General features: G+C 59.4%; 37 protein-coding genes (2 of these 37 cut by a window edge). 25 read left to right on the top strand and 12 right to left on the bottom strand.

The features are described from left to right. The 9 genes from QZT71_RS03190 to QZT71_RS03150 all read left to right on the top strand — a co-directional run. Positions 1–114: the 3' portion of a hypothetical protein gene (locus QZT71_RS03190; RefSeq protein ID WP_295912355.1), read on the top strand. It extends 84 nt beyond the left edge of the window; 114 of the gene's 198 nt are visible here — the last part of the coding sequence; the start codon falls outside the window, past its left edge; it ends in the stop codon at positions 112–114. A 213-nt stretch (positions 115–327) separates the two neighbouring features. Further along, the gene (locus QZT71_RS03185; RefSeq protein ID WP_295912353.1) at positions 328–2,802 is read left to right on the top strand and encodes a hypothetical protein; all 2,475 of its coding nucleotides are present in this window, start codon (positions 328–330) and stop codon (positions 2,800–2,802) included. A gap of 31 nt (positions 2,803–2,833) precedes the next feature. After that, positions 2,834–6,100, top strand: a complete 3,267-nt coding sequence (locus QZT71_RS03180; protein ID WP_295912352.1) for a TonB-dependent receptor — start codon at positions 2,834–2,836, stop codon at positions 6,098–6,100. Positions 6,101–6,140: 40 nt separating this feature from the next. Next, positions 6,141–7,655, top strand: coding sequence for a RagB/SusD family nutrient uptake outer membrane protein (locus tag QZT71_RS03175; protein ID WP_295912350.1), 1,515 nt, complete (start codon positions 6,141–6,143; stop codon positions 7,653–7,655). Positions 7,656–7,692: 37 nt separating this feature from the next. Beyond that, positions 7,693–9,744, top strand: coding sequence for an FISUMP domain-containing protein (locus QZT71_RS03170; RefSeq protein ID WP_295912347.1), 2,052 nt, complete (start codon positions 7,693–7,695; stop codon positions 9,742–9,744). Positions 9,745–9,820: 76 nt separating this feature from the next. Next, on the top strand, positions 9,821–10,762 hold the full coding sequence (locus QZT71_RS03165; protein ID WP_295912344.1) for a glycerophosphodiester phosphodiesterase family protein: 942 nt from the start codon (positions 9,821–9,823) through the stop codon (positions 10,760–10,762). A 219-nt stretch (positions 10,763–10,981) separates the two neighbouring features. Then, positions 10,982–11,989, top strand: coding sequence for a FecR family protein (locus QZT71_RS03160; RefSeq protein WP_295912341.1), 1,008 nt, complete (start codon positions 10,982–10,984; stop codon positions 11,987–11,989). A gap of 74 nt (positions 11,990–12,063) precedes the next feature. After that, positions 12,064–15,609, top strand: a complete 3,546-nt coding sequence (locus tag QZT71_RS03155; RefSeq protein WP_295912338.1) for a SusC/RagA family TonB-linked outer membrane protein — start codon at positions 12,064–12,066, stop codon at positions 15,607–15,609. Between the two features lie 11 nt (positions 15,610–15,620). Beyond that, a complete protein-coding gene (locus QZT71_RS03150) occupies positions 15,621–17,099 on the top strand; it encodes a RagB/SusD family nutrient uptake outer membrane protein (protein WP_295912335.1) in 1,479 nt (492 codons plus the stop codon). A gap of 148 nt (positions 17,100–17,247) precedes the next feature. Here QZT71_RS03150 and QZT71_RS03145 read toward each other — a convergent pair whose 3' ends face one another. The 3 genes from QZT71_RS03145 to QZT71_RS03135 are packed head-to-tail and all read right to left on the bottom strand — an operon-like array spanning position 17,248 to position 24,332. Continuing rightward, entirely contained in the window at positions 17,248–18,834 is a 1,587-nt protein-coding gene (locus QZT71_RS03145; RefSeq protein WP_295912333.1) for a calcineurin-like phosphoesterase family protein, read from the bottom strand. 18 nt (positions 18,835–18,852) lie between these two features. After that, positions 18,853–20,688 (bottom strand): RagB/SusD family nutrient uptake outer membrane protein, encoded by a 1,836-nt coding sequence (locus QZT71_RS03140; RefSeq protein WP_295912331.1) that lies wholly within the window; start codon positions 20,686–20,688, stop codon positions 18,853–18,855. 11 nt (positions 20,689–20,699) lie between these two features. Then, the gene (locus QZT71_RS03135; protein ID WP_295912328.1) at positions 20,700–24,332 is read right to left on the bottom strand and encodes a TonB-dependent receptor; all 3,633 of its coding nucleotides are present in this window, start codon (positions 24,330–24,332) and stop codon (positions 20,700–20,702) included. A 547-nt stretch (positions 24,333–24,879) separates the two neighbouring features. Here QZT71_RS03135 and QZT71_RS03130 point away from each other — a divergent pair. From QZT71_RS03130 to QZT71_RS03115, 4 genes are all read left to right on the top strand, one after another. Next, positions 24,880–26,256 carry a BACON domain-containing protein gene (locus QZT71_RS03130; protein ID WP_295912325.1) on the top strand — a complete coding sequence of 459 codons (1,377 nt, stop codon included), beginning with the start codon at positions 24,880–24,882 and terminating at the stop codon, positions 26,254–26,256. A 15-nt stretch (positions 26,257–26,271) separates the two neighbouring features. Next, a complete protein-coding gene (locus tag QZT71_RS03125; protein ID WP_295912322.1) occupies positions 26,272–31,074 on the top strand; it encodes a glycerophosphodiester phosphodiesterase family protein in 4,803 nt (1,600 codons plus the stop codon). A 176-nt stretch (positions 31,075–31,250) separates the two neighbouring features. Then, positions 31,251–31,862, top strand: coding sequence for an RNA polymerase sigma factor (locus tag QZT71_RS03120; protein WP_295912319.1), 612 nt, complete (start codon positions 31,251–31,253; stop codon positions 31,860–31,862). 41 nt (positions 31,863–31,903) lie between these two features. Continuing rightward, a complete protein-coding gene (locus tag QZT71_RS03115; RefSeq protein WP_295912316.1) occupies positions 31,904–32,875 on the top strand; it encodes a FecR family protein in 972 nt (323 codons plus the stop codon). 116 nt (positions 32,876–32,991) lie between these two features. Here the strand turns inward: QZT71_RS03115 and QZT71_RS03110 are convergent, their stop codons facing one another. The 7 genes from QZT71_RS03110 to glyA form a co-directional block, all read right to left on the bottom strand. After that, positions 32,992–33,840: an alpha/beta hydrolase gene (locus QZT71_RS03110; protein WP_295912314.1), complete on the bottom strand. Its 849-nt coding sequence runs from the start codon at positions 33,838–33,840 to the stop codon at positions 32,992–32,994. A 40-nt stretch (positions 33,841–33,880) separates the two neighbouring features. Next, a complete protein-coding gene (gene ptsP / locus QZT71_RS03105; protein ID WP_295912312.1) occupies positions 33,881–35,482 on the bottom strand; it encodes a phosphoenolpyruvate--protein phosphotransferase in 1,602 nt (533 codons plus the stop codon). Next, entirely contained in the window at positions 35,482–35,745 is a 264-nt protein-coding gene (locus QZT71_RS03100; protein ID WP_295912309.1) for an HPr family phosphocarrier protein, read from the bottom strand. Before QZT71_RS03100 ends, ptsP begins: the two co-directional genes overlap by 1 nt. An 8-nt stretch (positions 35,746–35,753) precedes the next feature. After that, the gene (locus QZT71_RS03095) at positions 35,754–37,631 is read right to left on the bottom strand and encodes a PTS mannitol transporter subunit IICBA (RefSeq protein ID WP_295912306.1); all 1,878 of its coding nucleotides are present in this window, start codon (positions 37,629–37,631) and stop codon (positions 35,754–35,756) included. A gap of 222 nt (positions 37,632–37,853) precedes the next feature. After that, positions 37,854–38,801 (bottom strand): alpha/beta hydrolase, encoded by a 948-nt coding sequence (locus QZT71_RS03090; protein WP_295912303.1) that lies wholly within the window; start codon positions 38,799–38,801, stop codon positions 37,854–37,856. A 10-nt stretch (positions 38,802–38,811) separates the two neighbouring features. Next, the gene (locus QZT71_RS03085) at positions 38,812–39,492 is read right to left on the bottom strand and encodes a DUF2461 domain-containing protein (protein WP_295912300.1); all 681 of its coding nucleotides are present in this window, start codon (positions 39,490–39,492) and stop codon (positions 38,812–38,814) included. Positions 39,493–39,504: 12 nt separating this feature from the next. Further along, entirely contained in the window at positions 39,505–40,785 is a 1,281-nt protein-coding gene (gene glyA / locus QZT71_RS03080) for a serine hydroxymethyltransferase (protein WP_295912297.1), read from the bottom strand. A gap of 172 nt (positions 40,786–40,957) precedes the next feature. On the opposite strand from glyA, the gene fabG reads away from it, so the two are divergent. From fabG to QZT71_RS03065, 3 genes are all read left to right on the top strand, one after another. Further along, entirely contained in the window at positions 40,958–41,704 is a 747-nt protein-coding gene (fabG, locus tag QZT71_RS03075; protein WP_288331369.1) for a 3-oxoacyl-[acyl-carrier-protein] reductase, read from the top strand. A 232-nt stretch (positions 41,705–41,936) separates the two neighbouring features. Continuing rightward, a complete protein-coding gene (locus tag QZT71_RS03070; protein WP_295912286.1) occupies positions 41,937–42,617 on the top strand; it encodes a CatA-like O-acetyltransferase in 681 nt (226 codons plus the stop codon). 120 nt (positions 42,618–42,737) lie between these two features. Beyond that, the gene (locus QZT71_RS03065) at positions 42,738–43,616 is read left to right on the top strand and encodes a PorV/PorQ family protein (protein WP_295912283.1); all 879 of its coding nucleotides are present in this window, start codon (positions 42,738–42,740) and stop codon (positions 43,614–43,616) included. A gap of 82 nt (positions 43,617–43,698) precedes the next feature. Here QZT71_RS03065 and QZT71_RS03060 read toward each other — a convergent pair whose 3' ends face one another. After that, positions 43,699–44,166: a low molecular weight protein-tyrosine-phosphatase gene (locus QZT71_RS03060; RefSeq protein ID WP_295912280.1), complete on the bottom strand. Its 468-nt coding sequence runs from the start codon at positions 44,164–44,166 to the stop codon at positions 43,699–43,701. Positions 44,167–44,397: 231 nt separating this feature from the next. Here QZT71_RS03060 and QZT71_RS03055 point away from each other — a divergent pair, with 231 nt between their 5' ends. From QZT71_RS03055 to QZT71_RS03035, 5 genes are all read left to right on the top strand, one after another. Then, positions 44,398–44,883, top strand: a complete 486-nt coding sequence (locus QZT71_RS03055) for a hypothetical protein (protein WP_295912277.1) — start codon at positions 44,398–44,400, stop codon at positions 44,881–44,883. A 197-nt stretch (positions 44,884–45,080) separates the two neighbouring features. Next, positions 45,081–45,494: a DoxX family protein gene (locus QZT71_RS03050; RefSeq protein WP_295912275.1), complete on the top strand. Its 414-nt coding sequence runs from the start codon at positions 45,081–45,083 to the stop codon at positions 45,492–45,494. Between the two features lie 101 nt (positions 45,495–45,595). Further along, on the top strand, positions 45,596–46,114 hold the full coding sequence (locus QZT71_RS03045) for a hypothetical protein (RefSeq protein ID WP_295912273.1): 519 nt from the start codon (positions 45,596–45,598) through the stop codon (positions 46,112–46,114). Positions 46,115–46,118: 4 nt separating this feature from the next. Next, the gene (locus tag QZT71_RS03040) at positions 46,119–47,321 is read left to right on the top strand and encodes a BamA/TamA family outer membrane protein (RefSeq protein WP_295912270.1); all 1,203 of its coding nucleotides are present in this window, start codon (positions 46,119–46,121) and stop codon (positions 47,319–47,321) included. Between the two features lie 14 nt (positions 47,322–47,335). Continuing rightward, on the top strand, positions 47,336–49,048 hold the full coding sequence (locus QZT71_RS03035) for a lipid A phosphoethanolamine transferase (RefSeq protein WP_295912267.1): 1,713 nt from the start codon (positions 47,336–47,338) through the stop codon (positions 49,046–49,048). 78 nt (positions 49,049–49,126) lie between these two features. Here the strand turns inward: QZT71_RS03035 and QZT71_RS03030 are convergent, their stop codons facing one another. After that, positions 49,127–49,300: a histone H1 gene (locus QZT71_RS03030; protein ID WP_009596623.1), complete on the bottom strand. Its 174-nt coding sequence runs from the start codon at positions 49,298–49,300 to the stop codon at positions 49,127–49,129. A 175-nt stretch (positions 49,301–49,475) separates the two neighbouring features. Here QZT71_RS03030 and QZT71_RS03025 point away from each other — a divergent pair, with 175 nt between their 5' ends. From QZT71_RS03025 to feoB, 4 genes are all read left to right on the top strand, one after another. Beyond that, the gene (locus QZT71_RS03025; protein WP_295912253.1) at positions 49,476–50,585 is read left to right on the top strand and encodes an efflux RND transporter periplasmic adaptor subunit; all 1,110 of its coding nucleotides are present in this window, start codon (positions 49,476–49,478) and stop codon (positions 50,583–50,585) included. Positions 50,586–50,589: 4 nt separating this feature from the next. Beyond that, complete coding sequence (locus QZT71_RS03020) at positions 50,590–53,727, top strand: efflux RND transporter permease subunit (protein ID WP_295912251.1); 3,138 nt, start codon at positions 50,590–50,592, stop codon at positions 53,725–53,727. Next, the gene (locus QZT71_RS03015) at positions 53,724–55,088 is read left to right on the top strand and encodes an efflux transporter outer membrane subunit (protein ID WP_295912249.1); all 1,365 of its coding nucleotides are present in this window, start codon (positions 53,724–53,726) and stop codon (positions 55,086–55,088) included. The genes QZT71_RS03020 and QZT71_RS03015 overlap by 4 nt, the downstream gene beginning before the upstream one ends. Before the next feature lie 168 nt (positions 55,089–55,256). Then, a protein-coding gene (feoB, locus tag QZT71_RS03010) for a ferrous iron transport protein B (RefSeq protein WP_295912247.1) crosses the window boundary here: on the top strand, positions 55,257–57,671 show its 5' portion. It continues 246 nt past the right edge of the window; only the first 2,415 of its 2,661 coding nucleotides appear in the window; it begins with the start codon at positions 55,257–55,259; its stop codon lies off the right edge, out of view.

Genomic DNA, 57,671 nt, shown 5'->3' with positions numbered 1-57,671 from the left:
GCTGCCCGTTCCTGCCGCCGCACATCCCGTCCCGGCGGCCCGATTCCGTCCGAATACGCCGCATGCATCCACCCGGCTGCGCCCCGCACCGCGGGAACGGCCGACGAAATGTAAACCTGCGCCGGCTCGGTTGCCCGGGGCGACTTCTGCCACGGAATACCCCGATTCCGCCCTGTGCGCAAAGCAGCGAAAACCAATCCGACAATAACATTTTCTCAAACCAAACAATTTCTCAACTAACTTAAAAAAACCATGAGGAAAATTTTTCTTTTTGCATCTGCAATACTCTTAATTGCAGGTTGTTCAGAGGATTACACGCATCCGAAAGTGGCTCCCGTCGAAGAGCCGTCGAAAGATGCCGTAACGATTCTCGCGACGATCGACGCCATTCCGGCCATCGACGGAAACGGCGACGCGTATGCTCCCCTCTGGCAGGAGGGCGACCAGATCATCGTCGATTACAAGGGAATAGCCTACGTGTACGAAACGTCAGGCATGGGCGCCAGCGCCGAATTCCACCCGGCTGCACTCTCGCTCCCGGCGGATGTCCGCGGCGAACTGAAGGCCTATTTCAAGGCCGTAAACGGCATCTTCGCCGTCGATGCCGACCAGACGAGCACCTCGCTGCCGATGTATGCCTATGAAGCCGACGCCGCGTCCGCAGAGGGAAGCGTCGCCCTGCGATTCAAACCGCTGGCCTCGGTGCTCTCGCTGACCATCGGCGAAGAAGCGACGAAAACCATCTCCAAAATTACGCTGGAGCCTCTCGATGCCGACGGCGTCGAGGGCCACCTGGCCGTTTCGGAGGCTGCGATAGACCCCAAAACGGGGACAATCACGGTCGGCGAAGAAGCGCAGGTATCCGATGTCATCACGATGAACATCGGCGAAATGTCGCTCGTGCAGGCGCAGACGGTGAATTTCCTGATTGCCAGCGGCACCCGGGTGAGCGGCGGCCTGAAAGCGACGATTACCTGCACCGACGAGAGCGTTTTCGTCAAAAACCTGCTCGCAGACCGGCAGCTGGCTTTCACAGGCAACTGCATCGGGGCCAATACCAACCTCTTCTTCCGCCTTAAAATCGCCAGCTACGAAGATATGCTGGGCTTTGCGCAGGAGTGCGCGAACGACAACGGCGGCGCCATCGTCGACCTCGAGGCCGACATCGACATGCAGAACGCCGCATGGACGCCGGTAGAGAATTTCACCGGAACATTCAACGGCAACGGCCACCGCATCTACAACATCAACGTATCGACCGACAGCCGTTACGCCGGATTCTTCGCCTATGCCAAAGGTTCGATTTCGAACGTCGTCTTCGGCTCGAAAGACGGTGCGACCTACGACGGCGTGAGCAAAGTCGAACTGAAATACAGCGCCGACACCGACACCTGGTGCTATGCAGGCATCGTCGCGCAGTCGAACAACGTGCTCGACGGCATAATCAGCTTCGTACCCGTGACGGTCACGGCCGATTCGAAATGCAAGTCGCGCGTAGGCGGCATCGTCGGAAGCCTTTACAACGGGCGGATGAGCGGCTGTAAAAACTACGGCACGGTGAGCAATGTCGCATCGGCGGGCGCGGCCAGCTATGTGGCCGGTCTTGCGGGCATCATCGACGGCCCGGGCGATGCGGCAGGTTCCGTCCAGATGGACGACAGCCATAACTACGCGGCCGTGACGACGACGCTCGGGCTGGGCAACGCCGTGGCCGGCGTCGCAGCCTCGGTGACGAAAACCGCGCTCAACACAACCATCAGCAACTGCACCAATGCGGGTGAGGTCAGCTTCGACAATGCCACGGCTTCGGCAGCCCACCGTATCGGCGGCATCGTCGCCTATATCGTGGATGCGTGTCCGACGCTGACGCTCGACAAATGTACGAACAAGGGCATCGTCCGCTCGAACATGAACGGCAACTGCTTTATCGGCGGTATCGCCGGGGTGACCTACGGCGCGACAATCCGGGAGTGTGCGAACGAAGCGGCAGTCGAATTCGTGCAGGCTAACGCCGCAGGCGCCGGATACCTCTGTATCGGCGGCATCACGGGCCAGACGTACAGCGACGCGAAAATCCTGAATTGCACCAACAAAGCCGCCGTAACCTCTGACAAATTGCAGGTAAGCCGTATCGGCGGCATCGTCGGCACGCATAACGCCAGCACGATCGACGGCTGTTCCAACAGCGGCGACATTACCCTTGCCATCGCCAAAACGGCCAACAACTGGGAAGCGGCGGGCGGCATCGTCGGATTCTACGACGGTACGGACGGAGCGGCCACGACGAACGGCTGCACGAACAGCGGCAATGTTTCCGCAACGGTGAACTCGAGCAATGCGAATATCGGCACAGGCGGCATAGCAGGCATTATCAAATCGGGCCACGCCACCAACAATACCAACAACGGCGCGGTTTCGATGCACAACACACAGTCGGGCAAGACGTCGTATGCAGGCGGCATCGTAGGCTATGACTACAACACCGCGGACAAATCGAACGTCACGGGCAATACCAACAACGGCGCGGTGCAGGCTACGGCCGCAGGCAGTTCGACCTTGCTGGCCGCCGGTGGAATCGTCGGACGCAACGATGTGGGTGCCGTCGCCGGGGGAAAGAACTACGGCTCGATAACATGCGCCCTGCATGCGGGCTCGGTCGTGGGCTGGAACCGGAAGAGCGTTACCGACTGTGTCGCAGGCGGCAGTGTGAACGACACGGCGCTCACCGCAGAGAACTACGCCCAACTGGCCGTAGGCTTCGACGAGGGAACGGTATCGGGCATCACGTTCGGACAGAAGTAGAAAATCATTTATCAAACAACAAGAAACCTATATGAAAAGAGTACTTACGGCACTTCTGAAAAGTGCATGTATAATTGCGTTGCTCCTGTGCGGCGTGGGCGCACAGGCACAGGGCAACCTCGTAACGGGTACTGTCAGGGATACGAAGGGAGAGCCGGTAATCGGCGCCACCATCATCGTGGCGGGAACCGCTACGGGCGCAACGTCGGGAATCGACGGACGCTACTCGATCTCCGCAGCCCCGGACGCGACGCTCGAAATCAGCTTTATCGGCTATAAGAAACAGGAAGTGCCCGTCGGCTCGCGGTCGACGGTCGACGTGACGCTCGAGGAGGATGCGCTGCTCGTGGACGACGTGGTCGTCGTCGGTTACGGCACCCAGTCGCGCCGCACGATTACGGCGTCAATCTCCAAGGTCGACGGCGAGAAACTGGCGGGAGTCCCGGTCAACTCGATCGGCGACGCGCTGAAAGGACGTGTCGGCGGCGTACGCGTGTCGACGGCCGACAACCAGCCGGGATCGGATCCCGTATTCCTGATTCGCGGCGGTTCGTCGATCAACCAGTCGAATGCCCCGATTGTCATCGTCGACGGCGTGAACCGCGAAATGACCGGCCTGAACCCCAACGACATCGAATCGATCGAAATCCTGAAAGACGCCGCTTCGGCGGGTATCTACGGTGCACGTGCATCGAACGGCGTAATCCTCATCACGACCAAGAAAGGCAGCATGGCCAGGGGCCCGCAGGTGACTTTCGAAGCGCAGGCGGCATGGACTTCGCCGGCCGTACGGTTCGACCTGATGAACGGCGGGGACTACCTCAAAACCATGCGTAAGATGCTGGCCGAGTATCCGTCGACCTACGCTTACGGCTCGGGCATCCTGACGGGCGCCAACTCGGCAGGTATCGGCAACGGCGACAATTCGGTCTGGACGCCGAAATTCGTCGATACCCCGGCCGACGTTCCCGCAGGATGGAAAGTGATGGTAGACCCGCTCGACCACTCGAAACTGATCGCCTACCAGGACAACGACCAGCAGAAACAGTGGTTCGACGACTCGTTCTGGATGAATTACTACGTGGGCGTCAACGGCGGCAACGACAAGGTGCAGTACGCCGCATCGGCCGGATATACGAAGGACGGCGGTATCGGCATCAACACCGACTTCTCGCGTTTCACGTTCCACGGCAACACCTCGTTCAAGATACTCAAGAACCTGAAGGCAACGACCATATTCGACTATTCGGAAACGAAAGGCAATACGCTGCCCTCGTCGGGCATCGCCACTTACTGGACGACCGTGGGCCGCGGCATGTTCATGCCCGCCACGCACCGCGACTACCTCGAAGACGGCACGCCCGCGCAGGGAACCAACAATACGACCATCTCGGCCGCCTGGTTCGACCGCTATTACACGAGCAACTACACCGCGCGCCGCATGACGGCCAACTTCAACCTCGAATGGGAAATCATCGACGGACTGCGCGCCGTCGTGCAGGTGGCCAACCACAATTACTACCGGATAGACAACCAGCGCCTGGCGGGCAACGCCATCTCGAACCAGCGCCGCACCTACGAAAAATGGGGACAGACGAACCGTTTGAGCACGCAGGGATACCTGAATTACCGCAAGACCTTTGCACAGCATCATACGATAGAGGCCACGGTCGGCTACGACTACATGAAAAACACGGTCAACGGCCTTTCGCTCACCGTCACGGGCGCGGATTCGGACAAGGTGCCGACACTGGCCGCCGGCACCGACGCAACGGGATGGGCGGATACCAACACGAACGAGGCGCTCTCCTCCTATTTCGGCCGCCTGAACTACGATTACATGAAAAAGTACCTCTTCATGTTCACGTTCCGCGCCGACGGCTCGTCGAAGTTCGCAGCCGACAACCGCTGGGGATATTTCCCCGCAGCTTCGGCCGGCTGGGTCGTTTCCGAGGAGAAATTCTGGAACGTGCGTAATTTCAACAACTTCAAGATTCGCGCATCGTACGGCCTGACGGGCAACAACTACATCGGCCTCTACGACGCATACGGAGGTTTCGGCGCGACGTCCATCTACAACGGCGCGGGCGCCATCCTGCCCACGGCCCTGCCCAACATGAAGCTGAAGTGGGAAACGACCCACCAGCTGGACATCGGTGTCGATCTGGGCTTTTTCAACGACCGCATCCGCCTGGCCGCCGACTATTACAACAAAAAGACAACCGACCTGCTCTTCAGCGTTACGCTGCCCGACACGTCGGGCTACGGCTCGGCCCGGCAGAACGTCGGCTCGGTACGCTTCTACGGCGCTGAAATAGAACTTTCGACGGTCAACATCCAGAGCAAGAACTTCACCTGGACGACCGATTTCACCTACTCGTTCAATATGAACAAGGTGTTATCGCTGCCCGACGAATACAAATATACGGACATCAACGGCAAGGACGCATGGCGCATCGGCGGCTATAAAATGTCGGAGTCGGGGTACCGCTTCGGCGGCACGGCCGTGGGTGAACGCATGGGCCGCATCTACGGCTACAAGACGGCCTATATCATCGAAACCGAAGCGCAGGCCGACGCGGCGCTGTACGACGTCAATTCGCACGGCATACGCCGCGCGGACGGGCGCTCGATAGCCGGCCGCAAGGACATCGGCGACTACGAGTGGAAGAACCGTGCTGGCTCGGCACTGACGGCCGACGGGCAGGAGCAAATCAACGACGAAGACATGTTCCTGCTGGGATACGTAACGCCCCACTCCACCGGCGGCATGAACAACACGTTCAAGTACAGGAACCTGTCACTGTCGATCTACGTCGACTACGCATTGGGACACTCCGTCTACAACTACATGTATACGCGCGGCCTGCAGACCTCGATGGGCAACTGCAACTGGAACCTCATCTACGATGCCAACGACTGCTGGCAGAAACCGGGCGACAACACCAACCTCGCACGCCTCTCGCCCAACGACGCCGACGGCGGCAACAAGAACTACTCGCGCCCGTCGAACATCAACGTGCAGAAGGGCGACTACCTCTGCCTGCGCGACGTGACGCTGTCGTACAGCTTCCCCAAGCGCTGGATAGGCAAACTCGGGCTGGGCAACCTGACGCTCTCGGTAAGCGGCAATACGCTGGTATACTGGACGAAGGTCAAAGGCGTATCGCCCGAATCGGCCGTGGCCTCCTCGGGCTCGAGCACGGGCATGTACAGCGCGGTGAACACCAGCTCCGCGGACTTCAACATCTATCCGCCCACCCGCAAAGTGATGTTCAGCCTCAAGGCTACGTTCTGAAACAGACCTCATTACAACAACTAATTCGGATTAACAGATTATGAAACTCAAGAAAATCTATATCGCTGCAATAGGCGCCGCCTCGATGACGCTCGCAGGGTGCGATCTCGACATCGTCAATTCCGACCAGCTCAACAGCACCAATATGTGGGTGGACGAAAGCGACGTTACGGGTGCCACGACAGGCATCTTTTTCGAGCTGCGCGACATTTTCCGGCAGAACTACACGAACCACTTCTTCTGGGGCGAACTGCGTGTGGGGCCCGCCATGTGGGACCGCGGCACGCACCGTTCGCTGATGGATTCGGACATGCTCGACGTGCTGCACAGCACGCTCAACGCCAGCACCTCGACAACGAGTTGGACCGACCTCTACACCTGCATCAACCAGTGCAACTCGGTAATCAAATACGCCCCCTCGGTCGACATGTCCGAGGAGAGCCGCAGCTACTGCCTGGGCAATGCCTATTTCGTTCGTGCATACGTCTATTACTGGCTCGCACGCGTTTGGGGCGACGTACCCGTCATCCTGACGCCGACCGAAAGCACCGGGGCGGAAATCTATCCCTCGCGGGCCCCGAAATCGGAGGTGTACGCACAGGTGGCGCAGGACATAGAAAGCGCGCTCACGTACGTCACCACCAACACGGGCGGCTGCTACAACGCGACGGTCGACAACGTCAACATGCTGAAAGCCGATTTCGCGCTGTGGATGTACGCCGCACAGAAAGGCGGCGACTCCTACCTGACGATGGCCGAGGGCGCGCTGAACGCGATTACCCGCACGCCGCTGCTGCAGAAGTTCGCCGACGTGTTCGACGTGAAGAACAAGTGCAACAAGGAAATCATGTTTTCGCTCCACGTCGATGCGACCAACGAGGTGCATTCGGCCAGCTATATCCAGCGCTTTATCTGGGGCTCCACGCAAATCAGGGCTGCATACCGCAACGCCGAGGGAGGCGTACCCGTGTCGAGCAACCAGTGGTTCTGCTTCGCCGACGAGTTTATCGACGAATTGAAAGCCAACAAGGAGCAGCACAACGACCAGCGCACCGACGTGACCTACCAGGAGCGCACCGGGATGAGCGACATGTACGAAAAAGTCGAGTGGCCCAACAAATTCACGGGCGACTGGTCCTCGGGAACGCTGCTCTACGACGACGACATCATCCTCTACCGCTATGCGCAGTATTATATGTTCCGCGCCGAGCTCAACTACTATAAAAAGCTCTACAAGGAGGCGCTCGACGAACTGAACGTCGTGGCCGAACGGGCCTACGGGAAAGCGAATTTCTACACATCGACCTCGCAGCAGGACGTACTCGAAGCGCTCGCCAGGGAGAGCCGCTGGGAGTTCGCCGAGGAGGGCAATATCTGGTTCACCTATATCCGCCTGGGATACATCGACACCTACTGCCCGTTGAAATACTGGCCGAATACAGGCGTCGAGGGCGGCGTGGGAGGTTCCACGAACCCCAACATCTACCTCTTCCCCGTTTCGAAATCCGCGATCAACAAGAACACCAAGATCACGCAGACGAACGGCTGGTCGTAACAGCCGGAACATTAACCCGATAAACAGAAATTCAGCTATGAGAAAAACAATAATGGGCCTGCTGGCGACCGCCGTGGCGGCAATGTTCACAGGCTGTTATGAATCAGGCACCGACGCCGACATACAGGCTACGGCTGCGCGCGTATCGATCTCGCCCGCCGCAATCAGCTTCAACGCCGACGGACGCACTTCGGACGGCGCGGCGTTCGGCACCTATATCGTGACAATCAACCCTTACGGTAAGATGTACACCGGTTGGGATGCCGCGCTGGTCGGCACCGACTGGGCGACACTCGACTACCACACCGCCTCGCCCGACGGCGTGGTGGAGAAGGCGCTGCGCATCACCTGTGCCGCCAATACGCACTACAAGCGCACGGGAACGCTGCGCATCACGCTCCCGAAAACCGGCGAAACGGCCGATTTCACAATCACGCAGACCGGACTGAAACCCGACGCCACGCTCGACCTCTCGACAGAGGGACCGGTCGAGATGATGGCAATCGACCCCGCGGAAGTCACGGTGACGTTCGAAACCAACATGCCGGTATCAACGGTGACAGCCCAAGTGGGTAAAGAGGACGACTGGCTCACCTGCACGCTCGACAGGGATGCGGGAACGCTTGTCCTGGCTGCCTCGGAGAACCTCTCGCCCACCGACACCCGGGAGGCGACGGTGACCGTCACCGCCGGAACGGAGGATACGAGCCTCGCGACGCGGGAAATCAAAGTGCGGCAGCTGGCAAACGTGACCTACCTCTTTATCTTCGGTTCCGGAGTTCCGCACCACGCAGATTTCGACAACGCCGCACAGATGGACAAGAACGACCTGGTGTTCGGGCTGAAACAGTATTTCCGCAGCGGCAAGGTGATTCTTTCGACCTCGCGCACACCCGATTCCTATCCGCGCTATGCGCTGACGTCCGACGGCAAACTTACGGCGCTGGCCGATGCTGCAGCGGAGGCTTCGGCTCCCGAACTGGCGTTCGACATCGCGGGCCTGAACAATTTGCAGGTGACCATCGCCCTGGACGAAGCCAACACGGTGGTGCCGGAGAATTCGACGGCCGCTTTCACGCGGATCTCGACCCTGAACAGCATGCCCGAATCGGAGTTGGCCAACTACCCCACCAAGGAGTATGCGACACGCGACGGGAAGACCAAGACCTGGATGACGACCGGTCTGCATTGGAACGGAGGCGCTTCGATGGGCACCTACAAACTGGGCAGCGGACTGGTCGGCGGCTCGAAGACGGGCGGCTACGACGAGGCGGAGTACACGATGCGCAATCCGGCGTTCGACACCGAGGAGAACGGCGGAACGCTCAAGGAGCTGATGATGCCCGACGGCGTGACGACACGCGCTTCGGTCTACGGACGCCTTTACAGCTCGTATGAAACCCTGACCGGCGATCCGGCGGGCGCGTTGAGCTCGGCGCTGCTGATGTCGTTCCCGCTGGGCGGCGCAGGCACGGTCGTTATCGATGCCGTAGGTAACGCCGTAACGCTGGAACCGCTGCTGAAGAACGACCTGAAGGGATACGCCGCCACGGCCGACGGAGATGCGCAGGCGGAAGCCGAACACCCGTCGCTCACGATGCAGCTGCAGGGCATCTGCCCCTACGGCTGGCATATCGCCAACATGTCGGACTGGCGCGATTTGCTCTATGCGGTTTCCGAGTCCTCGAAGACCTATACGGACTATCCCGTAGCCGCATCGCTGGCATCGTACGGGGCCATGACCTCCGCAAACTCGACCAACGTGGCGGCGCACCTGCGCTGCAAGGAGTGGCTGGATGCCGAATTCAACCCCGCGACCGTCATTTCGAACGGCGCCGAAGCATTCGGGTTCAACCTCTACCCGCAGGGCTGGCGCCTCTATAAGAGCGGCTACGACTACAGCGCCAATTCGGGCAACGTACGCTTCTACTGCCTGGTTCCGATGATGGGCCAGACCACGGCCTCGAAGAAGGCATTGTGGCGCGCCTACTGTACGACTTCGGCCGACCTGGTGTTCGACGACGGCTTCGACATCGGCAACGGCTCGGGTGCGGCGGTGCGCTGTGTGAAAAACTACGAAAACTTCTGATAATGTTTGCAGGGACGGACGGATTTGTCTGTCCGTCCCCTGCCAACATCCCACAACAAACAAAAACGAAAGTACCATGGAATACAGAAAAATGTTTATGCTCTTCGCCCTCGTGGCAGCCGGCCTGACGGCGGGATGCAGTGACGACGAAGATCCCCTCAAGGACTGGACGGGGCCGTCGAATCCCGACACCGAAATCAAGACCCCGGCCGAAGTCGGCAACCGGGTCGTAGCGCACCGCGGCGGTTCGGCGGAAGCCGGAACCCAGCAGTACCCCGACAATTCGGTGGCGGCGCTCAACTACGCCATCGGACTGAACTGCTATGCTTCGGAGTGCGATATTTACCTCACCCGTGACAACGACATCGTCGTGGCGCATGCGGCGGCCGGATGCTACATCAACAACCTCAAGCCGTGGGAACACACGCTGGCAGAGCTGCGCGCCGCGGGAACGCTGCCCAACGGAGAACAGCTGCCCTCGCTGTCGGATTTCATCGACATCGTGCTCGAAGCCGGGACGACACGCCTGTGGCTCGACGTGAAGAACATCACCATCGACGGCAAATCGACCGAGGCCGGCCGCGAAGCTTCGGCACGGGCCTGCGAGCGCGCCTGCGAAATCATCAAGGAGAAGGGCGCGCAGAATTTCTGCGAGTTCATCGTCACGGGCAATTCGACCAACGTCAGCCCGAGCAGCCCGGTCACCATCTGGCAGCGTTCGTTCGCGGCAGCCGGGGCCATCGGCAGCAACGCCGGATGGATGAGCTTCCGCAATCCGGCAAACTATATCTCCTACGGATACCCGTGGGCGAACATTTCGACCGAATACCTGTATTACGAGGGCAAGACGATCAACAAGAACGGCTACTCGGTGCAGAGCTTCCTCGATGCGAAACTCAAATTGAGCGTATACAACGCCGATACGGATGTCGACATGGAGTATTACCTCGCATACAAGAACAAGCTCTACGCCATCTGCACGAACTATCCCCGGAAACTGCTCGAAAAATGGAATTGACAGACGGCTGACCTTTCCATTCATTCGAACCGCAAAAAATATCCGGGCCTCACCGCGCCCGGATATTTTTCATAAAAACCTGTATATAAACGATTCACATCAAAAGTCTCTTGTTTTGCGCGGCGAGGCTGCAAAAAAATCAAAAAAAATATGCATACCGAGTAGGTAGTTTTCCGCCTATGTTTGTATTATAATGTATAAACCGAAAAAGTATACACATTGGAACACCTCATGGACGACATATCGAAATTCACACCCGAAACCGTACTATACCGGCACCTGAACCGGCAGACGACCGAGGCCGAGGAGCGGCGGCTTTACGCATGGCTCGAATCCTCGGACGAAAACCGACGCTTTTATTTCGAAATCGCAGCCATCTGGAGCGCACACAAAACCTTATCGTCGCGGAAGCTCACCGAGCGCTGCAATGCCATGGTACACCGGCTCAATGCACGTATCGATGCCGACGAGGCGATGCAAAGCCAGGCCCCGAAACGGCGCTCCGTGTGGCGGCGGTGGATTTCCGCAGCGGCTGCGGCCGCCGTAATCCTCGTCGCAGTAGGCACGGCGTGGTTCGCGGGAATGCACCTGTCGGAGGCCGAACGTTTCCGGAAGTATGTCAACCAGACCGGGGAAGTCGCTTCGCTGCGGCTCGGGGACGGGACACAGGTATGGCTGCAGGCCGGAACGGAATTGCAGTATGCCGTGGAAAAGGGGGACGAACGTATCGTCCGCCTTGCGGGCGAGGCCTATTTCGATGTGACGCACGACGAGCGGCGTCCCTTTACCGTCGAAACGCGCGACCTCGCAATCCGGGTGCTGGGCACCGCATTCAACGTCCGGGCGGAAGATGCCGACCCGCTGACGGAGGTGGTGCTCGAACGCGGTTCGGTGCGCCTGCAAACCCCCGAAGGCAGCAACCTCATACGGCTCCGCCCCAACCAGCGGGCCGTGTACGACGCGGAACAGGACGATATCGAGGTGGAGGAGATATATGCCTCGCATTTCGTGACCGAGCGTTACCAGCTCGTGGCGATGAAGAACGCCACGATTGCCGAAATTATCGCCCGCATCGAAACGAGTTACGGCGTGCGCATACGCATTGCGGCGCCCGACCCAGCCAAGCGTTACGACATCAATTTCCTGCGGAGCAACACACTGGAGGAGGTCATCGACATCGTCGAATTCATGACCGGGCAGCAGTGTGAGGTTATCCGCGGCAAATAGACCCTTCCGGGGCTTGCGGCCGACCACCGCAGGCCCGGCACAAAGACCTGAAAACCTATCTCAAACCTTAAAATATGAAGAAAAATTCCAGTTTTCGGTTGGAATTGGTATTTCTTCTCCTGTCGACCGGCATGTGTCTGCAGGCCCATGCTGCGGATGACGGCAGAAGCGCCCCACCCCAGACAACCTACGATGTGGATATTACGCTCCGTGCAGCGACACTGCTGACTTTTACGGAGGCATTCACCCGACAGACGGGCGTGCTCTTCTCCTACGAGTCGGCCCTCTCCTCGGCCGTGCTGGGCGACGTGTCGATCCGTGAGAAGAAAGCGCCGCTCGAACGGATTCTCGACGATGTGTTCAAAAACCGGGGATACCGCTACAAAATCGTGGACCGCATCGTCGTACTGACCTACGACCCTGCGGGAACGGCGACGACCAAAGTGGTGGTGCGCGGAACCGTGACCGACCCCTCGGGTGCACCGATGGTAGGCGCAACCGTCGTGGTGAAAGACACGATGCGGGGTACCACGGTCGGTGCCGACGGCAATTACCTGCTCCAGGCAGCACCGGACGCCGTGCTGCTCTATTCGTATATCGGCTATGCCGAACGCGAGGAGCCGGTCGGCAGCCGGACGGTCATCGACGTTGTAATGGAGGAGTACGAAACCATGCTGGAGGACATTATCGTCATCGGATACGGCACGCAGGTGCGCAAAACGGTGACCTCGGCCATCAGCAAATTCGACGGCAGGGCGCTCGAAGGGGTTCCCGTGAATTCGGTCGGCGACGGCCTGAAAGGCCGCATCCCGGGCATGCAGGTCGCCACGACCAACGCTACGCCGGGTGCAGACCCGAAATTCCTGATTCGCGGCGGCTCGTCCATCAACCAGGGCAACGACCCGATTGTGTTGGTCGACGGCATCGTACGCGAAATGGCCGGGCTGAACCCCAACGACATCGAATCCATCTCCATCCTCAAAGACGCCGCCTCCGCGGGAATATACGGTTCACGGGCATCGAACGGCGTAATCCTCATCACGACGAAGAAGGGCTCCCGTTACTCCGGGCCGCAGATTGTGTTCGAGGGCCAGTGGGCATGGGCCTCCCCGGCGACAAAATTCGATCTGATGAGCGCCGGGGACTATATCCGCACGGTGCGTCCCGCCATTGCCGAGGGGTACTGCGGCGGCGCCGACCCGGTTACGGTGCTGGGCGGCGAGCAGTCCGCGGGAACGGGCAACACGGCCCGTTCGCTCTGGACAACGCGTTATCTCCGGCCCGGAGAGGCCATTCCGCGCGGATACAGCCGAATCGAGGATCCGGTAAACCCGGGGAAAACCATCATTTTCCAGGACAACGACCAACAAAAGCAATGGTTCGACGACGCATTCTGGCAGAACTATTACGTCGGCATCAGCGGCGGAGGCGGCAACATCCGGTATGCTGCCTCGGCAGGCTATACGGACGACGGCGGAATCGGGATTACCACAGGGTACTCCCGGTTCACGTTCCACGGCAATACGACGTTCCAGGTGACACGCAGGCTGACAGCCTCGACGACGTTCGACTACTCGCAAATCGAACAGCAGACATTCGAAAGCACTCCGCTGAACCTCCGCAACTCGGTAATCCGCGGCCTTTCGGTTCCTGCGACCCACCGCGACTGGTACGGCGAAGAGGCCGGCGCAGACCTGGCCGGAACCCCGGCGCTGGGCACCAACAACACGACCATTCCGGCGGCCTATTTCAAATATTATTACGACAACGCCGGCTCGACCATCAAGCGCTCGACCGCCAATATCAACCTCGACTGGGAGCCGGTCGACGGCCTGCGCCTCGTCGGCCAGTTCATGAACCACAACCGCCACACGCGCAGTTTCTTCTACGTCCTCGACAACCCGACGACGGGTTCGAGCATACGTCCGATGAAAGAGGGGTTCTCGGAGACCAACCGGATGGTTTTCCAGGCTTACGCCAACTATACCGAATCGTTCGGGGGCATGCACCACCTCGACATCGTGGCCGGATACGAATACATGCTCGACAAGGTCAACAGTTTCGACGTCCGGGTGCAGGGCGCCGTTTCGGACAAACTGCCCGTGCTCGATGCCGGCACTTCGAATATCGCCAACTACCCGCGGAGCACCCGCACCAAAGAGTGCCTGATTTCCTATTTCGGCCGTGTGAACTACGACTACCGGGAACGCTACCTCTTTTCCGCCACGATGCGTATCGACGGGTCGTCGAAATTCGCCGCCGGACACCGCTGGGGCTACTTCCCGGCCGCCTCGGCGGGCTGGGTCGTGAGCAAAGAGGCGTTCTGGCCGGCCAACAAGGCCGTCAGCATGCTCAAGGCGCGCATGAGCTACGGCCTGACGGGAAACAACGGCATCGGGCTCTACGACACGTACGGCAGCTACAACTCGGTCTACAAGTACAACGGCAATGCGACGACGACGACCTACACGATGCCCAACAACGAACTGATATGGGAGAAGACCGTGCAGTTCAACGCAGGACTCGACATCGGCCTGCTCGACAATAGGCTCAACGTGACGCTCGATTACTACGACAAGCAGACGAAAGACCTGCTGTTCGACATCAGCCTGCCCAACACCACGGGCTACAACTCGGTTTCGACCAATCTGGGACGCGTACGCTTCTACGGCACGGAGGTTTCGGTATCCTCGGTCAACATCGACCGGGCCGATTTCACGTGGTGCACCGATTTCACATACAGCTACAACATGAACCGGGTGCTCGAACTGCCCGACAACGGCAATCCCGGGAACCGGATAAACGGCACGACCGTGGGCGACGGCAGCCAGTTCGGCGGCATCGCCGAAGGCGAGCGCATGGGGCGAATCTACGGCTATGTGGTAGACCATATCATCGAAACGCAGGCCGAGGCCGACGCCGCCAGGTACGACTCGCAGTCGCGCGGTTACCGCCGCAGCGACCGCAGGCAGGTCGCCGGGCGCAAGGACATCGGCGACTACGAATGGCGGAACCGCCCGGGCTCGACGCTGATGGACGGCCGGGAAATCATCAACGCCGAAGACCAATTCCTGCTGGGCTACGCCCTGCCCCACTCCACGGGCGGCATCGGCAATACGTTCCGCTACAAGAACTGGAAACTGAATATCTACATGGATTATGCGCTCGGGCATTCGGTACGCAACGACATGCAGATGCGCTATTTCCAGTCGACGATGGGCAACTGCAACTACAACCTCGTCAACGAGGTAAAGAACTGTTGGAAGCAGCCGGGCGACAAGACGAAATACGCCCGTTTTACGGCCAACGACACCGACTGGGGCAACCGCAACTACGGTCGCACTTCGAACATATTCGTGGAAAAAGCGGACTACCTCTGTCTTCGCGACATCTCGCTCTCCTACTCGCTCCCCAAGGCATGGCTGAAAAAATTGCGCATACACGACGTTACGCTCACCGTTTCGGGCAATACGCTCTGTTACTGGACGGCCGTACACGGCGTTTCGCCCGAAGCGGCGACCACCGGAGGCCTCTATACGGCCTCCTCGACCTACGACACGGAGTACAGCCCCTATCCGCCGACGCGCAAGGTGCTGTTCAGCGCCAAATTCACCTTCTGACACCCACCGCCATGAAACGCAAACTCAAGCACATCACAACGTGCCTGCTCGCCGCAGCAATCGCGCTGGGGGCGGGCGGATGCCACGGCGACCTGGATATCATGCAGGACAACAAGCTGTCGGCCAGCAATATGTGGAAAGACGAAAGCGACGCCACGTCGGCGACCTACGGCCTGTACGTCTACCTGCGCAACTCGCTGCGCACGATGCCCGACGCCTATCTCTGCTGGGGCGAATTCCGCACCGGACTGTGGGGCCCCGGCACACACAACACGCTCAACAGCGTCGACCAGTCGCAGGTGCGCACTTCGACGATGAGCTCGACCAACGCCTATGCGGACTGGACGGCGTTTTACACGACAATCAACCAAACGAACCTCATCATCAGGCACGTCCCGGCCATGAACCTGAAGGAAACCCCGCGGAATTTCTGCCTGGGAAACGCCTATTTCATGCGCGCATACTGCTATTTCCAGATCGCCCGCATCTGGGGCGATGCGCCCCTGCCCCTGTGGGGCTACGAATCGACCGCGACGGAACTCTACCTGAAACGATCGCCCGCGGCCGAAGTGCTGGAACAGGTCGGCGCGGACATAGCCGAAGCGGAAAGATACGTCACCGAGGCTTCGGACAAGACCGTCGCCACACCGGCCGCCGTCAAGATGCTCAAAGCCGACTACGCCCTGTGGATGTACCGCATGCAGCAGGGCGGCAGCAGCTACCTGGCCATGGCCGCAGGAGCAATCGATGCGCTGGGCCTTACGGCCTCGAAACTCGAAACCGAGTATGCGAACATTTTCAGTTCGTCGAACAAATGCGGCCGCGAGGTGATTTTCGCGGTGCACCAGGACGTATCCGAGGCGGTCAACGGGCCGGCCTACTACTTGGGCTGGAACGAAAGTTACGTCGAGGCGTCCTTCCGCAACAACCCCGTCCCCACCACCGTAGGCAACCAATGGTGGTGGTATGCCCCCGCGTACGAAGAACTGCTGATGGCAGACAAGGCGGACACACGTGTGAAGCTGACCTGCCGTACGGCCGGATACGGCACGGGCGGCAAGGAAATCGGCTGGACGGAGAAGCTGATGGGACGGGTGGACAACGGCACGCGCATCTTCGATTCGGATTTCATCCTCTACCGTTACGGCGAGGCTTTCCTGATGGATGCCGAAATCAAATATTATCAGGAGGATTATGCGGGGGCGTTGGAAGCGCTGGAGCCCCTGACCGGAAGGGCGTACGGTTCGGCGGACTACTATACCGACCCGTCGCCTGCCGCCGTGAGGCAGGCCGTGCTTGACGAATACCTCAAGGAGATGGTCGGCGAAGGCCGCACGTGGTGGATGCTGGTGCGCATGGATGCAATCTGGGATTACAGCGCGGAAATCGCCGCACAGCGCGAAAAGAACGAGAACATCCTGCTGTGGCCCATCACACAGGCGTCGATGAGCCGCAATTACAACCTCACCCAGACGCCCGGGTGGTATTAGCCGCGTGCAGACGGCAGCCGCGGTGAGAACAACCGGCGGGGCTCCCGCCCTTCGGAAAGCGCCGAATCGGGCACACACCGGGACACAGCGTACATAAAAAGAGGGTGGCTTTGCAAAGCCACCCTCTTTCGTTGCATACGGGCCGGAATCAGAACCCGATGAAGTCGGTCTGGAGCGTCGACGTGCGGTAGGTATTGCCCATGCCGTCCTCGACGACGATTTCGAAATCGGCCGTTTCGGGCGTTCCCGACGCCAGTTTGCCGTAATAGTAATGGTCGAGGTTCTTGCCCCAGGTCGTGCCCACGCTCTTGCTGTAATAGAGCACGTGGTAGGCATACGCCCAATAGTCGTAGGTCGAAACGCGGGTCATGTCGCAGACCTTGGAACCGTCCTGCCAGAGCGCTGCTTTCCAGCTGCCGCTTTTGTCCGAGTTCCAGACGTTGGCCACGATGCATTTCGGGTCGTTCATGGCCGGATAGTTGGTCGCCCAGCAGAAGGTCGTGCTGCCCGACTTCCCGAACACCTGCGTCGCCGCATAGGCGCGAATCTGGTAACCGGCCTCCTTGTTGGTCGACTTGTAATAGTGGTTGGCAATGCCGTTGCCCGATATTTCGTAGACCCCGTAGCCGTTGGGCGTGCCGTCGGCACAGAGGTTCGACGTCCACCATGCCCCGCAGGCGGCGCCGTGGACATGCTCGAATATTGTCTTGCCGTTGCGGCTGTGGATGTACTTCTGGTTGTAGTGCGTATGGCCGATCATGATATGGGCCTCGGCGAACTCCGAAAGCAGGTCGAGCACACCGTCGTAGTTCGCGTGGCTCTCGTCGGTTTCGCTCTTGCCGCTGCGGAAAGGAATGTGGGCGCAGAGAATCACGAGCTTGTTCTTGTCCACATGCGACAAATCCTGCCGCAGCCATTCGAGCTGCTTGTCGGTGATGCCGCCCTTGTACTTCTTCTTGCCTTCGTAAAGGACGTTGTCGACCGATACGATGTGCGCATCGCCGCGGTTGAACGAGTAATTGCGCGGGCCGAACTGCGATTCGAAGTTGGCGGCGGCGTTGTCGTCCGAGGTTTCGGTCTGCAGGTGGTCGTGGTTGCCGATGGTCTGGAAAATCGGCAGGTTGCGGTTGGCCATCGCCTCCTTCATATTGCTCCACAAATCGGGCGTGTCGAACACGATGTCGCCGAGCGTGATGCCGTAGACGGATTTGCCTTTGGTCTTGTACCCCTCGACCGTCGCTTCGATGTCGGGAATCGTTTCATTGACGTAGCGGCTGATTTCGTCGGTTGTCAGGCACTGCGGGTCGGCGATGCATACCAGCGTGAAGTCGCTCTCCGCGGCGGGCAGCGGCGTCAGCACGAAATCGTGCCGGTCGGCGATGTTCTTATGCACGATTTCGGCGTAATACAGCGGGTAGTTGTCGCCCGAGGTATTGACGGCATAGCCCGACGGCGTGCTGTACCAGACGAAGCGCGCCTTCTTGTAACGGGTCATCTGGTACACGCCGTTGGCGTCGGTCACGACGCTGCCGTAACCGTCCGACACAGCCACTCCCGGCACGGGGTTGCCCGAAGTATCCGTAATCAGGCCGTAGAGGGTCGTTTCCTCGCCCAGCTGCGTGCCGTTGACTTCGGTTTCGATGCCGTCGCCGCCCTCCGGCCCCGACTTATCGTTGCTGCATGCAAGCATCAGCGCAGCCGCCATGCAGCATAATATCATGATTTTTGTTTTCATATCCAGTGTGTTTTATGCTTATTTCCAGTGCGCATTCTGTTCGAGGTTCGGGTTGCGGGTAATCGCCGTCAGCGGAATCGGACGCAGGTACTTCTTCTCACCCCAGACGCGCTTGTATTCCCAGACGATGTTGCCGTCGGCGTTGAGCGAGAAAGTCTGGTTGGTGCCCGTGTTCGAAATGGCGATCGAATGTTCGGTATCCTCGCCCGGACGGATGTAAAAGTCGGGCACGGGTTCGCCGTTGTCGTCGGTACTCAAGCCCGTATAGTCGTAGGTGTAGCCCGTACTGCCGATGTAGATGCCCGTCCACGGGTTGTTCTCGCTCGTAAGCAAATCGCCCATGTGCCAGCGCATGTCGTCGTCCCAACGGAGCCCCATCTCAAGGCAGAGCTCGATGCCGCGCTCGCGGCGCACCTCGAGTATCCACTTGTCGGTCACCGTATTGAGGAAGTATGCCTCCATATAGGGGTCGGCCTTGGCAGGCACGACCGAAGTCACTCCGGCACGGCTGCGCAGCGGCGCGATGGTCTGCTCCCAGACCGCTGCGTCCATTTCGCCCAGTTCGGCTTTTGCCTCGGCGTAGTTGAGCAGCACCTCGGCATAGCGGAAAATCGGAAGCGAGTTCCAGCTCGCGGCCTTCGAAAGCACGTTGTCGGCATCGTCGTCGATGCACCATTTAATCGGATGGTAGCCCGTGCGGGTCACCTTCCAGTTCGGCGAATAGAGGCGTTCCCTGCCGCCGATTTTCATCATGTAGGTCGGGCTGATGACCGTCTGCGCCATGCGGGCGTCGCGGCCGTCGAATTCGCGGAGGAAGTCGATGCTCTTGTAGCCGTCGATGTCGGTGAACGGCGTGCCTTTGGTCGTCAGGTAGGTGTTCATGAACTTCTTGGTCATGGCAATCTTGGCACCGTAGGTCGGCGAGTAGTAATACCAGCTCGTTTCGTGGAATTTCGCGAGCTCCTTGCTGTATTCGCGGCCGAAAATCACCTCCTGCGTGAGCAGTCCGGCGCTGGTGAAGAGCGAGCGGTAGGCGGTTTTGACATCGCCCGTGACGAGCGAGAACGGGCCCTTGTCCATAATCTCTTTGGCCGCGGCGGCAGCTTCGCGCAGGAACTTGTCGTCGGCATTATACACGTCGTTCTGCCACGGCTTGTCGGAGGACGGCTCCCGCGAATGATATTTGCGGAACGTGCCCTCGTAAAGGCATACGCGCGATTTGAAGGCCAGTGCGACCCACTTGTTAATCAGGGCCGAACCCTGCGTGAACTTGGCGTCGGCAAGGCAGTGCGTGCCGGCGAACGTAAGGTCCTCGAGCACTTTGTCCATGACGTATTCGCGGCTGTCGCGGGGTTTCATCATCGCCTCCTTGTCGCTGGCCGCTATGGTGAAGTCGTACCAGGGCACGGCGCCGAAAGTCTGCACCTTGTCGTAGTAGAACCATGCGCGCCAGAAGCGTGCGACGCCCTCGTAATGGTTGTATATCTCGTCGCTCACACGCCCCCTGCACTTGTGCATGTTGTCGAGCATGTAGTTGACGCGGCGCAGGTTCGTCCAGTTGCTTTCGGCCCACCCCGTTTGGTTGTCGGGCGTGACGTTGCCGTCGGGACGCAGCAGGTCGGTCGGGATGTCCACGGCGCAGTAATCGGCGTAGATGTCGCCGCGCGTGATGGTTCCGTCGCCCGGTATCATCTTCTGAATGAAACCGTTGGCATAAAGTTCGAGATCGGTTTCCGATTTCCAGAACTCCTCGCTGCCGATTTGGTCGTAGGTATCCCGCGTGAGGAAATCCTCGCAGGAAGCCAAACCGGCGGCCGTGACGGCCAGAAGCGTATAGCATAGAATCTTTTTCATGTTTCTGTCGGTTAAAAAGTCAGGTTGATACCTAAAGTCACGGTTTTGAGCATCGGGTAGGAATAGCCGTTACCCGTGCCGCCCAATCCCGCGGTCTGCGAGTTGGCGAAGTCGGAGTCGCCGCTGGTGATTACCTCAGGGTCGAACATGTCCGTGTATTTGAACATCGGCGAGTGCGTAAAGAGGTTTTCGCCCGAGAGGTAGATTTTCAGCCCTTCGATGCGCAGTTTCTTGCAGATGTGCTTCGGGAAGGTATAGTCGATGGTGATGTTCTTCAGGCGGATGTACGAAGCGTCCTGCAGGTAGTGGTCGTTCTCCCACGTCAGCGGGCCGTCGTTGCGGTTGGCGGCGAGCGACACCATGCGTGTCCAGTAAGGGTTCTTGTCCATGTTGGTGACGCGCCAGTTGTCGGTGCTCTTGTCTATCTGCACGACCTTGTTGCCCGTCTGGCTCTTCATCAGCGAGTTGTAGGCACGGTTCCATTTGCCCCAGAAGAATCCGGACTCCGTCCACGGATACCAGTCGCGCTTGCCCACGCCCTGCCAGAGCATCGAAAGACCGATGCCGTTCCAGTTCAGCGACATGTTGATGCTGTACTGGTAGCGGGGCGACTGGTTGCCGATAATCTCCATGTCGCCGTGGTTCGAGAGCGTGCGGCTGCCCTTGGTCATGATGCCGTCGCCGTCCACGTCGACGAAGCGCAGGTCGCCGGCATAGGCGCGGAACATCTCGCCGTTCTTGAAGAAGTTATAGGCGGGGCCGTTCAGCGCGTCGGCGTTGCTGGCGTAGATACCCGCCGTGCGGAAGCCCCAGATTTCGCCGATTTCCATGCCCTTGTAATAGGTCGTCAGGTCGCCCGTTTCGTTGTAGTAGTCGGTAATCCAGCTGCGGCTGTCCCACAACATGCCCTTGATGCTGTAATTGAACGGCTTGCCGCCCAGTTTGAACGAGTCGCGCCAGCCGAGGCTGACCTCCCAGCCCTTGGTCTTGAGGCTGGCGTAGTTGCCGTAGGGCGCCGCGCTGCCCAGCACCTGCGGGAGGTTCGGGCCGACGGTGTACAGGTCGGTGGTGTTGCGCCGGTAGTAGTCGCCCGAGAACGAAAGCCGGTTGTTGAACATGTCGAGGTCGAGGCCGATGTTGTACGTGGTCACCTTCTCCCAGGTGATGTCGTCCGGAATCAGGTCGGGAACCGACGTGTAGGGAACGTTCTTGCCGTTGATGATGACCGACGACTTGGCAATCGACGCGCTGCCCGTGGCGGTCATCGTTTCGAGGTACTGGTAGGGGTCGATGTTGGCGTTTCCGAGCGAGCCGACACTGGCGCGCACCTTGAAGTTATCCAGCCAGTTTTCGACGTGCGGCTTCAGCCACGGCTCCTCCGAGAGGCGCCATCCGAGCGAGGCCGAGGGGAAGAACCCCCACTGCGAGTCGGCCGGGAACTTCGACGAACCGTCGTAGCGGGCGCTCAACTCCACGAGGTAACGCCCCGCATAGGCGTAGTTGACACGGCCGAAGAAACCGACCAGTCCCCACGTATAGCCGCCCGAGGTGGTCGAATAGTATTCGCCGTCCATCAGCGTGAAGCTCGGTTTGGAGGGATAGAGGTTGCCCTGCCGGTAGGTTTTCTGCGTCCGGTAGTCGTAATCCTCGAGGTTCCAGCCCGCAACGACGTTCAAATCGTGGTCCGGCCCCAGTTTGGGCGTAACCGTACCGACGATGTTGGTCGAAATGTAGTTGGAGATGTAATTCCAGTTTTCGAGCGAAGAGGTGCTGTTGTCCTCCCCGGAGACGTTTACGCCCGTATAGTAGGTGTAGAGGTTCTCCATGCGGTCGCGCGTCCAGCGGGCGCCTTTGTAGGTAACGTCGGCCGAAACCTTGAATACCTCCGGCACGAACTCGAAATTGAACGTCGTGGTGTTGGCGACCTCCAGCCGGTTGTTCTCCTGCCACGAGGTTCCCTCGGCGAACGCCGCGTATCCGGTCTTGGCCGCCGTCTGCGTCCAGGTGCCGTCGGGGTTTTTGAGCAGTGCGAACGGGAATGCGAACATGTCGAGCTGGCGCGAAATCACCTGCTGGCCGTAGTGCACCATCGGCTGGCGGTACTTGCTGCTCATCAGGCTCGTGTTGTTGTCGAGCGTCAGCCACGGACGGATGCGTATCGAGCCCTTGGCGCGGAGGTTATACTTCTTGTAGGTCTCCTCGCCCACTTTGTAGATGCCGTCCTGGTTGTAGTAGCGGCCCGAAACATAGTAGCTTATCCCCTCGCGGCCGCCCTGTATGCTGACGGTATGCGTGGTCGAATAGTTCACCGACTTGTAAACCTCCTCGAGCCAGTTGGTTTCGCCGTAGTAATTGTAATTGCCGTTGCCGTCGATGTCGTAATTGTCCATCGTCGGGTCGGCGCGGCGGCGCTTCAGTTCGTCGAACCATGCGTTCGAATAAGGCATGTAGTTGTTGAAAAGCGACGGAACGGTGGCCGTGGGCGATGCATTGAGATAGGATTCGCGGAAAGCTTCGACCCACTGCACGGGATCGGTCACTACGTTGTCCTCCCAGATGACCGTACGGCGGTGCAGGGAAACCGAGCCGTTGTAGCTCACGCGCACCCGGCCTTTCTCGGGATTTTTGGTCGTAATCAGAATCACGCCGAAAGCGCCGCGGGCACCGTAGACTGCGGCCGACGATGCGTCTTTGAGCACGGAAATCGAGGCGATGTCGTCGGGATTCACCGACCCCATGTCGCCTTCGGCGCCGTCGATGAGCACCAGAGCGCTGCCGCCCTGGCCGAGCGTATTGCTTTTCTGTCCGCCGTTCACGCGGGCCTTGAAGTTGTTGTTCACGCCGCGGATGGTGACCTGGCCCTGGTGGTCGGCCTTACCGTCGACCTGCACGATGTTCAGGCCCGGAATCTGCCCCTGCAGCGAACGGGTGATATTGGCGTTGGGGCGGTTTTCGACCGCGTCGCCCGAGAGGGTCTCGACGGCTCCTACGATGTTGCGTTTCTTGAGCGTACCGTAACCCACGACGACCACCTCGTCCACCATCAGCAGATCCTCCTGCATCGTAACGTCAATCCGTGTGCGGCGTCCCACGACCTCTTCGTGGTTGCGGTAGCCGATGTAGGAGAAGAGCAGCGTGGCGTCGTTGCCGGCCGGAATCGCATAACTGCCGTCGACACCCGTCGAGGCGCCGGTGAGCGTTCCTTTGATCGTGACGGTCACGCCGATCATCGGATTGCCGGCGGTATCCCGGACGGTACCTGTCACTTCGGCCCGGACGGGAGCTGCTTGCGCCGTCTGCACGGGACGCGTGCTGCGGGTCAGCACCACGACTTTATCCACCACCCGGTAGTCGATGCCGCGGGGCGTAAATACCGTCGAGAGAATGGCGTCGACGCCGGCACCTTTCTGCGTGACGTACAGGTTCTCCATCGGGTAGTCGGCCAGTGCGACCTCGTAGGAGAATGCGATGCCCACCTGCTGCGTAATAGCATCGGCAACGGTCTTGAGCGTCGTTCGGGAGTAGGATAAATTCAGGTCATGCCCCTGCGCATCCGGGAGTCCGCCTCCCGCAGCGTAGCCGTTGAAAGCCACGCAGCAAAGCGCCATGACCAGACATAGTCCTTTATGGAATAATTTCTTCATAGTTTCAATTCGGTTAATTGGTTACTTCCTGCCGCCGCCGGCAAAACAAGTCCGCAGCCGCGTCGGAGGGACGGGCTTCGGGAGATTCGTTTTCATACGGCCGACAGAACCTTGCAAGTCATCCGTTGTCCGATGTAAAACCGTGTAGTGCGGGTGTGAGAGTGATTAGTCAGGCATGTTCGGGTTTCGTTTTTAAGGTTTGAATTGAGTAGTTTGCTTAGTGTTCGGTATGGCTGGCGACCGGCACCTTATCCTGTCCGGTTCGCATTAGATACAAGCGACAGACATAAACTACCCAACGACCAGAGCCTTTTTTAATCGGTTTGTAATTTAAATATGCATACCTATGTTTATTAATATTTTATTTTATGGCAAAATATTGGTAAAATTTTTAATCTTTTTCTTGCAAGTCCCGAAATTTCGCTATATTTGTGCTGCAAGTCATTCGATTCGTTAGAAACCGTGTAGGGAATTGACATCCGGCAGGGCCGGGGTCGGTTTCTGATTTTTTTTATCGGTTTACCAAAAAACTAACGATTCAATCATTATGAAACTTTTTTACAAACTGACGATAGTTCTCGCGCTGGCCGGGGCCTGTGGTCTTGCCGCATGCAGCGACGACGACACGGGATTCCTAAAACGCAACCTGCGCGAGATGAGTTTCCCGTACGTCGAATCGAGCAATACGTTCACGATCCGCGCTACGGGCGACTGGTACATCAGCGATGTGCCCGACAGCCGGGAGTGGAAAAACACCTACGGCTGGGTGCATGTAGACCAGCTTTCGGGTAAAGGCAACCCCGGCACGTACCAGAAAATAACGGTCACCTGCGACCAGAACACCGACGAAGAGCGCACCGCCACGATCTACCTGCACGGCTGCGGCGAACAGAACGTCGCCGTCGCCATCACGCAGGAGAACGGCGTATTCGAATGGAAACCGTTCGACAACGGGCAGTCGTTCGACATCTCGGGGATGCTGAAACTCGGCACCGAGGCCGCAGCCCGGCTCCGCATACCCTATGTCAAAGCGCTCGGCACCGAGAAATACACCGTCACCGTGGCCCAATCGGGCGGCGACGGCATAACGGCGTCGAGCGGCAGTTACACCATCGCGGCCCCCGGAAACGGTTACATCGAAGTGCCGCTGACCGGCACGGCAACCAAACAGGGCATCGTGACTTTCGGCGTCAAAGTATCCGACGAGTCCGGCACCGAAAAGGATTTCGGGCAGATAGCGACCATCGTACGTGCAGGATTCGACGCTTCGGGCGAGGAAACGCCGCTGGTAGAACTGGACTTCAACAAATTCCCGTGGGGCGGCGACTGCATCGGCAAGAAAGCGGGCGTCACCTCGGCGGACAAGACCGTCGCCAACCTGAACCTCGGCAACGAAACGGTGAGCGTTACGGCCGGCACGAACGCCAGCATCGGCGGCATCACCTCGACCGTACGCAGCGGCAACCCGGCATTCTACCGCGCTATCGGCATGGAGGGCTGGACGGGCTACCGCAACTACATGTGTCCGGGCTATATGCAGTTCGGCGCGGCAAGCGACGTGGAAAACCAGCCCGGCAGCCTTATTTCCCCGGTGCTCGACATCCCGGCGGGATACGACATGCTGCTTACGTTCAAAGTCGCCATCTGGGCGGCGGCGCCTGACCAGGGCATGGTGGGCATTTGCGAGAAAAACGACGGCCTGGCCATCGACAAGGGCACGCTCAACAAAATCGTAGCGTCGACCAAAAGCTATTTCTCGCTCGAAATTCCGGCCTATACGTGGGTCGAGGTTTCGGCCGTCGTCCCCAACCCGGGAACGGGTAAGAATCCGGCGCTGTTCTTCTGCACGGCCGACAGCTGGTTCTCCGGCTCGATCGTCAAGGCCGGCCGCTGGTATATCGACGACATCAAGCTCGTATATTAAAACCGGACTACAACCATGAAAAAAAGCATCTTATATATCCTTTTCGCCCTGTTTTCGTTCTCGACCGCAGTCACACTGACGGCCTGCAAGGACGACGGCGTGGAAATCTCCGACGCCCACAAGTCGAAAGTCCCGAAAAACGTGAAACTGCTCGAATACGGGGCGACGTCGCTCACAATCTGCTGGGACTTCATACGCGGCGCGACGTCGTACACCGTACAGCTCGTCGACGGAGAGATGAACCCCATCAGCGAAGCGCTCTGCAAAACCACGGACCAAATCGACTACCATGAGTTCACCGACCTGCCGGCCGACCAGATTTATTACGGCCGTGTCAGGGCCAACTTCCCCTACTCCGCCACGTCGGACTGGGTATACGTCACCACCAACGACCAGCCCGCCATGCTGATGGCCTCGGTGGGTATTCTGGAACTCGACCCGCAGTTGACGCTCCATGCCGCGACGGGTTCGACGCTGACCTACGAATGGTCGTACACCGAGGAGGCCGCGACCGACGCCACACGCTGCTACAACATCGAACTTTTCAAGGACGAAGCTTGCAGCGATTTGTACGTGAGTTGGATCGCCGACGGCAAACTCACCTCGGACAAAGGCATCTTCACGGCCCTGGCGGGCTACCCCGTCGTACGTTACACCTTCTCGGGCCTCGCGCCCGAAACGACCTACTACGCACGCATCTCCAACGTCAGCTTCGGCAACATCCAGACACCCGTCGTGGCCGGCACCACGGCGAAATCCGGGCCCCAAGCCACAGCGAACAGCCCGGTTCAGGCCGGTGACGTCGTACTGGCGCAGGACTTCTCGAATTTCATCCACGGCGGCGATGTCGTCCGTTCGGCAGCAGGATACAACGCCCTGTCGGGAAGCGACTTCCGCAAGACGTGGGAAAAAGCCGCGGGCGAGAACCCGCAGGCCGACGGCGACCGTCCCCTCTGCAACTGGGCAACGGAGTTCCACATCCACACGGGCGGCACTTCGGCCGAATACATCGAAAGCCTCGGCATGACGGGCTGGGGTTCGTCGGGCAATGTTTCCACGCGTCCGGGCTATGTCAAGTGCGGCGGCGGAAGCGGCGGCATCGGCATCCTCTATACGCCCGAGCTGGCGGCACTGCCGAAGAATACGACCGTGACGGTCAGCTTCTCGGCCAGCGCCTATGCGGAGAACGACAAGGTTTACGGCAGCGACATCGTCGTCGAAGCCGTCGAGGGCGCCGAATTCGGCGCGAACAACGTCGTGAGCAAGAAGGGCACGGCCGTAGCGTCGAAAGTGGTCGACATCTCCTCGTCCGTAGGCGAATTCGGCACGTACAGCGTGACGCTCGACGGGCTATCGCCCACCTCGCGCATCGCATTCTCATCGAATCCCGCGCAGGCGGGCGCAAACAAGACGCGTTACCTGCTCGACGACATCGTCATCACCTATGACGGCGAAACCCGGCTGGACAAACTGGCGACCCCGGCGAACGTAAAATTCGACGCGGAAGCGGTTCTCTCCGACAAGCTGACCCTGAAATGGGACGAAGTGGCCGGCGCAGCCTCCTACACGGTGGCCTGGTGGGCCGAGGGTACGGAGGAAAAGGACGCCGCAATCGAACAGGGCATTCCGGCCGAATCGTTCCTGCTCAAGGAGCTGACTCCCCAAACCAAGTACTACGCCAAGGTCAAAGCGTGCCGCTTCAACAACCCCGAGTACGATTCGGATTACTCCGCCGTCGTTTCGCAGACGACGACAGACGCCCCGAAACAGGCCGGAATCGTCGTATCGAAAGTGCTGGCCACCTCGTCGACCCTTACGGTCGAATGGGCCCGCGTGGACGGCGAAGCGTGCGTAAACGGCACAGGACAGGTTTACCATGCGGCGATATACAGCGATGCCGAATGCAAGAACCTGGTCGTCGGCTGGAACGCATCGAACGTATTCAACATCTCGGCCGGAAACAGGTTCCGCTTCACGTTCTCGGGGCTGGCTCCGGCCACGACCTACTACGTCTGCGTCGACGACAAGACCAACGACTTCTTCTCCGACCCGCTGCCTTACGCCACGGCCGCTGCGGGTGCGCAGGCGACCGTGACGGCGCCCGGCTCGGCCAAGGCCGGCGACATCCTCATCGCCGAAGATTTCTCGAAACTGATTCACGGCGGCGACATCGCCAACTTCGCAGCAGGCTACTACCCGCCCGCCGCGAACCGCGCCACCTATGCCGCAGCCTCGGGTGACAACCCGACGGGCTTCGCGGTGACCAAATGCACGGCCAACGAATTCGACGTATTCAGCGGCGGCAGCGTACAGGCGGCCTACACCGAAGGCACCGGACTCTCGGCCTGGGGAAAATCGGGGAACGTCGCAGGACGCCCCGGTTACGCCAAGATGGGCACCGGCAGCGCCGCAGCCTCGCTCTACACCCCCGAACTGAATACCCTGCCCGATGCCGCGACCGTCAAGGTACGCTTCTCGGCACAGGCTTACAGCGAGAAGTACGACGGTGCGGGCGCCGACGCCGGGAAAATCGCAGTCAAGGCTGTCCGCGGCGCCGTGCTCGGAGCGAAAGGCGCCATCAGCGGCACGATCACGGAGGTGTCTGCAGCCGACCCTGTGGATATTTCGGCGGCCAAGGCCGAGTTCCGCGACTTCGAGGTGACGCTCACGAACGTGACCCCCGATTGCCGTATCGTAATCTCCACGACCGCCAAACGCGCCCTCGTGGATAACATCGTCGTCACCTGTACGGCCATAACGCCCGCCACGAAACCCGACGCACCCGCCGGAGTCATGTTCGACGCGGCGGCAACGGCGTCCGACAGGCTGACGGTAAAGTGGAACGCCGTATCCGGCGCTGCCTCCTACACGCTGGCCTACTGGAAAGGTTCGGCGGACGCCGCCGAGAGCGAGTACGCCTATAAAACGGGTATCTCCGCCTCGGCAACGTCGCAGGAGCTGCTCAACCTTTCGAGCAATACGACCTACTGGGCCAAAGTCAGGGCCGTGGGCGCCGCCGATTCCGACTGGTCGGAAACGGTGAGCGCCACGACGGCGGACGGCGGCCCGGAGCCACAGGTTCCCGTCGCCGACCTGCTCGACGTCGTATTCAGGAACGACGGCACGGCTGTGGACAACTCCCCGATGGGAACACCCGTACAGGCACTGGACGGCACGGCGATGATGACCTATTACAACGAACTCTACTCGATGTACACGGCGCACTTCAACCATACGCCGGGCACGTCGGTCAACGAGGGTTTCTACAAGGCCGATTACTCCGGCAGCAAGCAGTTCCAGGATGCGCTCGCTGACGGACACTCGCTCGAGGCGCTCTTCAAACTGGACGAGAAGTCGGACGGCTCGGCGGAATTGAAGATGTTCAGCTCGATGTCGAGCGGCGGCACGGGATTTCTAATCAGCAAGGCCGACAAAGGCACGGAGCTGACTTTCCTGCCCAATGTGAGCACGAGCGGAAAATCCAACTGGATATGGACCAAGAGCGGAATCAATCCCGATCCGGGCCGCTACTACCACGTCGTGGGCGTGTGGAACAAGGACGAAGCCAAGACCTACATCTACGTCGACGGCGAGCTGAAAGGCACGATGGATGCCCCGGGCGACTACGTGCCGCCTACGACGACCACGAGCTACTGGTTCGGCGTCGGCGTGGACGCCAGCGCCACCGTGGGGCAGAATGCATGGAGAGGCGATGTAGCCGTCGCACGCGTCTATGACGCACCGCTGACCGCAGAGAAGGTGAAAGCGCTGTATGAAACCGTCAGGCGCGACCAGCAGCCCAGCACAATCAGCATCTCCGACCTGCTCTTCCTCTCGGGCTGCGAAGTCGGCACGAACTATCGCTACACGCTCTACGGGAAAGGTTTCGCAGCCGGCGACAAGATTCTCTTCGAATCGCTCGCCAACACCACCGACACCTACGTATGCGACGGATCGGCGACTGCCGAGGCAATCTCCGTCCGCATTCCCGCCGGATTCGTTTCCGGCCGGTACCGGATGGTGCTGATGCGGGGCCAGAGCCAGTATCCGCTGGGAATTACGCAACTCACGCTCTCCGACAACCCCAGACCGCTCACGAAGCCCGGGGTAATCGCCCACCGCGGCTACCACAAGGACGGCGCCTCGCAGAACTCCGTCGCAGCGCTGGCCAAAGCGCAGGAGCTGGGCATCTACGGCTCCGAGTTCGACGTCTGGATCACAACCGACGGCAAGGTGGTAATCAACCACGACAAGACCGTACCGGGAAGCAGCCTGGTAATCGAGAACGTGACTTACGACCAAATCAAGGATTTGAAGCTCGACAACGGCGAAAAACTGCCCACGCTCGACGATTACCTGGAACAGGCGGCCAAGAATTCGACGACCAAGCTGATACTCGAAATCAAGAAGCACAGCACGGCCGCCAACAACGAGCGCGCCGCGGATGCCGTCGTCGCAGCCGTCAAGGCGAAAGGGCTGACCGACCGCGTGGAGTACATCGCATTCGACTATGCGACCTGCAAACGCCTTGTCGCCGCGCTTCCGGGAGCCATGGTGCAATACCTGAACGGCGACCTTGCGCCTTCTGCAGTCCATCAGGACGGCATCAAGGGCATCGACTACAAATTCGCGGTATACTCCGGCACTCCGTCGTGGATAAGCGAGGCACACGGCAAGGGCATGGTCACCAACGTCTGGACCGTCGACACGCTGCAGGACATGATGACATGCATCGCATGGGGGATGGATTTTATCACCACCAACAATCCCGAAACGCTGAAAGAGCTGCTGACCAAAACCTTCGTGTCGCAGGACTGATTTCGGCGGGAACACACCGGCGCACCCGGCTTTCCGGAAATGCCGCCCGGCGGCAAAGCCGCATTCTCTGTCAACGGCGGCGGGTTTCAGACCCGTCGCCGTTCCTGTTGCCTGTCGGCTAATAAAAAAAGGCCTGCGGGTATGCAGATGTGTAAATATTTTCTAACTTTGTACTGATGGAGTCTTCCGAACTCATAGCTGCAATCCGTGACGGAAGCCGCGAGGCTTTCGATGAAATGTGCGGCCGATATTACGCTCCGCTGACGGCTTATGCCCGGCTCTTCCTGCATGGAAACTGGGCACAGGATGTCGTGCAGGATGTCTTCGTGAATGTCTGGATACGGCGCGGGGGCCTCGATCCCGGGCAGTCGTTCTACGGCTATCTGCTGCGCTCGGTCTACAATCAGTCTGTCAATTACGTGAATAAACACCGCCATGCCAGCAACTACCGCTCCTACCACCAGGAGCGGATCGAAAGCATCGGCTACGCTTATTACGACCCGGATAAAAACCCGGTAATAGAGCAGCTGTATTCGCAGGATCTGCGCAAAAGTATCAACGAGGCAATCTCGGCCCTGCCGGACAAATGCCGCGAAGTTTTCACGTTGAGTTACCTCGAGGGATTCTCGCACCGGGAAATCAGCGATCGGCTCGGCATTGCGCAGAGTACGGTCGAGAACCACATCTACCTGGCGCTGAAACAACTGCGGGCGAAATTGTCGAAACCGGAGCTGCTGATGGTGATGCTCCTCATTTTCCTGACCAATAATTCGCATGCGATTGGGTAGATCCCGCCCGTTAATTGTATAGTAATCGAGCAACAGACAAAATGGAAGATACGATTATAATGGACGCCGTCTTACAAAAATATTTTGCCGGGGAAACTTCGGAGCTGGAGGAGAAATACATCCTCGAATGGCTGGAGGAGTCGGAGGAGCACAGGAAGTACTTCTTCGAACTGAAAAGCCTGTGGAATGCCCGCAACGTTTTCGCCGAAAGTTCCGATCTCACGCGTTTCGCCGCATTCATGCACGGCATCGACAGGCGCATCCGGAAAATCGACACGGCACGCCGGCGCGGCAGGCTGCTTCGCTGGTCTTTGGGCACGGCCGCGGCCATCCTGCTTGCAGTGTGCGCAGGGGCGGCATGGCATTTCCTCGCCTCGCCCGGCATCTACCGTATTTACGAGAACAACACGGCGACCGTGACGACCGTGACACTCGACGACGGCACGCAGGTATGGCTCAACGCCCATACGAAACTGACCCTGCCCCGGGAATTCAGCGCAACGCAGCGGGACGTGGAATTGTCCGGCGCCGCCTTTTTCGAAGTGGCCCGGAACGAGGCCGCCCCGTTTACGGTATCGACCGACAACCTGCGCGTGCGCGTGCTCGGCACGGCATTCTGCATCCAGGCTTACAGCGGCTCGCAGCAGGCCGAGGTGATTCTCGAGCACGGGGCGGTACGCCTCCAGACACCCGAAGGGGTAAACCTGGTAACGCTGCAACCCGACCAGCGCGCCCTGTACGACGCAGCAGACGACAACCTCGCCATCTCGCAGGTGAACGCTTCGCACCTCGTGCTCACGCAGTACGACCTGGTGACGATGGCCAACACCACGCTGCACGAAATCATCTCGCATATCGAAACGACATACGACGTGCGGATTTCGATACCGGAACGTTACGCCGACAAGCGATATACATTCAACTACCAGCGTTCGAACAGCCTCGATGAGGTACTGCACATCGTCGAATACATGACGGGCGAACACTGCGAAGTCATCTACCGCAAAAAATAGGCACACATTCGTACGGGACACGGCACCCTGCCGGGTTCACGGGACGAGGCAAAAAAATAAGTATCCCCGGTCGTAAAAACCGGGGATACTTATTTTCTGCCTTTTGCCTGCGCCCGTTACAAGGTCGAAAGCCAGTCGAGGGCGGCTTTCTGCCAGTCGTCGTAATACCGGAATTTGGAGTTCATGCCCCAACCGTGACCGCCGGAAGGATAGATATGGAGCGTGGCCTTGATGCCGTACTCTTTGAGCCGCTGGTAAAACAGGGCGCTGTTCACTGCCGGCACGACCTTGTCGTCGTCGCAGTGGAACAGCAGCGTCGGAGGTGTCGAAGTGTCCACCTTCTTTTCGAGCGAGAACTCCTGCGCCACCGGGGCGTCGGCATCTTCGGCCCCGAGTAGCTGCACGAACGTACCCTTGTGCCGCTTGTCCGCATCGGCCGAAATCACCGGGTAGAAAAGAATCATGAAATCGGGCTTCACCTCGGAGAGCGTTCCCACGCTGCCTGCGAGGTATCCCCCGGCCGAAGTGCCCGACACCCCTACTTTCGCCGGGTCGATATGCAGTTCGGCAGCCATCGAGCGCATAACGCGCAGGGCCTCGTCGGCGTCGTTGCGCGGTACCTCGCGGTGGCCGTTGGGCAGGCGGTACTTCACGACGGCCGCCGTAATGCCGTTTTCGGCGAACCACTTGGCCTCCTTGTGGCCGTTGCCCACCGAAAGGGCCGAATAGCCGCCTCCGGGAAAGAAGACCAGCGCCTGTCCCGTGGCATTGTCGCCGGCTTTGTAAATCCACATTTCGGCTTTCTGCGTGTTTTTCCACTGGCCGGGTTTATACTCGATTTCATCGCCCGTAAGACCGTTCGATGTGGGCGCCGTCGAATTATCCCACAGGACGATGTGGTAGTCCTGTGCACAGAGGGCCGACGACAGCGCGAGGGCGGCCAACAGGAGCAGTGTTTTCTTCATGTTTTGTGTAGTTTGAGATTTTAGATGTAAAAATACAAAATTATTCGCTGTTACGTATACGTTGCTTGAGTGCCCCGACGGCAGGCGGGCTGACGCTGAACTCCTCGAGCCCGAGCGACAGCAGCAGTTGCGTGGCGCGAGGCGCGGCAGCCAGTTCGCCGCACATCCCGACTTCGATTCCGGCATGGCGGGCTGCGGCGATCGCCATGCCGACGCTGCGTTCCACAGCCACGTCGAACGGGTCGCAGAGATAGGCTACACGAGGATTTCCACGGTCAGCGGCCATGATATACTGGGTGAGGTCGTTGGTGCCGATACTGAAGAAGTGCGCCTCGGCGGCCAGCAGGTCGGCGATGAGGACGGCAGCGGGCGTTTCGATCATCACCCCCAGCTCCATATCGCGCCTAAAGGCAATATGCTCGGCCTCCAGTTCCGCCATGCAGGCCGCGACGGCGGCCTTCGCCTCGCGGAACTCCCCGACCGAGGCAATCATCGGGAACATGATTTTCACGTTGCCGCAGGCTCCCGCCCGGAGTAAAGCACGCAACTGGGTGCGGAACACATCGCGCATGGCGAGTGAAACGCGGATGGCCCGCCAGCCGAGAAACGGATTTTCCTCATGTTCGAAATGCATGTATGGCAGCGCCTTATCACCCCCTACATCAAGCGTCCGTATAATAAGCGGACGCTCGCCGCAAAGCTCCGCGGCAGCCCGGTAGGCCTCGAACTGCTCCGCTTCGCCGGGAAAAGCATCCCCCTGCATATAGAGGAATTCGCTGCGGAAAAGGCCGATGCCCCCGGCTCCGGCGTCGAGCGCCTCACGCACCTCTTCCACGCTCCCGGCATTCCCCAGCACGGCGATTTTGCGGCCGCTGCGCGTAACGGCAGGGGCCTGCGCCCCCTCCCGGCTGCGAACGGCCTCCTGTCGCAGGATTTCGGCACGACAGCCGTATTCCCGCTCGGCAGCGGCATCGGGACAGACGAGAAGTTCACCGCATTCACCGTTGATTATCAATCTATCACCCGTTTTTATCTCACGTGTGGCTTCGGGCACTCCTACCAACGCCGCCACACCCTTGTTTCGGGCGATAATGCAGACGTGGCTCGTACGGCTTCCGCGCTCCGTCACCAGCCCGGCTATCCGGCTGAAATCCATCAGCGCCGTATCCGACGGTGCCAATTCCCGGGCCACGACAATCGTTCCGGGCGGCAGTTCCGCAAAGGGATTCGCCTCGGGCTCTCCGGAAAGGATGCGGCGAATCCGGGCGCAAACGTCCCGCACATCGTCGACGCGGCCGCGCAGGTATGCGTCGTCGAGCGCCTCCAGCATGCCGCATATCTCCGCGCAGGCTTCGCCGAGCGCCTGCCCGGCGGAAACACCCCCATGTGCAATGCGCTCCTCGACCTGCTCCGCAAGCAAAGGGTCGTCGGCCATCTCCCGGTGTGCGGCAAAAACCGCATTCCCGGCAGCCAACACCTCCAACTCCTCCTTCGCCCGCTCCATGGCCATGCGGAAACGGGCCGTTTCCGTCTCCGGGGACGCAGCTTCGGCTGACGGCATCTGCAACGCATGCCGTTCGAGCACGAACGCCGTTCCAACGGCGATGCCCGCCGTCGGGATTCCGGTACGAATGACGCGCATTACTCCCGGATATTGGCGATGAATTCCCGGACGGCCTGCACGGCGGCGGCCTCGTCGCCGCCGTCGGCAAGGATTTCGATTTCGGTGCCGGACTTCAATCCCAGGGCGAGAACCGAAAGGACGCTCGCGGCGTTGGCCTCTTTCACAGCGGTACGAAGGGTAATTCGGGCATGAGCAAAGCCCTTGGCGAGTTTCGCCAGTTCCCCGGCAGGACGCGCATGCATGCCGTTCGGGGCGGTAACGGTTATTTTTGTAGTTGTCATATCGATGGTTATTTCAGGTTATCATAGATTATCTTCGGATCGGTCGCCGTCATCAGCCGCTGCAGCAGCTCCTCGTCCTCGAACGAGGCGCTCAAGCGGGCCAGGATGTCGAGGTGCGCATCCCCCACACCCGCAATGCCGACGACAAGATGAACTTTTTCGCCGCCGAAATCCACCCCGCCGGGATACTGCAACACGACGATGCCCGAGTGCAGCACACGCTCCCTGGCGTCGGACGTGCCGTGCGGAATGGCGATTCCCATACCCAGGCAGGTCGTCGCCAGCTCCTCGCGGCGCAGCATCGCCCCGATATACTCCGGCTCGGCATAACCGCCTGTAACGAGCAGTTCTCCGGCCCGGCGGATTGCGGCCACTTTCGGCTCCGGCGCCAGTCCTACCCGGATATTTTCGGGTCGCAGTATGCCTCCGCCGTCCGGTGCGGCGGCATCATCGGGCAGGGTGTTTTCGTTTTGCTTCACAGCCGTACCGCCGACTCCGGATGCACGCTCTGCGGCCCGGTCGAGCCGGGCGAAAAGCGCGTCGAGGTTAGCATCGGTAAGGAAATTGTCGATAACGACAAGCTCCGCGTCTTTTACCGTCCCGGCAATCCGTGCGGCCAGCAGGGACTGGCATACGACGACATCGGCATCGGCGGGAATGCTGTCCGCGGCGCTGTTGCCGACCAGAACGCCGATGCCTGCATCCGCAAGCCGTTTGCGGAACCGGGTGGCACCGAGGGCGCTCGATCCCATGCCGGCATCGCAGGCGAAAACCACCTTGCGGACAGGCATCCCAGCGGGGTGCGGTGCCGTTCCGCCAACGACTCCCGGCGCGGGTTGTGCCGGGCTGCCGGCGGCATGTCCCGTCGCAGGCGATTCGGCGGCCGAAGCCCGCCGCACAAAAGGCGAAGCGACGAGCAGCGATACGGCAGCCGAAATCAGCACCCCGAGCAGGACGACAAGGGTTTGTCCCCTGGGAGCCATCGCCAGCATCGACACGATGCTTCCCGGCGAGGCGGGGGCCACCAGCCCTGCGCCCGACAGCGAGAAAAAGAGCAGTCCCGCGGCGCTGCCCACAATCGGGGCGAGAATCAGCGCCGGACGTGCGAGGATATAGGGGAAATAGATTTCGTGGATGCCGCCGAAAAACTGGATGACAACAGCGCCCGGCGCCGACTGGCGGGTGCTGCCGCGGCCGAAAAGCCAGCAGGCCAGCAGCACGCCCAGACCGGGCCCGGGATTGGTTTCGAGCAGGAACATAATCGACTGTCCGGTTTCGCGTGCCTGCTCAATTCCGATAGGTGAAAAAATCCCGTGATTGACGGCGTTATTGAGGAACAGCACCTTGGCCGGCTCGACGAAGAGGGATACGAGCGGCAGCAGTCCGTGGCGAATCACAATCTCCGCACCGTTGCTGATGAGCACCGTCAGCCCTGTGACGACACTGCCGACGACGCAGTAGCCCAGTATGGCCAGCAGCATGCCCAGGATGCCGACCGAGAAGTTGCTGACAAGCATCTCGAATCCGGCCTTTACGCGCCCCTCAATCCATCTGTCGAACCACCGGATCGTGCAGCCCGCCAGCGGCCCCATAATCATGGCACCGATAAACATCGGAATGTCGCTGCCGACGATGACGCCCACGGCGGCGACGGCGCCCGTCACGCCGCCCCGCTCCCCGGCGACATTACGGCCGGCCGTATAGGCAATCAGCAACGGCAGCAGGTAGGTCAGCATCGGGTCGACCAGCTGCGCGAGGCGTTCGTGGGGCCACCACCCCGAAGGGATGAAAAGCGCCGTGATAAATCCCCACGCGATGAACGCGCCGATGTTGGGCATGACCATGCCGCTCAAAGTCCTGCCGAATTTCTGTATTTGTTGTCGCATAGTTTACTTTCTTGTATTATAATACAAGGAAAGCGTGCGAATCACCTACCCGAAACCGGAGAATCGGCACTTTTTGCTGCAGAAAAATGCAGTTGGCGACAGGTTGCCGTCGCCGGATGCGCATTTTGCCGTTTCTGTCCGGGAGTGCGTCCCCGGCACACGGCGCAAAAAATGCCGCCCTCTCCTACGGAAAGGGCGGCTGCGAATCGTCGAACGGTAAAACTACCGGCCGAAATTGGCCCGGATATAGTCCGTCAATGAAAATTCCTTGGGAAGCTGCGGCGCATCGAGCGGCGTGACATAGGTGTCGATCACCAGCGGCCGGCTATCGCGGACAAACCGTTCGAGGAACGAATCGATTTCGTAGCGGTTGTCGGACATCGGACGCGTCGCCATGACGTGATCGGTGTCGGTCACCGAATAGAACCAGTGAGGCACACGCTTCCGGGTGAGTTCTTCCGCGATATGTTTCGAGCCGAAGAATCCGGCGCCCGCATAGGTGACCACGTCATACGGAACATTGCGGTCGGCGTCGCCGTGGAAAAGCATGATCGGAGCGGGGGTTTTGGCCCACCGCAGTTCTTCCTGCATGTCGAAAATAGCTCCGGCATAAGATATTATCCCTGCGTAGTTGAAGTCTTGCGGGAGCTTCTTTTGTGCCAGCGGATGGTCGTTGCAGATGCCGTATTCTCCCATCAGGACGGTGATTGCCCCGGCGCTCGAGCCGCTTGCCACGACCGAGCTCCTGTCCACACCCCACGCACCGGCCTGCGCGAGCACGTATGCCGTAGCATCGTAGAGGTCGCCCACAGCCATTGCAAGCGTCGCCATCCAAGCCTCGGGGAAAGTCTGCTCGTCGAGCGGCCCGGCCTGCAGGGCTTTCTTCATGCCGAGGCGGTAATCAATCGACACGACGACATACCCCCGACGGGCGTAATACTCGAAATAAGGCAGGTAACTCGCATTGTCGCGCGTCCCGGAAACGAAACCACCCCCGAATACAAACATCAGGCAGGGTCGCATGCGGCTGTCGGGCGTGAGCGCCGTATAACGGTCGAGCCGCAGCGTATCGGCCTCCTTGACGGCATAGACGAACGTCTGTTTCCCGACTTTCTGCGCATGCGCCGCGGCAATGGCGAACAGCGCGAACAATACCAGAAACCTTTTCATATTTCGCAAATTACATCATCTCCTCGTAGGCGAACTGCACGGCGCGGTTCACAATCGCGACGAAGGGCTGCGTGCGGCGGAACTCCGCAAGGGTACGCTCCAGCAGGTCGTCGGAGAGGAGAAACTCCTCGGTGATCTTCTTGGCAATGTAGAAGTCCTTGAGCTTGAGCATCTCGGCGTATTCGCTGTCGGCAGGAAATCCCGTCGGCACACGCTTGAGCTTGTTTCCTTCGACGATGTCGAACCCTTTCGCCTTTTTTATGGCCGCTGCAATTTCCGCACCGTTGTCGAGGATCTCCTCTCGCACGCTGCGCAGCACGACCGGCTCGGGACAGTAAAGGCCCGCAGAGAGGAGGTTGCTCCACACCAGGCTGTCGCAGCACGGTTCGATATGGAAGTAGTAACCGGCGAAACCCGACTTTTTGCCCTTCGGCGCAATGTATGCACCTATATATGTTTTATAGGGCGACTTGTCGGGGCTGAACCGCGTGTCGCGGGCGATGCGGTAGGTGCAGTCCTGCACCCGAAGGCCGCGCACCGTCGGATCGAATTCGGCGATTCCCGCGATCAACTGCTCCGTGAATGCCGCGAACTGCCCTTTCACACGCGTCCACTCGGCGCGGTGGGCGTCGAACCATGCACGGTCGTTGTTGTCGTGCAGGCGGCGGAAAAAGTCGATTACCTCTTTCATCCCACCGGAATTTTACCAGGCGAAAAGCGGATAGCCGGCCATCAGGGCGTTCACATCCTTGCGTACGGCGGCAATGTTGGCCTCGCTCTCGGGATCGTGCAGCACACGGTCGATCAGCTCCACGATATAATCCATCTTGTCCTCTTTCAGGCCGCGGGTGGTAATGGCCGGCGTACCGAAGCGCAGGCCCGAAGTCTGGAACGGCGAACGGCTGTCGAACGGCACCATGTTCTTGTTGGTGGTGATGTCGGCGGCCACGAGGCACTTCTCGGCCAGCTTGCCCGTCAAATCGGGGAATTTCGTGCGCAGGTCGACCAGCATCAGGTGGTTGTCCGTACCGCCCGAAACAATCTTGTAACCGCGTTTCACGAATGCTTCGGCCATCGTTTTGGCATTTTTCTGCACCTGCGTCTGGTACTCCCTGTAACCGGGCTCGAGCGCCTCGCCGAAAGCCACGGCCTTGGCGGCGATGACATGCTCCAGCGGGCCGCCCTGGATACCGGGGAATACGGCCGAGTTGAGAATCTGCGACATCATCTTCACGGCGCCCTTGGGCGTGGTGAGCCCCCACGGATTTTCGAAGTCCTTACCCATCAGGATAATGCCGCCGCGTGGGCCACGCAGGGTCTTGTGCGTCGTCGAAGTGACGATATGTGCGTATTTCACGGGGTTGTCCAGAAGCCCGGCGGCAATCAGGCCGGCCGTGTGGGCCATGTCCACGAGCAGCAGCGCACCCACCTTGTCGGCAATCTCGCGCATCCGTTTGTAATCCCACTCGCGCGAGTAGGCCGAAGCGCCGCCCACAATCAGTTTGGGCTTGCATTCCAGCGCCTTGCGCTCCATGGCGTCGTAGTCGATGACACCGGTGGCTTCGTCGAGCTGGTAGCCTACGGCGTTGAAATACTTACCCGACATGTTGACCGGCGAACCGTGCGACAGGTGCCCGCCGTGCGCCAAATCGAGGCCCATGAAAGTATCGCCGGGCTGCATGCAGGCGAAGAATACCGCCATGTTGGCCTGCGCGCCCGAGTGGGGCTGCACGTTGGCGTATTCGGCGCCGTAGAGGCGGCAGATGCGCTCGATGGCGAGCGTTTCGACCTTATCCACGACCTCGCAACCGCCGTAATAGCGCGCGCCGGGATAGCCCTCGGCGTATTTGTTGGTCAACACGGAGCCCATAGCCTCCATGACCTGTTCGCTGACAAAGTTCTCCGAGGCAATCAGCTCGATGCCATGCATCTGACGGCTGCGCTCGGCGGCAATCAAATCGAAAATCTGGGAATCTCTTTTCATATCGTTTAAGGGTTTTGCGAATTTCCGTTTACGGTGGGTAAAGTTAGTAATATTTGGCGAAAATCCGTCGGCGGCGGAGCGTTTCAAAATATTTTTCTTAACTTTGTTCGTCTTTTGGATGAAAAAAGGAAAAACAGAATATTTTGTCAAAACTCTTAATACTTTGAAAGCTATGAAATTACTCGAAGGTAAAGTGGCTGTCGTAACGGGTGCAGCCCGCGGTATCGGCAAAGCCATCGCACTTGAATTCGCCAAGGAAGGCGCCGATGTGGCGTTTACCGACCTTACGATCGACGAGAACGGCAAGGCTACCGAGGCCGAGATCGCAGCGCTGGGCGTCAAGGCCAAAGGCTACGCGTCGAACGCAGCGAATTTCGAAGAAACGCATAAGGTAATCGACGAAATCGTCAAGGATTTCGGCCGCATCGACATTCTCGTGAACAACGCCGGCATCACCAAGGACGGCCTGATGATGCGCATGTCCGAGGCACAGTGGGATGCCGTGCTGACGGTGAACCTCAAATCGGCGTTCAACTTCATCCACGCCGTGACGCCGATTATGGCCCGGCAGAAGAGCGGCTCGATTATCAACATGTCGTCGGTGGTGGGCGTCAGCGGCAACGCCGGCCAGTGCAACTACTCGGCGTCGAAAGCCGGCATGATCGGCCTGGCCAAGTCAATCGCCAAGGAGATGGGCCCCCGCGGCATCCGCGCCAACGCCATCGCCCCGGGATTCATCATGACCGAGATGACCGACAAACTGCCCGACGAGGTGAAGGAAGGCTGGTACAAGCAGATTCCGCTCCGCCGCGGCGGCACGCCCGAGGATGTCGCCAAGGTGGCGCTGTTCCTCGCATCGGATCTCTCGTCGTATGTCAGCGGACAGGTCATCCACTGCTGCGGTGCGATGAACTGCTAACAGCCCACACCGAAAGACGGATGCCGCAAGGCTCCGGATTCGAACAAAAGCGCCTGCCGGATAAATCCGGGCAGGCGCTTGCATTTACATTCGGCATTCCGCACGCCCCAGCTATTCGGGGCGGCCGGGCAAGGCAAAATACCGCAAGACAACGACACAACCGCGCCGGCATACCGTTCCCTCCCGGGGGCAGCCGATACGCAAATGCGGTAGTTTTGCTATCTTTGCACCCATGAAACATATCGTAGACATCGAAACATGGGAGCGGCGCGACAACTACGCTTTCTTCCGCGATTTCCTCAATCCGTGGATTTCGGTCGCGACCGAAATCGACTGCACCGAAGCCCGTGCGGCGGCCAAAGCCGCAGGGCGTTCTTTCTTCCTCTATTACCTCTACGCCATCGTACGTTCGGTCAATGAAATCCCCGAATTCCGCTACCGCACGGACAGCCGGGGACAGGTCGTCTACCACGACACGGTGGACGTAATCTCGCCCATCGCCGTTCCGGGGCATACGTTCCATACCGTCCGCATCCCCTATCACGCCGACTTCGGGCATTTCTACGATGAGGCGCGCGCCATCGTCACCAACATCCCGCAGGACGGCGACCCCTACGGCGCGGAAAAGGTGATTCAAGCCCAGGGCGACTACGATGTTTTTCTGTTGAGCGCCACGCCGGAGCTCTATTTCACCGCCCTGACCTATGCGCAAAGCGCCCCGGGCCAGCCGACGGAATATCCGCTGATGAACGCCGGCAAAGCCGTGCTCCGTGAAGGACGGCTGGTGATGCCGCTTTCGATTTTCGTCAACCACGCATACGTCGACGGCGCCCATATCTCCCGCTTCTTCAGCCTCGTCGCAGAACACCTGAAGCGGATTTCCGGCGACGACCAGGCCCCGGCGGCCCTTTAAAGGGCTGCGGGGCGAATATAGCATCGTTTTTGCTATGCCTAACAGAATAAAGGATGCTTCCCGGACAAGTCTGAAAAATAATTTTTTGACTTGTCGCTCGACTTTCACTATATTTGCCGTATGATACGTCTGATAACCACCCTGACGCTCCTTGCTGCGACGCTGTGCGCGTCGGCGCAGGAAGCGACGCTGCCGACACCCGACGCCAAGGCGCTCGGCATGGGCGGCGTAGCCATGACAACCCTGTCCGGCTCACACGCGATATACAACAACTCCGCGACGGCCATCTTCTCGCAGATGCCGTCGCAAATCTCGTCGTCCTACTACGGACAGGGCGAATTCGACTACTATGCCGTGACGGGATTCTGCCGTTTCGACAACGTCAACCTCGCACAAATCGGCTGGCGGCAATACCTCCGCGAACGGGGCAACAACGACATGGCCGTGGATTTGGGTTATTCGCGCCGTATAGGCGGCAACTGGGCCGTCGGCATCGTGGCCCGCTACATGCACCTGAAACGCCCGGACGCGACGGCGGACGCACTGGCCGTGGACTTGAGCGCGGCATGGACGCACCCGCTGGAAAACATCGGCAGCTATTCGACGCTGCGCGCGGGCGCCAAACTGGGCAACCTGGGCGGGTACCTGCGGAGCACGGACTACACCCTGCCGATGGACTTCACGGCGGGCGTGGCGCTGGATACGTTCCTGACCGACGCGCATGAAGTGACCGTCGGCGCGGATATGGGATATTATTTCTCCCCCTCGAAAGTCCGGGGATTCCAGATGTCCGTGGGTGCGGAATACAACCTGATGCAGCTCATCCAGCTGCGCGCGGGCTACCATTACGGCGAGCGGCGGGATTACTACCCCACCTACGGCTCGGTCGGTGCGGGCGTACGGTTCCTGCACCTACGCCTCGACTTCGCCTACCTGATCGCCCGCAAAGAAACCCTGCTGCACAACACGTACAGCATCAGTTTCGGACTCGATTTTTAAGCAAATCCGGGGAATACGACAGCTCCGGCCCGGCGAACACCGGGCCGGAGTTCTGTTTCCGGGCTGCGGAACGTCCGGTGAATCAGTTGCCGAGGTATTCGAGAATCCCCTCGCAGCCGTCCTCCAGCATGTCGAGCACCAATTCGAAACCCTCGGCGCCCTCGTAATAGGGATCGGGAACGTAGCTCCAGCCGGGATGGCGGCGGAAAAACTCCCGCATCCGGAAAATCTTCCGGGCATCCTCGCGCGACGGCGCAAGGCGGTGGACGTTTTCGTAGTTCATATCGTCCATTACCACAATCATATCGAATCCGGCGAAATCCTCCTCCCGGATCTGCCGTGCGCGGTGCGTCAAATCGTAGCCGCGCCGCGATGCGGCACGGCGCATGCGTGCATCGGGCAGCTCGCCCGTATGCCCGGCATAGGTTCCGGCCGAGTCGATGACCAAATCCCCGCCGAGTCCGCGTTGCCTCACGATATGCTGCATGATGCCGTCGGCGGCCGGAGAGCGGCAGATATTTCCCAGGCAGACGAAAAGTATTCTTTTCATATAATTGGTGATTACACGATATAAAGTGCAAAGATAAGCGGAAGAATATTCTACCGAAAAGTTTTTTCAGAGAAATAAGGGATTTTACGCCTGATTTTTAACATCGTGGCAACTAATATGGTCACGTTATGAAAATATGAATATTTTTTCAGTTTTATTGGGCCATTCCAGAGGTTTTCCTTTTCTTTGCAAAAAGTGATATTTTGGAATACACGAAAGACATTTCGACTGATGGGAAGAACTGTAACAACATTTTCAGACGGAAGCTGGCTTGAATATGATAAAGGGGCCTTTGACGATTGGTGTGTATATTTAACACGTCCCGATGGCTTGAAACATGCACCGAGAGATTCCCAATATTTCCAGAGGTTAGTAGATTACGGTGCAAAATATGGTTTCGATAACCTGTATGAAGATTATGTCGAAATTTATAATCGAACTACAAAAAACATAGACGAGGCCGTCCTGGAAAGGATAAAGGAAATTGCCGATAAATATGGTGAGGATGCGTTAAATATAGCAATAGATTTTACCATTATTTACATGGGGATGATAGCTGAAGAAAATAAAGAATTCACCAAATTGGGGAAACGTGTAAAACGATTGGGAGTCTACCAAGTACTAAAAGAAAGAATGCATTACGATGAAGCCGCAAACTTCAGCAGGGGTAAAAAATGGAAAGAATTAGATAGAATTTGTCTATCGAAAGATTTTTAGTCAGGTCTAAAGCCCAATACAGCAGGAGGAGGTGCCCGAATTACCGTGCCGGAGCGTAGTGTGTTTTTGGGGGAAAGAAAACTCCGGCCGGCAAGAGCGGCAAATCCAACCGCAGCGCCGGACGGCGGCAGGCGCAGAAAATGGTATCGTCCGCAGGAACAGCCGATTTTGGAATACAAATTGCACGTTCCCGGGGCATGGAAAAAAGAATTCAGGACTGGATCGAACAATACAGGCACATGGACTGGGCCGTATTGTACATGAGGCTGTTCGCGGGAGGCATGATGCTCTTCCACAACATCGGCAAAATACAGGATTACAACGAGATAATAACATCGTACCCCTCACTCCCGTTCATCGGCAGCGCCGCTACGTTCGTCTTGGCAGCGGTAGCGGAAGTATTGTTGTCCGTATTGATAATCATGGGATTATGGGTGCGTACGGCGGCCCTGCTGATGGCGCTGGGCATCGCGGCGGTGCTCGTATGGGGCGGATTCGGCGCCAGTGAGATGGAATTCGTCTGGCTCGGGGTCTACGTATTCCTGGTCATCTCCGGCGGCGGACTGTACGGCTTCGACACGGCCCTGTCACCCGCCAAATCAAAAAAGTGAACGTTCAGGACAATATTATACAGGCCGCAGTTCGGAATGTCGGGATAAAAATCGTAACTTTGTCCCGATTTGTTTTCATTGGAACCAAAAAACAGAACGTAATGAAGATGAAAGTTTTGGTGATGCTGGCGGCCTTTTCGCTCACGGCATCCGCACTCGCTGCCCAGGAGCTGCCCCGTAAAGTAAGCAACGTCGAAGTACTCGACCTCGACGGCAAGCCGGCAAAGCTGCCGTACTGGGGAGAGAAGAACCTGATGATATTTTACGTAGACCCCGACCGCCACAAGCAGAACAACGACTTCACGGTCGAGCTGGAGGAGAACCACCGCGCACAGGGGGACAACATCTACGGCTTCGGCATCATGAACCTCAAGGACGCCCCGATGGTGCCCAACGGCATGGCCCGCAACATGGCCAAAAAGCGCACGGCGAAAAACGGCGCGCTGGTGCTGGCCGACCAGGACCGTATCGTCAGCACGGCATGGGAGCTGGGCGACTGCAACAACCAGTTCGTGCTGATGATCGTATCGAAGGAGGGAGAACTGGTTTTCCTGCGCAAAGGCGTACTCTCGGAGCAGGACAAGGCCGACTTCTACGAAGTAATCGAGAAGTATAAATAACCGGATGCTTCGCAAAACAGCCGTCGTATTCCTCGCCTTATGCTTCGCTCTGCAAGGACGGGCGCAGGAGGAAGTATACATCAACGGCAGCGATACGCTGCACTATACGTATACCCCGCTTCCCGGACAGGAACAGCCACAGGAGAAACTTCCGTTCCTGCGGCGCGTCGTGAAATATTTCGAAGGTTCGACCGTAGACCGCACATTCGAAAAGAAAATCGACTTCACATTCGCCGGGGGTCCGAGTTACTCGAAGAACACGAGCCTCGGCATCGGATTGCTGGCCGCGGGACTGTACCGCATCGACCGCACGGACTCCGTAACGTCGCCCTCCGACATTTCGATCTTCGCAAACGTCTCGATTTCGGGATTCTATGCGCTGGGCGTGACGGGCAACAACATCTTCGCGCAAAACAGGAAGCGTATCGACTATACGGTGATGTTCGCCTCGGCACCCCGCGACATGTGGGGCATCGGCTACCGCGACGGACGCTATAACGAAGAGGGCTCGTACAACGAAAAACGCTATCTGGTGAAAGCGCGTTACCTGCACCGGATACTGCCGAGCACCTATGTGGGCGGCATATTCAGTTTCGAACATACGCAGGGTAAGAAATTCGACGCCTTGAGCGAAAGCTATCTCTACGGGCAGAAGACACACTACACCGCGACCGGCATCGGGGCCATATTGGAGTACGACTCGCGCGACTTCATCCCCAATCCGTTCCGCGGCATATACATCAGCCTGCAGGAAACCTTTTTCCCGAAAGGACTCGGCAACTGCGGCAAGTCGCTGTGGCGCACGACCTTTACGGCCGACTGGTACCGGCAGCTGTGGAAAGGCGGACTGCTCGCCACAGACCTCTATGCGGAGTTCAACTCCGAGGGCACCCCGTGGCCGATGCTGGCGCGCATGGGAGGCTCGCAGCGTATGCGCGGCTACTATCAGGGCCGCTATACGGACAACGACATGATTACCTTGCAGGTCGAACTGCGCCAGCGCATCTGGCGGCGCATCGGCTGTACGGTGTGGGGAGGCGCAGGCAACGTGTTCAGCGGCCTCGAGCGGTTCGACTGGTCGGAAACACTCCCCAACTACGGCGTCGGCCTGCGGTGGGAACTGAAAAAAAGGGTTAATGTACGGCTCGATTACGGCTTCGGCAAGAAGACAAGCGGCTTCCTGTTGAGCCTGAACGAAGCGTTTTAGGTTAGTATATAAATATGAATGCTGATCCGAACAGGGAAAACCGACGACAAACGGTCAAAACACGCAGCCGTTTCACCACGCTGCTGACCGTCTATTTCTTCGTGGCGCTGATTATTCCCAACTGCGTGCTGGCCAACACCGAACCATACTCCATCTGGACGGTCGAGGCGCTGATCCTCGCACCGTTGGGTTTTTACATGATGTGGAGCGTAGCCCTGCGCCGCTCGGGCGTGATGATCTGGCTGGCATTCCCCTTTATCTTTTTCTGCGCCTTCCAAATCGTCCTGCTCTATCTTTTCGGCAACTCGATCATCGCCACCGACATGTTCACCAACCTGCTGACGACCAATCCGGGCGAGGCGGGCGAACTGTTGAGCAACATCTACCCCTCGGTCGTACTCGTCTGCGTGATGTACCTGCCGCTGCTGTGGTTCGCGGCACGCGAAATCGGCCACAAGCGCCAGATTTCGCGCACGACGCGCATGAACGTCGGGCTGACCGGCGCGGCGCTGATGGCGCTGGGCATGCTGGCACTGTGGCCCGCATACCACGTAAGCGAAGACCGGCATGTGCTGCGGGACGAGATATTCCCGCTCAACATCATGTACAATGCCTATTTGTGCGGATCGGAATTCCGGAAAACCCTGAATTTCGAAAAAACGTCCGAGGGATTCACCTATGACGCGACGCGCGAGGCGGAAGCCCCGGGCCGGGAGATCTACGTATATATTATAGGAGAAGCCTCACGCGCCATGAACTGGCAGCTTTACGGCTATCCCCGGGAAACGAATCCCCGGCTTTCGCAGGTCGGCGACCTGGTCGTTTTCCGCGACATGCTGACACAGAGCAACACCACGCACAAGAGCGTGCCGCTGATCCTTTCGTCCATAGCCACCGACGAACATCCCGAACTCTACCGCCGCAAAGGCCTCCCCGCATTGTTCAAGGAGGCGGGGTTCGAAACGTGGTTCATCTCCAACCAGTCGCCGCAGGGTGCCATGATAGACAAACTGGCCCGCGATGCCGACCACCTGATATACATCCGCTCGCCGCGTCACGACACCCAGCTGCTAGACGAAGTGCGACGGGCCGTCGAAAGCGGCAGGTCACAGAAAATGCTCTTCATACTCCATTGCTACGGCTCGCATTTCAGCTACCACCAGCGTTATCCGCGGGAATTCGCACGCTTCAAACCCGACGACGACGTAGCGATTTCGAAAGAACACGCGCAAACGCTCCGCAACGCTTACGACAATTCAATCTACTATACCGACCATTTCCTGGCCGAAACAATCGGATACCTGCGCGGACTGCGGCAAACCTCGACGGCACTGCTCTACTGCGCCGACCACGGCGAGGACATTCTCGACGACAGCCGCGAACGGTTCCTGCATGCATCGCCCACGACTACGGCCTACCAGTTGTACGTCGCGTCGCTGGCGTGGTTCTCCGACGCCTACCGCAAGAATTTCCCGGAAAAAATAGCCGCTGCAAAAGCCAACGCCGCGGCTCCGGCCACAACCCATGCGTTGTTCCACACCATGGCCGACATGGCATCGATCCGGGGTCGCTTCATCGACCCGACCGTATCGCTCGTGAATGCCCGCTACGACCGCCAACGGCCCCGCCGTTACCTGAACGACCATAACGAGGCCGTTCCGTTCCGCCGTACGGGCCTCACCGAGGAGGACATGGCGGTTTTCCGGAAATTCGGCATCGAGCCGTAAGCCGGACAAAACCCCGCCCCATAAAACCAACAAAGGCTGCCCGAATCGGACAGCCTTTGTTGCGTCGTGCGTCAGTAATTATTTCGCAGCGTCTACGGAAACCTTGCGGAATTCCTTCATCAGCTTCGAAATTTCCAGAGCGGACTTGCGAGCGCGCGTACCGGCAGCCTTGTTGCCTTTCTCTACCTGTGCTGCTGCATTTGCTGCGAATACTTCGTATTCGGCGTTGATCTTTGCTACTAATTCTTTCATGACTTTTATAATTAATTTGGGTTTGTTATCAACGCAAAGATATAAAAATTATCTAAACATCATCATTTGATAATAAAAAAATCAACGTTTTTTGGCATAAAATCCCCTTTTTAGCTATCTGTCACCCGGTTCGCGGTACGTTTTTTGTCCCCCGAAACCGGTAAAACATCCCGATATGAACAGACTTTTCCTGATAACGGGCCTGTCTGCCGCGCTCCTCACCGGATGCCACAGGCACAAGCCGCAAACCGCCATGCCTCCCCTGCGGGTCGAAGTCACCCGGGCCGTAACCGACAGCGTTCCCAACCGTATGAGTTTCATCGGCTATCTGTCGAGTAACTTCGACGCAGTAATCCAGCCCAGGGTAAACGGGTACCTGCTCACCAAACAGTTCGGCAACGGCATGCCCGTGCGGCGCGGCCAGCTGCTGTTCACCATCGACCCCGACCAGCTCTCGACCACGATGCTGGCAGCCGAGGCTGCCCTGCAATCGGCACGGGCACAGGAGCTCGAGGCACGCAACAACTATGACCGTGCCGTGCCGCTCGCCAAAATCAACGCCATCAGCCAGTCGCAGCTCGACCAGTATACGGCACAGTACAAAGCTGCCGAGGCCTCGGTACACTCGGCCGAACAGACGCTCAACAGCGCCCGCATGAATGTCGGCTACACGGAGCTCCGCTCGCCGATCGACGGCATCATCTCCAACACCTCGGCGCACGTGGGCGACTACGTGGGACCGGGCACGCAGTTCAGCGTGCTGACGACCATCTCCAACATCGACACGCTGACCGTCGACGTGGCAATCCCGATGGCCCTGTACCTGCGCACGGCGGGACAGCGCAGCTCGATCTACGATAACGACGATTTGCTTTCGGACATCCGTCTGATGCTGGCCGACGGCACGGTATATCCCCATAAGGGAATTTACGACTATACGCGCAAGGACGTATCGAGCACGACCGGAACGCTCGTGCTGGTGGTGATGTTCCCCAATCCCGACGAGGCGCTCAAACCGGGGCAGTTCGCACGGATCGAAGCCAACGTGGGCCCCGTACGCCGCCGCGTGGTCATACCCCAGCAATGCGTCAGCCAGGCCCAGGGCATCAATTCGGTATGGGTAATGAAGCCCGACAGCACGGCGGCGTACCGCCGCGTGATTCCGGGCGACACCTACGGGGTGATGTGGTGCATCGACGAAGGGCTCATCGACGGCGAACTGGTAATCGAAGCCGGCCAGCAGAAACTCCACAACGGCATGAAAGTCATTCCCGTAAAACGCTGACGCCATGGAGAAATTTTTCGTTTCGCGTCCGATTTTCGCCATCTCGCTGGCCATCGTCATCGTGCTGGTGGGAGTGATTTCGATTCTGAACCTGCCCATCGAGCAGTATCCCGACATCACGCCGCCGGTGGTCGAGGTTACGGCCACATACGACGGCGCCGACGCCGAAACGGTCAACAACGCCGTGGCAACACCCGTGGCACAGAGCGTCATGGGCGTGAGCGACATGCTCTACCTGCAGACCACGAGCGCCAACGACGGGTCGATGGTCATGCAGGTGACTTTCGACATCGGCTCCGACCCCGATTTGGATGCCATATTTACCCAGAACAATGTCGCTTCGTCCACGGCACAGCTTCCGGCGACGGTAACCAAGCAGGGCGTCACCACACGCAAGACCATGACGGGCTTCCTGCTGGTATTCTCGCTGCACAGCGACGGCCGCTACGACGACGAATACCTCTCGAATTACGCCTATATCAACATCCAGAACGAACTGCTCAAAACCGACGGCGTAGGCAAGGTTTCGATCATGGGCGCCGGGGAATACGCCATGCGCGTATGGCTCAAGCCCGACGTGCTGAAATACTACGGCATCCCGGTGTCGACAATCACCGCCGCCATCGAGAAACAGGGCGGCATCTACCCTGCCGGGCAGTTCGGCGCCGAGCCGGCGCCCGACGGCACGACCTACACCTATACGGTGACCATGCCGCCGCAAATCACGACGGCCCGGCAGTTCGGCGACATCGTGGTCGTAACGACCCCGTCGGGCGAGCAGATACGCCTGCGCGACGTGGCCGAGGTGTCGCTCGGCAGCCAGAGCTACGGCGTAAGCTCGCTTTTCGAAGGGAAACCCACGGCGCTGATTGTCGTCTACCAGCAGCCGGGCAGCAATGCGGTGGAGGTGGGCAAGCAAGTCAAGGCCGAGATGGCACGGCTCGAAAAGCGCCTGCCCGACGGCATTACGACCACGACGGTGGTCGACACCACGACCAGCATCGACGCGGGCATCAAGGACATTTTCCATACGCTCGTAATCGCCCTCATACTGGTTATTTTCATCATCTACCTCTTCATACAGGACTGGCGCGCGACGATCATTCCCCTCGTGGCGATTCCGGTGTCGCTCATCGGCGCCTTTGCGCTCTTCCCGCTGCTGGGATTCTCGATTAACATCATTTCGCTGCTGGGACTGGTATTGGCCATCGGCCTGGTGGTCGACGACGCCATCGTGGTCGTGGAGGCCGCACAGGTCAACATCGCGGGCGGGATGAAGCCCCGCGCCGCAGCGCTGGAGGCCATGAAGAACGTCGCATCGCCGATTGTCGCCACGACGGTCGTACTGCTGGCGGTATTCATCCCCGTATCGTTCACGGGCGGCATCACCGGACGGCTGTTCCAGCAATTCTCCGTCACGATTGCCGTGTCGGTGGTGATTTCGGCATTCAACGCCCTGACGCTCTCCCCGGCGCTGTGCGCCCTGCTTCTGCGCCACCGCGAACCGCCGCAGAAGGGCTTTTTCGCGGCATTCAACCGCTGGTTCGCCCGCAGCATGGAACGTTATACGACGTTCACGCCCACGCTTGTCCGGCACGTCACGCGCACGGGTATCTTCATCGCCGTGGTGCTCGCGGTCATCTTCCTCGTATGGCGCAAGCTGCCAGCGGGATTCCTCCCCGAGGAAGACCAGGGCTACGTCATGGTGATGGTTTCGACACCCGAAGCCTCGTCGCTGCAGGTGACGCAGGCCGCGATGGCCGAGGCCGACGAAGTAATCCGTTCCCTGCCCGAAGTGGCTTCCACCTCGTTCGCCGCAGGCTTCAACATGATGGCCGGCATCGCCTCGACCGACAGCGGCATCATTTTCGTGTCGCTGGTCGACTACGCCGACCGGAAACTCTCGGCCATGGAGATTGCGCAGAAACTCACCGGGGAGCTGTACGTCGCCGTGCCCGGAGCCGAATGCTATGCATTCATCCCGCCGTCGATTCCCGGGCTGGGCGTCACCTCGGGCGTTTCGGTCGAGGTACAGGACCTCGAAGGCCGGGGTACGGCCTACCTGCTGGAACAGACCGAAAAACTGATGGATTCGCTGCGCCGGCTGCCCTCGATCGCCTCTGTGACGACACAGTTCAACGCCGGGGTTCCCCAGCGCCGGCTGCGTATCGACAAGGAACAGGCGCTCGCCGCGGGCGTAGACCTCGGCGTGCTGTACGGCGACCTGACGACCCTGCTGGGCGGCGCCTATATCAACAATTTCTCGCGATTCGGCAAGCTCTACCAGACCTACATCCAGGCCGCACCCGAATACCGGCTCGACAAACGCTCGCTCGACAGTTACTACGTCGCCTCGTCGTCGGGCGAAAGCGTCCCCGTAGCATCGTTCGTGGAGGTCGTCGACACGGTGGGCGTCGAGTACGTATCGCAGTTCAACCTCTACCGCTCGATTGCACTCACGGTGACCCCGGCGGCACGCGCCTCGACCACGACCGTCATGCAGGAAATCACCGCCACGGCCGCAAAGGTGCTGCCCGACGACATCGGCACGGCATGGAGCGGCACCTCCTTCCAGGAGGCGAACGCCTCGAAAACCGGGGGACTGGTCTACCTGCTGGCGCTGGTATTCGTGTTCCTCGCCCTCGCGGCGCTGTACGAATCGTGGGGCCTGCCGCTGGCCATCCTGATGAGCGTACCCGTGGCGGTACTGGGCGCGGTGTTGTTCATCGGGGGCGTACACCTGCTCGACGCCTACTACGTCAACGATGTCTACATGCAGATTTCGCTGGTGATGCTCATCGGCTTGGCGGCCAAGAACGCCATCCTGGTCGTGGAATACGCCGACCGGCTGTTCAACGAACAGGGAGCTTCGCTGATGGAGGCCGCAATCGGCGCCGCCAAACTGCGTGTGCGTCCGATTATCATGACCGCATTCGCCTTTATCCTCGGCGTCATGCCGCTGGTCTTCGCCAGCGGGGTTTACGCCACGGCGCGCAACATCATGGGCGTGGCGCTGGTCGGCGGCATGCTCTTCGCCACGCTGCTCGGAATCTTCGTCTATCCGGCACTCTACTACTTCGTAGGACGCATCGGACACTTCGAACGCCGCCGCGAACGCAAAAAACAGGAGGAACAACTATGAAAGCCAGATACCTTATCGTAACCTTACTATTGGCCGCGGGCGCCTGCACACCCCGCTTCTATCCGCCGCAGGTCGACGTTCCCGCCGATTACCTCTACGGCCCGGAGGCCGCGCAGGACACTTCGGCGCTCGGTACCGACTGGTGGACGCTGTTCGGCGACACGGTGCTCAACAACCTCGTGGAACGGGCGCTGGCGAACAACCGCGACATAGCCGTGGCGGCCTCGCGCGTGGAGGAGGCGCGGTATAACCTCGGCGTCGTGCGGGCGCAGTATCTGCCGCAGGCGGGCATCGGCGTTACGGCCGAGGGGGAATACACACCGGACACCAAAATCGTGCAGTCGTACGCCGTGGAACCGTCGCTCACGTGGGAAATCGCGCTGTTCGGGCAGCTTCGCAATGCCAAACGGGCCGCAAAGGCACAGATAGCAGCCTCGGAATGGGCGCTGCGGGGCGTACGGCTTTCGCTGGCCGCCGAGGTCGCCACGACCTACTTCACGCTGCTCGAATACGAACGCGACCTGGCAATCGCCCGGCGCAGCTGCACCCTGCGGCAAGAATCGGCCGCGCTGATCGATTCGATGTTCCGTTACGGCATGTCGGACGGCGTGGCGCTGGAACAGGCCCGCAGCCTGGTCTACACCGCCGAAGCGGATATTCCGCAGTACGAGCGCGCCGTGAAGCAGACACGGCTGTCGCTGGATATTCTGCTGGGCGAAACGCCGCAGCCGGCGGACAACACGGGTGCCGGACTGCGCCTCATGGCCGACTACTATCCGGCGGACATTCCCGTAGGGCTCCCCTCGCAGCTGCTCGAACGGCGTCCCGACATCATGGAGGCGCACTACAACCTGCTCGAAGCCGCTGCGAACGCCGGGGTTGCACGCGGAGCGCGGTTCCCGTCCATCGCGCTGACCGCCAAAGGCGGCATAGCCTCCAATTCGATAAAAGGGCTGACCGCGGCAAACCCGTGGGCATGGGACGCGCTGGGGTCGCTGACGCAACCCGTATTCGCATTCGGCAAACTCCGCCGGGCGGAGCAGGCCGCGATGGAACGCTATACGCAGGCGGCAAAAACCTACGAACAGACCGTGCTGACGGCATTCTCGGATGTCGAGCAGGCCCTGGTCGCCATCACCACCTACCGGGGACAGACGGAACGCTACTGCGAACTGGTGCTCTCGAACGACCGCATCGCCACCATGACGCAGGCGCTCTACCGCAGCGGACTGTCGGACTACCTCGACGTCATCGATGCCGAGCGCAGCCTCTACCAGTCGCAGATGCAGCTGGTGAACCTCGTGGCACAGCAATACATCAACTACGTCAACCTCTGCAAGGCACTGGGCGGCGGATGGTAGCGCGCAGCGTGGCATTGCGGTGAACGGCACGGGACGGGATGCCGTTTCGCGGCGGCACGGGAAAAATCCCGCAGCAGCCTGCACCCGCGGCACTCCAATATCCCCATAAATGGGGATTGCACATACGGGCGCAAAATCGTATCTTTGGGGCCAAAACAAAGAGCGACAATGCGTTTATCCGAACTTAAAACCGGCGAATCGGCCACAATTCTCAAAGTAACGGGGCACGGCGGCTTCCGCCGCCGCATCATGGAGATGGGTTTCGTCCGCGGGCAACGGGTCGAAGTGGTGCTCAACGCCCCGCTGAAAGACCCGATCGAGTATAAAATCATGGGATACGACATCTCGCTGCGGCGCAGCGAAGCCGACATGGTGGTCGTGCTCTCCGACAGCGAAGCGCAGGAATACCTCGCCGGAAAACACCATCATCATCACCACCACGAACACGGGCACGGCCACTGCGGCTGCGGCCATGCGGAGCCGGCGCCCGCACCGGAGGAATACCCGGCAGCTGAAACGCCCGGGCCCGGGGACGACTGCGCCTCGCTCGACGAGGTCATCACCCGCCACAGCCGCACAATCAGCGTAGCCCTCGTGGGGAACCCCAACAGCGGCAAAACATCGCTTTTCAACGCCATATCGGGCGGCCACGAACACGTGGGCAATTACAGCGGCGTGACGGTCGGCGCCAAAATCGGCTACCGCATGTACCGCGGCTACCGTTTCAACGTGACCGACCTGCCGGGCACCTACGCCCTCTCGGCCTACACGCCCGAAGAGCGTTACGTCCGCAGCCATATCGCCGAAAAGACACCCGATGTAATCATCAACTCGGTCGTGGCGTCGAATCTCGAACGCAATCTCTACCTGACAACGGAGCTGATCGACATAAACCAGCGTATGGTCGTGGCGCTCAACATGTTCGATGAGCTGAACTCCAGGGGGGCGCAGCTCGACTACGAAAACCTGGGACGCATGCTCGGCGTGCCGATGGTACCCGTCGAGGCGCGCAACGGCAAAGGCATCGAGGCGCTGTTGGACACCGTAATTGCAGTTTACGAAAACCAGGACGAGCGCGTGCGCCACATCCACATCAACATGGGCCCCGTCATCGAGGAGGGGTTGCAGCGGCTGAAAAGCGACATGAGCGCTTTCCGCGGCGATTTGCCCAAGGCATTCCCGCCCCGCTACTACGCCATGAAGATGCTCGAGGGCGACAGGCAGGTCGAAGAGCAGCTGCGCGGCAGCGAACGTTATCCCGAATGGGCCGGAATCCGCGACCGCGAGGCGAAACACATCGCCGAAGCGCTGGGCGAAGACGTGGAAACGGCTTTCGCCAACCAAAAATACGGCTTCATACAGGGCGCCCTCAAGGAAACCTACACGCCCGGCAAGCGCGAAGAGGCATCGACCACCAAACTCATCGACACGTTCGTGACCCACAAACTGTGGGGATTCCCGATCTTCTTCTTCCTCATGTGGCTGATGTTCTGGTGCACGTTCAGCCTCGGGGCCTACCCGCAGGCATGGATCGACACACTCGTGGGCTGGATAGGCGGCGCGGTGGACTACCTGATGCCCGACGGGCCCCTGCGCGATTTGCTGGTCGACGGCGTCATCGGGGGCGTGGGCGCCGTAATCGTATTCCTGCCCAACATCATGATTCTCTACCTGTTCATCTCGTTCATGGAGGACTCGGGCTACCTGGCCCGCGCAGCTTTCATCATGGACCGCGTGATGCACCGCATCGGCCTGCATGGAAAATCGTTCATCCCGCTCATCATGGGCTTCGGCTGCAACGTCCCGGCAATCATGGCCAGCCGGACAATCGAGAGCCGAAGCAGCAGACTGATTACCATACTGATAACACCGTTCATGTCATGCAGCGCACGAATTCCGATATATATCCTGCTCGCAGGCACGTTCTTCGCCGCCAACGCGGGACTGGTCATGATCGGCCTCTATGTGCTGGGCGTCGTGCTGGCCGTCATTACGGCGCGCCTGATGCGGCGCTTCATGTTCCCGGTGGACGAAACGCCGTTCGTCATGGAACTACCGCCCTACCGCCTGCCGACATGGAAAACCACCCTCTCGCACATGTGGGACAAGTGCGCGCAGTACTTGCGCAAGATGGGCGGGATGATATTGATAGCTTCGGTAGTCGTATGGTTCCTGAGCTACTACCCCCGCACCGAGCAGGGAAACACCCCCGCACACTACGAAAATTCCTACCTCGGCCGCCTCGGGCAGAGCTGTGCCCCCATCTTCAGCCCCCTGGGGCTCAACTGGAAAGCCGGCGTGGCGCTGTTGTCGGGGGTTCCGGCCAAAGAAATCGTCGTCAGCACGCTCGGCGTGCTCTACTCGGAAAGCGGAAATACGGAGGCGGGGCCACAACTCCCCGACACGACGGAAACCGCCCCTGAAAAAGGGGAAACCGCAGGCCCGACGGCACCGAATGCCGGCAACCCGTCGGGCGGCAGCGCTGTTATCGGCGGCGCCGACGGCCCGACAGCAATCCGCATCGCCGAAACCGGCACTCCGGGGACGGAAATCGGCACAGGCGTACCGGAAGTCGTGGTCGGG

Origin of the sequence: uncultured Alistipes sp., from assembly GCF_902388705.1 — a bacterium.
Lineage (GTDB): Bacteria > Bacteroidota > Bacteroidia > Bacteroidales > Rikenellaceae > Alistipes.
This window is presented reverse-complemented; position numbering and strand designations above follow the sequence as displayed.

What these genes read in the sequence shown, in the direction of transcription:
- QZT71_RS03065 (WP_295912283.1), top strand. Translation starts at nt 42,738, where the DNA reads ATGATACGTCTGATAACCACCCTGACGCTCCTTGCTGCGACGCTGTGC.
- QZT71_RS03180 (WP_295912352.1), top strand. Translation starts at nt 2,834, where the DNA reads ATGAAAAGAGTACTTACGGCACTTCTGAAAAGTGCATGTATAATTGCG.
- QZT71_RS03030 (WP_009596623.1), bottom strand. Translation starts at nt 49,300, where the DNA reads ATGAAAGAATTAGTAGCAAAGATCAACGCCGAATACGAAGTATTCGCA.
- QZT71_RS03135 (WP_295912328.1), bottom strand. Translation starts at nt 24,332, where the DNA reads ATGAAGAAATTATTCCATAAAGGACTATGTCTGGTCATGGCGCTTTGC.
- QZT71_RS03110 (WP_295912314.1), bottom strand. Translation starts at nt 33,840, where the DNA reads ATGAAGAAAACACTGCTCCTGTTGGCCGCCCTCGCGCTGTCGTCGGCC.
- QZT71_RS03020 (WP_295912251.1), top strand. Translation starts at nt 50,590, where the DNA reads ATGGAGAAATTTTTCGTTTCGCGTCCGATTTTCGCCATCTCGCTGGCC.
- QZT71_RS03150 (WP_295912335.1), top strand. Translation starts at nt 15,621, where the DNA reads ATGAAACGCAAACTCAAGCACATCACAACGTGCCTGCTCGCCGCAGCA.
- QZT71_RS03115 (WP_295912316.1), top strand. Translation starts at nt 31,904, where the DNA reads ATGGAAGATACGATTATAATGGACGCCGTCTTACAAAAATATTTTGCC.
- QZT71_RS03140 (WP_295912331.1), bottom strand. Translation starts at nt 20,688, where the DNA reads ATGAAAAAGATTCTATGCTATACGCTTCTGGCCGTCACGGCCGCCGGT.
- QZT71_RS03085 (WP_295912300.1), bottom strand. Translation starts at nt 39,492, where the DNA reads ATGAAAGAGGTAATCGACTTTTTCCGCCGCCTGCACGACAACAACGAC.
- QZT71_RS03130 (WP_295912325.1), top strand. Translation starts at nt 24,880, where the DNA reads ATGAAACTTTTTTACAAACTGACGATAGTTCTCGCGCTGGCCGGGGCC.
- QZT71_RS03120 (WP_295912319.1), top strand. Translation starts at nt 31,251, where the DNA reads ATGGAGTCTTCCGAACTCATAGCTGCAATCCGTGACGGAAGCCGCGAG.
- ptsP (WP_295912312.1), bottom strand. Translation starts at nt 35,482, where the DNA reads ATGCGCGTCATTCGTACCGGAATCCCGACGGCGGGCATCGCCGTTGGA.
- QZT71_RS03125 (WP_295912322.1), top strand. Translation starts at nt 26,272, where the DNA reads ATGAAAAAAAGCATCTTATATATCCTTTTCGCCCTGTTTTCGTTCTCG.
- QZT71_RS03165 (WP_295912344.1), top strand. Translation starts at nt 9,821, where the DNA reads ATGGAATACAGAAAAATGTTTATGCTCTTCGCCCTCGTGGCAGCCGGC.
- QZT71_RS03015 (WP_295912249.1), top strand. Translation starts at nt 53,724, where the DNA reads ATGAAAGCCAGATACCTTATCGTAACCTTACTATTGGCCGCGGGCGCC.
- QZT71_RS03170 (WP_295912347.1), top strand. Translation starts at nt 7,693, where the DNA reads ATGAGAAAAACAATAATGGGCCTGCTGGCGACCGCCGTGGCGGCAATG.
- fabG (WP_288331369.1), top strand. Translation starts at nt 40,958, where the DNA reads ATGAAATTACTCGAAGGTAAAGTGGCTGTCGTAACGGGTGCAGCCCGC.
- QZT71_RS03175 (WP_295912350.1), top strand. Translation starts at nt 6,141, where the DNA reads ATGAAACTCAAGAAAATCTATATCGCTGCAATAGGCGCCGCCTCGATG.
- QZT71_RS03025 (WP_295912253.1), top strand. Translation starts at nt 49,476, where the DNA reads ATGAACAGACTTTTCCTGATAACGGGCCTGTCTGCCGCGCTCCTCACC.
- QZT71_RS03060 (WP_295912280.1), bottom strand. Translation starts at nt 44,166, where the DNA reads ATGAAAAGAATACTTTTCGTCTGCCTGGGAAATATCTGCCGCTCTCCG.
- QZT71_RS03040 (WP_295912270.1), top strand. Translation starts at nt 46,119, where the DNA reads ATGCTTCGCAAAACAGCCGTCGTATTCCTCGCCTTATGCTTCGCTCTG.
- QZT71_RS03050 (WP_295912275.1), top strand. Translation starts at nt 45,081, where the DNA reads ATGGAAAAAAGAATTCAGGACTGGATCGAACAATACAGGCACATGGAC.
- QZT71_RS03045 (WP_295912273.1), top strand. Translation starts at nt 45,596, where the DNA reads ATGAAGATGAAAGTTTTGGTGATGCTGGCGGCCTTTTCGCTCACGGCA.
- QZT71_RS03095 (WP_295912306.1), bottom strand. Translation starts at nt 37,631, where the DNA reads ATGCGACAACAAATACAGAAATTCGGCAGGACTTTGAGCGGCATGGTC.
- QZT71_RS03070 (WP_295912286.1), top strand. Translation starts at nt 41,937, where the DNA reads ATGAAACATATCGTAGACATCGAAACATGGGAGCGGCGCGACAACTAC.
- QZT71_RS03055 (WP_295912277.1), top strand. Translation starts at nt 44,398, where the DNA reads ATGGGAAGAACTGTAACAACATTTTCAGACGGAAGCTGGCTTGAATAT.
- glyA (WP_295912297.1), bottom strand. Translation starts at nt 40,785, where the DNA reads ATGAAAAGAGATTCCCAGATTTTCGATTTGATTGCCGCCGAGCGCAGC.
- QZT71_RS03145 (WP_295912333.1), bottom strand. Translation starts at nt 18,834, where the DNA reads ATGAAAACAAAAATCATGATATTATGCTGCATGGCGGCTGCGCTGATG.
- QZT71_RS03100 (WP_295912309.1), bottom strand. Translation starts at nt 35,745, where the DNA reads ATGACAACTACAAAAATAACCGTTACCGCCCCGAACGGCATGCATGCG.
- QZT71_RS03155 (WP_295912338.1), top strand. Translation starts at nt 12,064, where the DNA reads ATGAAGAAAAATTCCAGTTTTCGGTTGGAATTGGTATTTCTTCTCCTG.
- QZT71_RS03035 (WP_295912267.1), top strand. Translation starts at nt 47,336, where the DNA reads ATGAATGCTGATCCGAACAGGGAAAACCGACGACAAACGGTCAAAACA.
- QZT71_RS03090 (WP_295912303.1), bottom strand. Translation starts at nt 38,801, where the DNA reads ATGAAAAGGTTTCTGGTATTGTTCGCGCTGTTCGCCATTGCCGCGGCG.